A 55,075-nucleotide genomic window follows, 5' to 3' on the forward strand; every position below is an offset into this window, starting at 1 on the left:
CGGACCCGGGCGGCCTTCCGGGCCGTCCCGCCGTTGTGAACCGATCCGCCCTCAACGTCTGATGGATCGCGCGCGCGCCGTCGAGGGTCTGCCCGAACATCCGCCCGGCGATGACCCGCGTCAGCGAAGCGGCCCGGGAGCGCCACGCCCGGCGGATGTCCCGCGGGTCCGGGGCACGTCGCAGCGCTCGGGACGACGGCGTGGTGCCGCCGCAAAGAGCGGCGACGGGTGCGGGATTAGAGCATCGGCATGCCGCCGGTGACCGGCACCAGCGCCCCGGACATGAAGCTGCCCTCGCGGGAGGCGAGCAGCACGTAGGCCGGGGCCAGCTCCGCGGGCTGGCCGGCGCGGCCGAGCGGCGTCTGCGCACCGAGCTGCTCCATCTGCTCCGGGCTCTTCACGATCGGCTGGATCGGCGTCCAGACCGGCCCGGGGGCGACGCAGTTCACCCGGATGCCCTGCGGCGCCAGCAGGTTCGACAGGCCGATGGTCAGGCTCGCGATCGCGCCCTTGGTGGCGGCGTAGATCAGCATGTTCGGCCCGGCGACCTTGGCCTGCACGCTGGTGCTGTTCACGATCGCGCCGCCCGGCTTCATGTGCGGCACCGCCGCCTGGGCGAGGTAGTACATGGCGAAGACGTTGGCGCGGAACGAGCCCTCGATGTCGGACGCCGCCAGATCGTCGAGGCCCTCGTTCACCACCTGGGCGGCGGCGTTGTTCACGAGGATGTCGAGGCGCCCGAAGGCCGCGACGGTGCGCGCCACGAGATCTCGGCACCGGGCCTCGTCGCGGATGTCGCCGGGGAGCAGCAGGCAGCGGCGGCCGGCCTTCTCGACCCAGGCCTTCGTGTCCTCGGCATCCTCCTGCTCGACCTCGAGATAGGAGATCGCCACGTCGGCGCCCTCGCGGGCGTAGGCGATGGCCACCGCCCGGCCGATGCCGGAATCGCCGCCGGTGATCAGCGCCGCCTGACCCGTCAGCAGGCCTTTGCCGACGTAGCTCTCCTCGCCGTGGTCGGGGCGCGGCGTCATCTTCGTGGTGAGGCCCGGGCGGGTCTGCTGCTGGTCGCGGGGGAAGGGCGGCCGGGGGCCGGCCTCGCGCGGGTCCTGGGTCATCGGGTGCGGCTCCTCGGCTTGGGACCCGCAGGATCTAGGGCCGTCGCCGCGGCCACCGCCTGCGCCCGGGGGTCACAGGCGGTGGCCGCGACCGGGCCGTCTCAGAAGGCCCGGTTGCGGTTGGCGTGCGGGCCGCCGTAGCGGCGGCGCAGGTAGGACACGACCTTGGGAAGCAGGAAAGCGATCAGGATCTTGCGCATCGGGGCTCGCTCGCGTCACGGGTTCGTGAGCGGGCAATGCTCGGACCGCGCCGCAGTTCCGCGCCCGGTCACAGCTCCAGCGTGAGGGTCACCGGGGCGTGGTCGGAGGGGCGCTCCCAGGCGCGGGCCTCGCGCAGCACCTCGACCTTGCGGACGGTCCCGGCGAGGTCGGGCGACACCCAGGCATGGTCGAGGCGCCGCCCCTTGTTGGCGGCCGACCAGTCGGGGGAGCGGTAGCTCCACCACGTGTAGATCTTCTCCGGCTCCGGGGTGAGGTGGCGCGCCGCGTCGATCCAGCCCGCCTCCCCGCGCAGCACCTCCAGCGCCTCGGTCTCCACCGGCGTGTGGCTGACCACGTCGAGGAGCTGCTTGTGCGACCAGACGTCGTGCTCCAGGGGCGCGACGTTGAGGTCGCCCACGAGGATCGCCGGCCCGGAGATGCGCCTGCCGCCCCAGGCGCGCAGTTCGGACAGGAAGTCGAGCTTGTGGGCGAATTTCGGGTTCAGGTCGCGGTCCGGCACGTCGCCGCCGGCCGGGACGTAGAAATCGTGCAGCACGATGCCCGAGGCCGCCCCGGCCTCCGGCCCCAGCACCGCCGAGATGTGGCGGGCGTCCTGACGCTCGCAGAAGCCCATCACGGCGCGGGTGTGCAGGGGGAAGCGGGAGAGGATCGCGACGCCGTTGTAGCCCTTCTGGCCGGCGAACATCACGTGCTCGTAGCCCGAACCGCGCAGGGCCTTCAGCGGGAAGGCGTCGTCCGGGCACTTGGTCTCCTGCAGGCAGAGCACGTCCGGCCTGTGCTCGGCGAGGAAGCGCAGCACGAGGTCGATGCGCAGGCGCACCGAGTTGATGTTCCAGGTGGTGACGGTGAATTGCACGGGCGGCGCTGGGGTTCTGACGGCGTTGCGCTCCGATAGCCGATTTCGCGGCCCGCGACAGTCCGCTCACCGCCCGCCCGGCGAAAGGCCGTGCGCGCCCGGCCGGCAGGCGCTATGTCCGGGCCCTGCCCTGTCCCGGGCCCCTCGTCGAGGCCCGTCATGGCGCACGCCCGCTCGCTCCTGTTCGCCGTCTACTGGGCCGCCTGGACGACCCTGTTCCTCGCGCCGCTGGCGATCTTCCTCCTGTCCGGATCGCCGCAGCGGCCGATCCGCCGGGCGACGCGGCTCTGGGCGCGCGGGATCCTGGGCGGGCTCAGGCGCATCGTGGGGCTGCGCTACGTCGAGGAGGGCCGCCAGCACCTGCCGGACGAGCCCTGCCTGATCGTCGCCAACCACCAGTCGACATGGGAGACGCTGGCCTTCCTGGTCCTGGTGCCGGACGTGGCGATCGTCGCGAAGCGGGAGCTGCTGGCGATCCCGGTGGTCGGCTGGTTCCTCCGACGCTCGCCGATGATCGTCATTGACCGGGCCAAGGGCACCCAGGCCCTGCGCACCATGATCGACGGCGGTCGGGAGGCGGTCGCGGCGGGGCGGTCGGTCCTGATCTTCCCCGAGGGTACCCGCGGCGCGATCGGCGAGCCGCTCCGCTTCAAGCGCGGCGTCGAGTTGCTCTACGGCCGTCTCGGCCTGCCGGTGGTGCCGGTGGCGCTCAATTCCGGCCTGTTCTGGCCCGGGGGCGCGGCGACCCGGTCCGGCACGGTGGTGGTGAGCTACCTCGCGGCCCTGGCCCCCGGCCTGTCGACCGCGGAGTTCCTGCACGGGACGGAGGGCGCGATCGATCGGGAGTTGAACCGGTGGCGGCCGGGCGCCGCGGCCGGGCTCGGCGCCCCCTGAGGGGCGACCCCGTCACTTCTGCGATTGCTGGATCTGCTGCTGCATCGCCTTGTCCTCGGACCGTCCGTAATTGATGAAGAACAGGCTGCCGTCGACACTCTTGCCCTTCTGCAGGTTCGAGAGCGTCACCGTGGTGACGTAGCCCTGCGGGTCGGTGATCCGCCACTGCGACAGGGTCTTCATCTCGGCGTCGAAGAACAGCTGGATCTTCGAGGTGCCGCCGAGGGTGGCGCGGTCCTCCAGGCTGATGCGGACGCTGCCTGGATCGCTCGCCACGTCGGTGACGGTGAGGTCGCGGGCGAGGTCGATCTTCTCGCGCAGGAGGAATTTCAGCGGCGTCTGGGCGATGAAGTAGAGGTCCTGGGTGTTCAGCTTGCGGTCGCGCACCGCCACCGAGGTCCCGTCGGCGACCACCTCCAGCGGCGAGGGCTGGTCGTAGTCGAAGCGCAGGCGGCCGGGCTTGACGAGCGTCAGCTTGCCGCCGATCCGGCGGCCGTCGGCGCCGATCTGCACGAAATTGCCCGTCAGGGTGTTGATGCCGTTGAAGTAGGCGTTGGCCTGCGCCAGCAGCGCGGCGGGATCGGCCGAGTCGGCCGTGACGATCGCCGTCGGCGCGCCCACCGCCGCGACCTTCGGCTCGGGCGCCTTGTGGTCCGCCTTATCGGCGGCCTTGTCGCCGCCCTTGCCGGACTTGGCCGTGCCGGGCTTCGTCTCCTTGCTCGCCTCCTTGGCCTTGGGCGCGGCCTTCTTGGCCGGCGCAGGGGCCGCCGGGGCGGCCTCCGGCTGCGGGGCGGGCTCCTCCTTGTGGCCGAACAGGCTGTCGATGAAGGCGCCGACCTGCGCGTGGGCCGGGTTGGCTGTCGCGAGCCACAGCCCGGCGGCGATCACGGAGCCGGCTGTGCGGGTGCGGCGGCCGATCATCGGCAGAGTCTCCTGAGGAGCCGCGGGCAAGCTCCGGCGGCGAAACAGAGGTGGGCGGGCCGCTGCGGACGCCTTGCCGTCCCCTCGTCTTCGCGAGCGGAGCGAGGCAATCCAGGTGCGCCACGATACCGGAGGTAGCGCTACTCTGGGTTGCTTCGCTCCGCTCGCAGAGACGGGGCGGGTTTCGCAGCCCCCTTTTTAGAACCTCGCCCTGTGGCGAAGATGCGACGTCCGGGCCGCCCCGTGGCGAGGCGGCCCTGACAGCGTCTCACTCGTCGTCGTACATCCCGGCCGAGCTGTGCGTCGCCCCGGCGACCAGGATCTCGCGCTTGCCGGCGTGGTTGGCCGGGCCGACGATGCCCTCGATCTCCATCCGCTCCATGATGGAGGCGGCGCGGTTGTAGCCGATCTGCAGGCGGCGCTGGATGTAACTCGTCGACGCCTTCTGGTCGCGCAGCACCACCTCGATCGCCTGCTTGTAGAGGTCGTCGGAGTCGCCGCCGCTCGCCGCCGCGAAGGCGCCGATGTCGAAGACGGGGGCCTCTTCCTCGGGCTCGTCGGACCGCTCGGCCTTGTCGGCCGCGGCCGCCTTGCCCCGGCCGGACCGGCCGCCCTCCTTGGCGGGCTCCTCGGGCGAATCGTCGGCGGTGACGGCGTCGAGGTAGCTGGGGCGGCCCTGGCGCTTGAGGTGGGCGACCACGCTCTCGACCTCGCTGTCCGAGCAGAACGGCCCGTGCACCCGCGTCGTGCGCCCGCCCCCGGCCATGAACAGCATGTCGCCCTGGCCCAGAAGCTGCTCGGCGCCCATCTCGCCCAGGATCGTGCGGCTGTCGATCTTGCTCGTCACCTGGAAGCTGATCCGGGTCGGGAAGTTCGCCTTGATCGTCCCGGTGATCACGTCCACCGACGGGCGCTGGGTCGCCATGATCAGGTGGATGCCCGCCGCCCGCGCCATCTGCGCCAGGCGCTGGATCGCTCCCTCGATGTCCTTGCCGGCCACCATCATCAGGTCGGCCATCTCGTCGACCACGATCACGATGTACGGCAGCGGCGCCAGGTCCATCGCCTCGTCCTCGTACACCGCCTCGCCGGTGTGGCGGTCGAAGCCGGTCTGGATTGTGCGCGTGATGGTCTCGCCCCGGTCGCGGGCCTCCTTCATGCGGGCGTTGTAGCCGTCGATGTTCCGGACGGCGATCTTGGCCATCTTCTTGTAGCGCTCTTCCATCTCGCGCACGGCCCACTTGAGGGCGATGACCGCCTTCTTGGGGTCGATGACGACCGGGGAGAGCAGGTGCGGGATGCCGTCGTAGACCGACAGCTCCAGCATCTTCGGATCGACCATGATCAGGCGGCACTCCTCGGGCTTCAGCCGGTAGAGCAGGCTGAGGATCATGGTGTTGATCGCCACCGACTTGCCCGAGCCGGTGGTGCCGGCGACCAGGAGGTGCGGCATGCGCGCGAGGTCGGCGATGATCGGCTCGCCGCCGATGTTCTTGCCCAGGCACAGCGCCAGCTTGTGCTTGCTCTCGGCGAAGTCGGCCGACGAGAGCAGCTCGCGCAGGAACACGGTCTCGCGGGTCTCGTTCGGCAACTCGATGCCGATAACGTTCCGGCCGGGCACGACCGCGACGCGGGCCGAGACCGCCGACATCGACCGGGCGATGTCGTCCGACAGGCCGATCACGCGGCTGGACTTGGTGCCGGGGGCGGGCTCGAGCTCGTAGAGGGTGACGACCGGGCCCGGCCGCACCGCCAGGATGTCGCCGCGCACGCCGAAATCCTGGACCGTCTGCTGCAGGTTGAGGGCGTTCTGCTCCAGCACGTCGGCGTCGACCTCCTCGCTGCCGCCGGGGGCCGGCAGGGCGAGCAGTTCGAGGGACGGCAGCTCGTAATCGGCGTTCTCGATCGGCGCGATCTCGAGGTGGCGGCCGGCCGGGATCAGGTGTGCCCGCGGCGCCACCAGGGGGACCGACGCCGGCGCGGGGGCCGGCAGGGTCGCGACCTCGATCGCCTCGACGGCAGCGGCGACCGGCTCGGCCTCGACCCCGATCTCCGCCTCGATCTCCGTCTCGACCGGCTCCGGCTGCGGCGCCAGCTTGCCGCGGAGCAGGACCGGGCGCGGCGTCATCGGGATCACAACGCGCTCGGCCTCGGCGCGCGCGGCGACCGGCGCGGCAACGACCGGGGCGGGACCGGCTTCGGGCACGGCCGGGGGTGCTGGCGGGACGGCGGTCGGCTGGCCAGCCGCGCGGATCGCCGCCCGGGCCGCCATGGCGCTGAGAGCCGGCGCGCGGCGGGGCGCCTCGGACGCGGGGGCGGCCGGAGGCTCCGCCGCGGCGCTGCCGGGGCCGAAGACCAGCGACAGGCCGGACGCGGCCGGCGGCGCGACGGGCGGCAGGAAGGCGCTCCGGATCGAGGCGGCCTCGTCCATCCGCTGGCCGGTCTCCGTCCCGTTATCCTGCCCGTCGGCGGGACGCGGCGGCTGGTCGAACCGGACGAGCCGGTCGAGCACGTAGACCGGCCGCGGCGGCAGCGACCGCAGGTGCGAGATATCGAGGGGCATGGAGACGAAGCGCTCGTCGGACGCCGCCGGCGCCGAGACGGCGGCCGGGGTCGGCGCGACCTCGGCGGGCTGCGCCTCCAGGGCCGACCAGGCATCGACGGACGACCAGTCGGCGCCGTCGAACCAGGGCTGGACCTCGGACCAGTCCGGCAGGTCCGACCAGTCGCGGGCCGGGGCCTCGGCGACCGTCTCGACCGGCGCGGCGGCGACCAACGCGGCCGCGACCGGGGCGATCGCCGCCGTGGAGGCGGCCAGCTCGACCGCGGGCCGGACCGGGCGGCGGTCCGGCGTGCGGAAGAAGCGGACGCCCGGCGGCGCGACGAAGGGCTGGCGCCACAGCGGCACCGGCTCCGCGTCCGGCGCGGCGGCTTCGGGCAGGGCCGGCACGGCTGCGGCGCGCTCGGCCGCCTCGGCCGAGATCCGCGCGCGCTCGACCCGCTCCTGCTCGGCCTCTTCGCGGGCGGCCCGCTCGGTCTCCAGGGCGAGGGCAGCGGCCTGCGCCTCGGCACGGGCGCGCTCCAGGGCGACGCGCTCGGCCTCGAGGGCGCGCTGGCGGCGCTCCTGCAGAACCGAATCGGGGGTGCGGGTGTAGCGCACCGCCGAGGGCGCGGCCGGCGCCGGCGCGGCGGCCGGCGTCGCGACGTGGTCGGTCACTTGGTGGGCCACATGGCCGGCCGCATGGCCCGCGAGCGGAGCCGCGGCCGGCGCGTAGTCGGGGGCGATGGCGGCGGGGCGGCGCGGCTGGCGCACCAGCACGCCCGGCGACGAGGCGCTGCGGTCGATCCGGCTCTCGAAGATCGGGGCGTCCAGGGCGTCGAGGCTCGCCCGGTCGTCGAAGACCTGGGCCGGCCAGTGCGGCTCGGGTGCCGCGGCGCGCGGGGCGCGCTCGGAGCCCTCGCGGCCGACCATCGCGCCCGGCGGGGTGAGCCAGCTCGGCTCGGCCCGGCGCCCGGGCGCGCCGTAGGACGGACGGGCGGGCAGGCCCGCGGGAGAGCCGGAGAGGCGGCGGGTGAGGCTCGCGCGGAGCGCCATCAGCCGGTGCGCCAGGGCTCCCAGGGAGAGGCCCGAGCGGTCGCCGCCGCGGACAGGGCGGGCGGGGTCACGGTGGGAGTACGGAGGCCGTCCCGATGCGCGCATGGGTTCTCAGACGATACTCGAAACAGGGATCCGCCGACGCGCGGCGGCTGTTCCTGAGTTAGGCCATTCGTCGTTAATGGAGGCTTGCCGCCGGTCGCGGTGCGGAAACCATGCGGGACGATCGGCCCGGCGCTCCGGCCGGCCCCCGCATCGCCGCGACCGTGCCGTGACCGCCGCCGGGGGCCGTTTCGACCACGAAATTTCGAGGTAACGACGCCCCATGGACTGGAAATCGCGATCTGGGCCCCGTCCCGATCCGCCGCAGCGCAGTCTCTCGCGATGACGTCGGGAACCGGCCAGGGCGCGAACAGACTCCGCGCTGCCCCCCGCCCGCGTCCGCTATAGTAACCCGCAGCCACCCCTCACCCGGACAGGTGCCCGTGTCTCCAGCCACCTCCGAATCGCCGGCGCGCTTCCGCTCCCTCTACCGCCACGGCTTCGCCCGGGTCGCGGCCTGCACCGGCCGGAGCCATCCGGCCGAGCCCGAGCGCAACGCCGACGTCGTCCTCGACCTCGCCCGGACCTGCCACGATTCGGGCGCGGTGCTGGCGGTCTTCACCGAGCTCGGCCTCTCGGCCTACGCGATCGAGGACCTGCTGCTCCAGCAGACCCTGCTCGACGCGGTCGAGGCCGCGGCCGCCCGCGTGATCGCCGACTCGGCCCGTCTCCGGCCGCTGCTGATCGTCGGCGCGCCCCTGCGCTGGCGGCACCGCGTCTACAATTGCGCGCTCGCCATCCAGGGCGGCCGCCTGCTCGGCGTCGTCCCGAAGACCTTCCTGCCGAACTACCGGGAGTTCTACGAGAAGCGCCACTTCGCCTCCGGCGCCGGGATCGTCGGCGAGACCGTCCGGGTCGCCGGTCAGGACGCGCCGTTCGGCACCGACCTGCTGTTCCCGGCCGAGGACCTGCCGGGCCTCGTGGTCGGGGTGGAGATCTGCGAGGACCTGTGGGTGCCCGAGCCCCCCGGCATGCGCGCCGCGCTCGCCGGCGCCACCGTGCTGGCGAACCTCTCGGGCAGCCCGATCACGGTGGGCCGCGCCGAGTCGCGGGCGCTCCTGTCCCGGGCGGCCTCGATGCGGGGCGCCTGCGCGTATGTCTACGCGGCGGCCGGCCAGGGCGAATCGACCACCGACCTGTCCTGGGACGGCCAGACCAGCGTCGACGAGCTCGGCGTGCGCCTCGCCGAGGGCGAGCGCTTCCCCGAGAAGCCGGTGACGACGCTGGCCGACATCGACCTCGACCTGATCGCCCAGGAGCGCCTGCAGGCGGGCAGCTTCGACGACGACGCGCGCGGCCGCGCCCTGCCCTATCGCCGGGTGCCGTTCCGGCTCAACCCGCCCGAGGCCGATCTCGGCCTGATCCGGCGGATCGAGCGGTTCCCGTTCGTGCCGGCCGACCCGTCGCGCCTCGCGCAGGATTGCTACGAGGCCTACAACATCCAGGTCGCCGGCCTCGCCAAGCGCCTGGAGGCCACCGGCACCCGGAAGGCCGTCATCGGCGTCTCGGGCGGCCTCGATTCGACCCACGCGCTGATCGTGATCGCCAAGGCCTTCGACCGCCTGGGATACCCGCGCTCGGACATCCTGGCCTACACGCTGCCGGGGTTCGCCACCTCGAACGCCACCAAGACCAACGCCCACGCGCTCATGAAGGCGCTGGGCTGCACGGCCGCCGAGATCGACATCCGCCCGGCCGCCAAGCAGATGCTCGCCGACATGGACCACCCCTTCGCCAAGGGCGAGGCGGTCTACGACGTGACCTTCGAGAACGTGCAGGCGGGCCTGCGCACCGACTACCTGTTCCGGCTCGCCAACCACGCCGGCGGCATCGTGGTCGGCACCGGCGACCTCTCGGAGCTGGCGCTCGGCTGGTGCACCTACGGCGTCGGCGACCAGATGAGCCACTACGCGGTCAATGCCGGCGTGCCGAAGACGCTGATCCAGCACCTGATCCGCTGGGTGATCGGCAACGGCGAGGTCGGCCCGGACGAGGCGCGCACGCTCCAGGCGATCCTCGACACCGAGATCTCCCCCGAGCTGGTGCCGGTCGACCAGGACGACAGCCCGCAGAGCACCGAGGGGACGATCGGCCCCTACGCGCTGCAGGATTTCAACCTGTTCTACACGCTCCGGTACGGGTTCCGGCCCTCGAAGATCGCCTTCCTGGCGCTGCACGCCTGGGGCGACCGGGAGCGCGGCACCTGGGCGCCCGACTTCCCGGAGACCAAGCGGGTCGCCTACGACCTCCCGGAGATCCGCCGCTGGCTCGGGGTGTTCCTGAGCCGCTACTTCGGCTTCAGCCAGTTCAAGCGCTCGGCGCTCCCGAACGGGCCGAAGGTCTCGGCGGGGGGCTCCCTGTCGCCCCGGGGCGACTGGCGCGCGCCCTCCGACGGGTCGGCGCGGATCTGGATCGACGAGTTGAACCGAAACGTCCCTGAAACTTGACCGTCACAAACTCGACCGATTGTGCCATTATGAGCACGGTCAAGCCGATTCTTCGCAATGCGAAATCTTGTATTGGGAAAATTGGCTTCGAGGGCGGCCAGGCGGAGGACTTCGGATGCGAAGCTACAACCTGTTCCAGCTCAAAGGCGAGGAGGGCCTCTGCTGCGCGGTGCCGGAGGCCAGCACGGTCCCGCCCTTCATCGGCGCGGGTCGCTGGACCTTCGGCGGCAAGCTGGGCGACGGCGGCCGGCAGCCCCTCGACTTCGACGGGCGGGCCGCCGACACCGCGGTGCGCTTCAACGGCTTCTACCTGTTCCAGACCGTGGACCGGCGCTTTATCGCCTGAGCGGGCCCCGTCCGTCACGGCGAGCAGGCCGGCGTCGGGACGATCGGCGCGGCGCTGCCGGGTCGCCGCTCCGGCCACGGAACGACGAACCGAAGTCGTCGCGGGTAAATTGGACCGGCCCGGGGCGCGGACTCGCTCTTCCGGAGCCTTGGCGGCAGCACGTTACCGGTATCGAGCCCTATAGCGGGCCTCGACTCGGCGATCGCGACCAAGATTCCTTAAGGGCTCGCGTGCAGGTTTCGCGGAACCGTCAGCTGTCCGGAGCCGCCCGCATGTCGGAGCATCGCAGAGAGGCGCGCCAGAGGGTCTTCCTCAAGGGCCGCATCGTCTTCAACAACGGGTCGTCGAGCCTCGACTGCCTGGTGCGCGACATGTCCCCCACCGGCGCGCGCCTCGTGATGAGCGAGGCCACCACGCTTCCGGACGCGTTCGATCTCTACATCCCGCAGAAGGACCGGACCTACCGGGCCACCCTGCGCTGGCGCCGGGAGGACGGAATCGGCGTGACCTTCGAGGCGCCGGCCCGGGCCGGCACCGCGCCCGCTTCGCCCGATCCGGCCGCGACGGACGCCTCCGTGACCCTGCTGCTGAAGCGCATCAGCGAGCTCGAGACCGAGAACGCCGCCCTGCGCCGGCTGCTCGCCAGCATGGCCCAGTCGGGCGACTCGGCGAGCGCGGCCTGATCCTCAGGCCTGGGCGTCAGGCCTGAGCCTCGAGCGCCGCGCGGATGCGGGCGGCGTGCTCGGCGAGGACCCCGCTATCGGCCATCCCGCCCTCGTGGCGCTTCAGCGGCACGCCCTCGCGCCGCGGGATGACGTGGACGTGCAGGTGGAAGACGGTCTGGCCGCCGGCCGGCTCGTTGAACTGGAACACGGTCAGACCCTCGGCCCGGAACGCCGCCTTCACGGCGCGGGCGACCTTCTGGACGCTCGCCATCAGGGCGCCGAGCGAGTCCGGGTCGGCGTCGAGCAGGCCCCGGGCCGGCGCCTTCGGGATCACCAGCGTGTGGCCCTCGCCCTGGGGCATCACGTCCATGAAGGCCAGGGTGTGGGCGTCCTCGTAGACGCGGTGGCAGGGGATCTCGCCCCGCAGGATCTTGGCGAAGATGTTGTCGGGATCGTAGCGGGCGTCGGCCATGCTGCCTCCGGGACTCCTTGAGCGGCCGCAGGTTGCACGGGGCACCGGCCCGCGTCCACACGGGAACAACCTGCGCGCCGCGACGCTTGCATCGCCGCGGCGGCGGCGCCGTGCCGGGGTCCGAGAGCCCGGTGTCCCCCAGACCGCGCAGGGAGTTCCGGATGGCGCACGAGAGCACGGGAGCGATCTACGCGGCGGCGGGCGCCAACCTCGCCATCGCGGCGGCGAAGTTCGTGGGCGGGGCGCTGACCGGCTCGACCGCCATGCTCGCCGAGGGCGTGCACTCGGTGGTCGACACGGCGAACCAGGTGCTGCTCCTCGTCGGCATGAAGCGGGCCGAGCGCCCGGCCGACGCCCGCCACCCGTTCGGCTACGGCCGCGAGATCTACTTCTACGCCTTCGTGGTCGCGCTGATGATCTTCCTCGGCGGCGGACTGTTCGCCGTCTACGAGGGGATCGAGCGGGTCCGCCATCCCGAGCCGGACGTCGATGCCGAGCTGTTCGGCTACCGCCTGCCCGGCCTCTGGGTGAACGTCGCGATCCTGGGCTTCGCCATCGCGGCGGAGGGTACGTCGTTCTTCGTTGCGATGCGCCAGTTCTGGGCCGAGAAGGGCAAGCACTCGGCCGTGCGGGCGATCCGGCGCAGCAAGGATCCGACCCTGTTCACCGTGCTCGCGGAGGACACCGCCGCCCTGATCGGCCTCCTGATCGCGCTCGCCGGCGTGGCCCTGTCACACCTCCTGGAGATGCCGAGCCTCGACGGCTGGGCGTCGGTCGGCATCGGCCTCGTGCTCATCGGCATGGCGGCGTTCCTGATGGTCGAGACCCACGGCCTGCTGATCGGCGAGGCGGCCGATCCCGAGGTCGTGGCGGCGATCGCGGAGCTGGTCCGCGGCGAGCCGGGCGTGGTCCACGTCAACGAGGTGCTGACCCAGCACCTCGGCCCGTCCGACATCCTGGTCAATCTCAGCATCGACATGACCGACGATCTCAGCGCCGGCGAGGTCGAGAGCCTCGTCACGCGCCTCGACCGGGCGCTGAAGGCGCGCAGCCCCGACGTGACCCGGGTCTTCATCGAGATCCAGCAGCAGGGCGACCACAAGGTCCGGGCGGCGGCCTGAGGGGTGCCGCCTCGCCGGCGCGCACGGACCTCTGTCAGGCGGCCGCACCGGGCGTCGGGGCCGGCGCGAGCACGCCGTCCCAGGGGACAGGCGACGGGAAGACCTCGTCGAGGAAAGCGAGGAACGCCCGCACGTTCGGGCTGCCGCGCCGGCTCTCCGGCCAGAGCGCCGTGAAGGCCGAGCGCTCGACCGCGAAGTCCTGCAGGATCGGGATGAGCGCGCCCCGCCCGACATGCGGTGCGGCGATGTAGGTCGGCGAGATGCCGATACCGCCACCGGCCACCAGCACCGCCGTCACCGCGTCGCTGAAATCCGCGACGATGCCGGTATCCGGCGTGATCTCGACCCTGCGGCCGCCCACGTGGAACGGCCAGCGCGGGGCCTGCCCCGTGCTCTGGAAGCGGAAGTTCACGCAGTCGTGGTGGACCAGATCGTCTGGATGCCGCGGCGTGCCGCGCCGCGTTAGATAGGCCGGGGCCGCGAAGGCGCAGACCCGGTGCGGCGCGAGGCGGCGCGAGACCAGCCGGGAATCCGCGAGGTCGCCGACCCGGATCGCGACGTCGATGCCCTCCTCGATCAGGTCCACGAAGCGGTCGCTCAGGCGCAGGTCGACCGACAGCTTCGGATGGCGCGCGCGGAAGCGCGGCAGGGCCGGCGCGAGCAGGTGGACGCCGACCGGGATCGACGCCGCCACCTTCAGGGTGCCGGCGGGCTCGGAGCGTGCCGCGACCGCCGCCTGCTCGATCGCCTCGGCCTCGCGGAGGAGCCGCAGCGCGCGCTCCTGCAGGTCGCGCCCCTCCGGCGTCAGGGTCAGCGAGCGGGTGGTCCGGGTGAAGAGGCTCACGCCGAGCCGCGCCTCCAGCCGCTGCACGCTCTTGCTCACCGCCGAGGGCGAGATGCCGAGGGAGCGGGCGGCCGCCGAGTAGCTGCCGAGGGAGGCGGAGCGGGCGAAGGCGACGATGCCCGTGAGCCGGTCGAGGCCGATCTGTTCCATGACGGCACGACTGAAGCGAAGAGCGGACCGATTATCAAGGAGGGGTCGCTGGCCCAATCTCCCGTCCATCGGCGCCGCGCTGGCGACGACCGGCCAGGTTTCCCGCCATGAGCAGCACCCTTCAGGATCGCACCGTCGTGGTCTTCGGTGGCACCTCGGGCATAGGCCTCGCGGCCGCCCGCCAGGCCAGGGCGGCGGGCGCGGAGGTCGTCGTCATCGGCCGCCAAGCGGCGGGCGCCGAGCGCGCCGCGGCGGAGAACGGCTTCGCCGGCTGGCGCGCCGCCGACGTGACGCGGCCCGAGACGATCGCGACCGCTCTGGCCGACATCCCCCGCGTCGACCACCTCGCGCTGCTGGCCGGGACCTTCGTGGCCGGCAGGGTCCTCGAGGCCGAGGTCGAGCACCTCGCGCGGGCCTTCGACGAGCGAATCTGGGCTGCCATTCATGCCCTGCGCGCCCTCGGCGGCCGGCTCGCCGGGGACGGCTCGGTCACCCTCATCTCCGGCGCCCTGGCGGACCGCCCGAGCGCGCAGGGGACCGCCGTGCTGGCGGCGGCGTCGGCCGCGATGGAGGCCTTCGCCCGCGGCCTCGCGCTCGAACTGGCACCGGTGCGGGTGAACGCGCTCTCGCCCGGCACCACCGACACCCCGCTCCTGGCCCGCACACTCGGCGCCCACCGCGACGCCTACGTGGCCGGGCTGACCGAGAGGCTGCCGCAGAGACGCCTCGGCACCGCCGAGGAGGCCGGTGCCGCCGTCGTCTTCCTGATGTGCAACGGCTTCATGAACGGCGAGACCCTGCACATCGACGGCGGCGGCCGCCTGATATGAGCCGCCGGCCGCCGCGCGGCACGCCCGACAACCCCCTTCGAAGGAGACGCGCGATGTCCGACGGCACGGAGGCCGCGCCGGCGGCAGAGCCCGACTACGACCGGCTGCTGCGCGCCAATCTCGCGCGGATCTTCAACGCGCGGGACGCCGGCGCGCGGGCGGCCGCCCTGGCCGAGCTCTACGTGGCCGAGCCGACCCTGTTCGAGCCGGACAACGTCGTGCGCGGGCGGGCCGCGATCGCCGCGGTCGCCGGGGCGCTCCTGGACCGGTTCGGGCCGACCTTCCGCTTCGTGCCCGTCGGCACGGCCGCCGGACACCACGGCGTGGGATCGCTGCGCTGGGAAGCCGGTCCGGCGGGCGGCCCGGTCGCGGTCACCGGGACGGACGTTGCCGAGATCGTGGACGGCAGGATCGCGCGACTCTGGGTGCTGCTCGACCCGCCGCCCCCCTGAGACCGCCGCCACCGAACGCTCCGATCTTCAGTCGCTCCGGCCCACCTGCCGGAGGCTCAGCGCCCAGAGCCGCTCCTGGACGGCCTCGTCGCGGCTCTCGGCCGAGGAGACCTTCGGCCGACCGTGGGAGAAGTATCGGCCCGTGACCCCGTCCAGGCCCGGGTCGCTGGCCACGTGGAGGGAGGTCCGCGCGCCCTTCTCGGGCGTGATCAGCAACGGCCGCATCAGCGCCCAGGCCGCGCCGAGCAGGCCGCCGGTGTTCTTGGCGAAGCCGGTATTGACCACCCCCGGATGGACGGCGTTCGCCGTGATGCCGCTGTCGCGCAGGCGCCGGGCGAGCGCGTAGGTGAACAGCACGTTGGCGAGCTTGGCCTGGGCATACGCGCCCATCGACCGGTAGCGCCGGGCGCCCTCGACGTCGTCGAAGTCGATGTGCCCCCGGTAATGGGCCGCCGATGCGACGTTGACGATCCGCGGCTTCCCGCCCGCCGCCGCCGCGTCCTTCAGCGTGTCGAGGAGTTCGAGGGTCAGGAGCACGTAGCCCAGATGGTCGAGCGCCCAGGTCCGCTCGATCCCGTCGACGGTCAGCGTGCGCCGGTCGAAGATCGCGCCGGCATTGTTCACCAGCACGTCGAGGCGCGGATAGGCCGCCCGCAGGATCCCGGCGAGCCGGCGGATCTCGGCCTGCGCGGACAGGTCCGCGCGGTGCGGCTCCACGGCGGCGCAGGGCACCGCGGCGCGGATCCTGTCGGCACAGGCCTGCAGCTTCCCGCTGTCCCGGCCGACCATGGCGACCCGCGCGCCGAGGCGCGCGAGACCGAGGGCCGTCTCGTAGCCGATGCCGCCGGTCGCCCCGGTGACGAGGCAGACCGCGCCGCGCACCGCGCCGGCCTCAGAACACCGCCTGGCCGACCGCGAAGGCAATGACCACGATCACGATGGCGATGAGCAGGAACAGGCCGAACAGGATTCGGGCCAGCGAGCCGGCGCCGGAGGCGATGCCGGTGAAGCCGAGACCGCCGGCGATCAGCGAGATCACGAAGCAGATGAGGGCCCATTTCAGAAGGGTCATGGCGTCACTCCGGCTGCGCCCCGGCGCGGGGCCTGATGCTGCTGCCTCAACCGACGCCAAGCGAGACTGTTCCGCGGATTCCGGACCGGTCCGCTTTTATTCTTACCCGCGTCCGGCCGCTCGGTCGGGGACGCGGTCAGCCGGTCTTCGCCACGGGCTGCGCCGGCACGTCGGCCCGTTCCAGCATGATCTCCGCCAGCGTGTGGTAGAGGCCGCCGCGGCAGATCGCCTTCGAGGCCGCGTCGGCCAGGAGCGCCGCGACCATCAGGGGGATCACCATCGCGTGGTTCTGGGTCATCTCGGTGACGATGACGAAGCTGGTGATCGGCGCCTGCAGCACGCCCGTCAGGTAGGCCACCATCCCGATCAGCACGACGGCGCCGACGGGCATGCCCGGCAGGAATCCGTGGACCGTGCCGCCGAGGCCGGCCCCGACCGCCAGGGACGGCGCGAACAGGCCGCCCGGGATACCGCTGATCGAGCTGAGCACGGTGGCGGCGAATTTCAGGGGCGCGTAGGTCCAGCCGGCCGTCGCGTCGCCGTGGAGGATGGCCTTGGCCTCCTCGTAGCCGGTCCCGTAGGCGGCGCCCCCGGAGGCGAGGCCGCACAGGGCGACGCACAGCCCGCAGGCCGCCGCGAAGATCACGGGCCGCTTCCGGATCATCCGTCCGGCCGCGCCCGGCAGGCCGCGGGCGAACAGGATGACGAGGCGGCTGAACAGGCCGCCCGCGAGGCCGCCGACCACGGCGATCAGCGGCACGATCCAGCTGGCCGCCAGCGGCAGGGCGGCGTCGGTCGTCCCGAAATAGGTATAGTTGCCGAGGAGCCCGAGCGAGGTCAGGCCCGCGGCCACGATCCCGGCCACGATCAGGCCGGAGGAGCGCGCCTCGTAGGCGCGTCCCAGCTCCTCGATGCCGAACACGATGCCGGCGAGGGGCGTGTTGAAGGCCGCAGCGACCCCGGCCGCGCCGCCCGCGAGGAGCAGCCCGGGCAGGCGCTCCGGGGTCAGGCGGCCGAAGGCGGCCATGATCGCGGCGCCGACCTGCACGGTCGGCCCCTCGCGGCCCGCGGAGGCGCCGCAGAACAGGCCCAGGAACAGGACCAGCACCTTGCCGAAGGCCACGCGCGGCGAGATCAGCGAGTAGCGGAAGCCGGTATCCCGGGCGTGGCGGGCGGCGATCACCTGCGGGATGCCCGAGCCCTGCGAGTTCGGGAAGACCGTGAGGGCGAGCAGCGCCGCGAGGGCGAAGCCCGCGGGCGTCAGCACCAGGGCGATGAGCGGCGACGGCGCGGTGAGCCGCCGGAACCCGTCCTGCGCGAGGTCGGCGCCCTTGGCCATCAGCACGGCGGCGAGGCCCACGCCGATGCCGCCCACGAGGAAGAGCAGCCGCCCGCGCCAGAGCGGATAGGCCTCCATCGAGGCCGACCGCAGGCGCATGATCGAGCGGCGGTAGCGCGACCGTTGCGGGGGCGGAGCATCCGTCGTGTCCCGCACCTCGTCCCGCTTCTCGACCATGAAAGAGCACCTCGTCCGCGCAGTGAGAGCGGACGCTATAGCGCAATGGTCAAGGAAAGGCCCCCTGCGCGGGACGGCCGAGGGCCGGCACCGGCGTGCCGGCCCCGCCGCTCAACCGATCACCACCTGTGGTGCCAGGCGGCCCGATGCCAGCCGCCGTGATGGTGCCAGCCCCAGGGGCGATGCCAGCCCGCGTGGCGCCAGCCCCACCGATGGTGCCAGCCCCAGGGACGGCCCCAGGGACGGCCCCAGCCGTAGGCCACCGGCCGGGCGTAGTAGACCGGGCGGTACGCGTAGGGGCGCCAGTTCGGCTTGCACCAGCCTGACCAGCCCCGGTGGAAGCCCGGGCCGCAGCCCTGGGCAGCCTCCGCCGTACCGGCCGTGGCGGCCAAGGTTCCGAGCGCGAGGAGTGCTGCGCCTGCCAGCTTCATCCGCATCGTCGTCCTCCGTTCAGTTTCGAGCAGCGCGATGATCCGGCCCCGGTCCGACCGAGTTGTCGCCGGATCATGTCCGGCCGTCCGCGACGGGCCGGAAGTGGGCTCGAAACATCCGAGGCCGGGGAAGCGTTTCTTCACGAACCTGTGCGCGCGAGACGACTGAGCCTCCGCGGAGACAAGCGTCGCAATACGCTGCCGCCCGGTCCGGTCATCGTGCGACGATTGCGAGGATACCGAAGCGCCCCAGCGGCCGCGCGGCCGTCCCGCCTCAGCCCTCGGCGGCGCAGAGCTTCTCCACCGCCCGCACATACGCCTTGGCGTCGAACTTCTTGAGCGAGTTCTCGCTCTGATAGCGGACCGTGCCGAAGATCTCGCGCCTCTGCCAGGGCCGGTCGTGCAGGCCGTACACCCAGGCGACGTTGGTGAAGGAGTTCGGATCGCGCCCGTCGAGGAAGTAGCGGTTGTTCAGGCGGAGCGTCCGCGCGAAGCCCTCCTCGGGCGACGGGGACCATTCGAGGATCTTCTTGCCCCAGTACATCCGCAGCTGGTTGTGCATGTAGCCGGTCTCGCGCATCTCGCGCATCGCGGCGTTCCAGTAGCGGTCGTGGGTCTCGCCGGCGGCGAGCTGCGCCTCCGAGTAGGCGTGGGGGCGCTCGTCCTTCGCGTGCTCGGCCAGGGTCTTGCGCGCCCAGTCCGGCACGGCCCTGTCGTAGGCGTCGTAGCCCTCCGTGTAGAAGACGTGGTTCATGGCGAGCTCGCGCCGGACGATCAGCTCCTCCAGGTAGGCGCCGCGGTCGTCGGCATCGCCGACCTTGGCCTCCCGCACCGCCAGGGCGATCTCCACCGGCGAGATCTGCCCGAAATGCAGGTAGGGGCTCATGTGCGAGGCGGCGGCCGCCTCCGGCATGTTGCGCCCCGCGCCGTAGCCCGAGAACCCGTCCTTCAGGAACGCCTTCAGGCGCTTGCGGGCCTGCGTCTCGCCGCCCGTGAAGCGCTTCACCGGGCCGACCTCCCGGTCGAGGGTCATCCCGGCGAGCACCGCCTCCGGATCGGAGACGTCGATCGCGCTCTTCAGCGTCAGGCGATCGGCCGCGCACTTCACCCGGCGGGGTTTCAGCGCCGCGAGGAACGGGTCCCACAGCCGGTTCAGCTTCGGCCTCAGCGTCCGGGCGGCGTACTCGTGCTTCGGCGAGGCCGTCTCGACGGGCACGACGACGTCGCCCTCGACCTGGACGATCCGCGTCTTCACCGACTTGGCGATCTCCCGGTACCAGCCCTTCTGGATCGCGAGGTAGCCGCGGTCGAGCACGAGGAGCGCGGCGTCCTCGGCGAGGGCGATGGCGATCTTGGCGGGCGAGCACTTGCGCATGACGAAGCCGATCCCGCGCTTCTCCAGGCCTGCCTTCGCGTCCGCGAGACCCTGGAGCAGGAAGGCGTAATGCCGGGCATTGGCCTCGGGAAAGCCGCTCGCGCCGTCCAGCAGGCCGAAGCAGGCGACGACCGGCAGATCGAGGCGGTTTCCCTCCTCGATGGCGAGTTCGAGAGCGGGATTGAACGTCGCCCGGTTGGCCTGCTGCAGGAGATACAGGACGTAGGCGCCGTCTTCGCGCGGCTCGACATCGTTGAGGATCCGGATCCGTTCGCCCTGGATCGCCATGCTCACCTGCTCCTTGCTTGGCGCGCCGCGCCGGAACCTTGGCCGGAGAAGGTAGAGCGGGCGGGATTTTCGTCCGTCCGGACCGGACGGATGAAAAGCCGCAGTCGAGGCGACGGGCCGAACTCCGGCGCCAGCCGCCAAAACCCCGCCTCATCAGGGACTTGCACGGCGATCGATCGGTCCCGCCCGCGACAATGCAGGTTTCGATCGCGCTCGACGGCCTGCGACATTTTCAACACAGGCGGGAAGTGACGCGTGCGCGAGCGCACGAAAGGACAGCCCTGCTGTCCTGATGCTCTTGAATTTTCCGTCGAGGAGCGCAGATTGTGCAGCGCGGGAAGGCGATGGCGTCGCCCTTCCGCAGCCCTTCTTGGGCGTTTCCTCCCTAGACTTCGGGCCGCTCCTTCGGGAGTGGCCTTTTTTCTGTCCGGAGCAGGCGCGGGCCCCGGTCCGGCCCTTCTACGGGCGCGTTGAGGGGCAGCGCGCTTCCCGCGCAGGCGGGGCGCCCGGGGCGCGACGGACCCCTCTCCGGCGGCTCTGCCTCTCTAGGACATCCGCGCCCGCCGGCGATCCGACAGGCCCTCGGCCACGGCGTGTCAGCGCGTCGCGCTGGACCCCGCCCGGCTCGCCGCCAGCGCGGCGGCCTTGCCGCCCGCCGTGTAGAGGTCGAGGCGCGCGTAGACGCCGAATTCCGAGCCGTCGTCGAGGAAACCGCCGCCCGGCCCCTGCGTCTCGGTGAGGATCGCGTTGGCCTCGTCGAGCGTCAGCGCCGGGAAGGCCGCGGTCAGCAGGTGGCCGGCCTCCGGCGCGATCTTGCCCACGTCCTCCCGCCGGCCGGCGGTGTCCGGATGCACCACGGGCAGGCCGTAGGTCTGGGTCGCCGCGTAGAAGGCGGCGTTGGCGGCCGCGTCCTTGAACCGGCCGCTATCCTTCGCCGCACAGGCCGCCACCGTGTCGCCGCAGCTGGCCTTCAGCGCCTCGGTCATCGCCGCGCGGGCCTCCGTCAGGAGCGCCCGGTAATCCGTCACGCCGACCGTCCTGTCGGCCTCGGCGGACGCCTTGTCGAGGACGGCCGGGTTCTTCCGGATCTGGCCGACATAGGCCGGATCGTTGGCGAGCAGGTGCGCGAGGGCGTGCAGCGAGGTCGCCCGGCCGCCCAGCACGTCCATGGCGTAGTGGGCGCCGACGATGATCCGGTCGTTGCCGTACTCGGCGGCGCGGGCGACCATCTGCTGGTAGCGCTCGGGCACGAGGAGCGCGAGCACCATGGACTCGGTGTAGCCGTAGGTGGTGTGCCCGCTCGGGTAGGACGGGCTGTTCACGAGGTCCTGCGAGGGGCCGCGCAGCCAGTCGAGGCTGTCGGACGCGTCACCGAAATAGTCCTTGCCGCGATACGAGAGGAGGCGTGGCAGGGTCTGGAACGGCCGCGAATTGCCGTAGCGGTCGGCGCCGGGGCTCCCGGCCGGCCGGTCGTAGGCCTTGCCGAAGACGTCGGTGACGGCGCCGTTCGACAGGATCGCGGCGGCCTCGTCCGAGACCGGATGCTTGCCGTTGGTCGTGGCGTTGGCGAAGAAGTACTTGCCGGAATTCGAATCCGACTTGGTCACGTTGTTGGTGTAGCCGATCAGGTTGGCGACCGCCGGCGCGATGCTGGTGAAGGTCTTGTAGTCGCTGTAGGTCGCCTTGGCGTAGTAGGCCTGGGCCAGCGTGGTGCCGAGGCCGTCGGCGAGGTTGGCGGCGTTGCCGTCGGTGATGAAGCAGTCCCGGAGGGCGAGCTGCTGCTGCTCGGGGAACGGCAGGAGCGTCGGCTGCTGCAGCGCGCCGCTCTGGATGTCGCCGGTGACCCGCAGGTTCGCGTCGAGCGCCGCCTTGCCGTCGGGCGTCGTCTGCAGCCGGGCCACCGGGACCAGCCCGCGCAGGGCCGACAGGTTGGCGGCCGACTGTGCGAAGGCCTGGAGGGGCAGCGCCGCCCCGAGCAGAGCCAATCCGACCCGCAGCGTCCCGAACATGCAGCCCTCCCCTCGCCGATGCCGTGCCGGACGCTAGAGCCGTTCCCGATCGCGTGGCAATCGGGCGCGGCCCCGACGTCCCCATCTTTGAAGCGCCCCCGGGGCGCCGCGCCGGCCTCCGGCGGCGGCGCGCGCCTCAGCCCCGCGCCCGGGCGCGGATCATGAAGTTGTCGTAGGTGTACTCTGCCACCTGGAACCAGAGGTACTCCTCGTTGCGGAAGGTCCGCATCGCCTCGTAGACGCGGCGGAAATCGGCGTTCTTGGCGGCGATCTCGGCGTAGACGTCATTGGCGTTCTTGAGGGCGGCCTCCATGACGTCCTGGGGGAACGGCCGCAGCTGCGCGCCCCCGGCCACCAGCCGGCGCAGGGCCTGCGGGTTGCGGGCGTCGTACTTGGCCTGGACGTCGGCGCCGACTTCGGCCGCCGCGGCCCGGAGGATCCCCTGGTAGGATTTCGGCAGCGCCTTCCACTTCTCGGCGTTGAACCAGAAGTGCAGCAGGGCGCCGCCCTCCCAGAAGCCGGGATAATGGTAGATCGGTGCGACCTTCTGCAGGCCGAGCCGCTCGTCGTCGTAGGGCCCGATCCACTCGGCGGCGTCGAGCTTCTTGCTCTCCAGGGCCGCGTAGATCTCCGGGCCCGGCACCGCCTGCGGCTGGACGCCGAACTTGGCGAGCACCTGGCCGCCCATGCCGCCGATCCGGAACTTCAGGCCCTGCAGGTCCGCGAGGGTCTTGATCTCGCGACGGAACCAGCCGCCCATCTGGGCGCCGGTGTTGCCGCCCGGCAGGCAGACCAGCCCGGCCTTGGCGAAGACCTCGGCGAAGAGTTCGGCGGCGCCGCCCGCCTGCCACCACGCGGCGGCGCCCCGGGCGTTCAGGCCGAAGGGCACCGCGGTGGCCAGCGCGAAGGTCGGATCCTTGGCCATGCCGAGGGTCGCAGGACCGTGTCCCATCTCGACAGTGCCGGCGGCCACGGCGTCGAGCAGGCCCTCGGCCGGGACCGGCTCGCCGGGGCCCTGGACCTGGATCTGGAAGCGCCCGTCGGTGGCCTCCGCGACGATCCGGCTGAGCGCCTCGGGGGCGCCGTACAGGATGTCGAGGGTCTTCGGGTAGGCGGAGGACAGGCGCCAGCGCAGCTCCGGGGCGGACTCGGCCCGGGCCGGCGCGGCGAGCGGCCCGGTCAGGGCCGCGGCGGCGCCGAGGCTGGCGGTCAGCACGCTGCGGCGCCGCGTCCCGGCCGCGGGGGATCGCGCGAGGTGAGGTTCGTCCAACGGCATCTCGTCCGAGCAGGTCCGACCCGTCCGGGCCGGATCGGGGGTCGCAGGTAGCACGTGCGTGCCGGTTCTCGAAAGCCGCGGGCGGCCCGGGCAGTTCCGTGGCGCCTCGAAACCGGACCGTGCCCGTGCTAGGCGCCCGGGATGCGAACCGAGCCAGCCGTCACCCTGCACACCGTCTGCGGCCTGGAGGAACTGGCCGGCCACGGCGCGCGCGGCGTGAGCCACGTCCTGTCGCTGCTCGATCCCGGCACGCCGGAGCCCGCGGCCTTCACCGCCTACGGCGCCCACGCCCGCACGACCCTCCGGTTCCACGACTGCCTCGGCCCGGGCGACGGTCTCGTCCCGCCCGAGCCGGAGCACGTCGCGGCGATCCTGGATTTCGGGCGGGCGCTCGACGGGGCCGGCCATCTCCTGGTCCACTGCCATTACGGCCTGTCGCGCTCCACGGCGGCGCTGCTGACCCTGTTCGCGCAGGCCGAGCCGGACGCGTCCGCCGCCGCCCTGGTGGAGCGGCTCCACGCCCTGCGCGAGCCGGCTTGGCCGAACGCGCGCATGATCGGCTACGCCGACGCGATGCTCGGGCGGGACGGGGAACTCAGCGCGGCGGTGCGGCGGCTGCACGCCCTGCAATTGCGGGTCCGCCCGCATCTGGCAGAGCTGCTGCGCGGCCTCGGCCGCGGCGCGGAGGTCGAGGCCGCAGAGACCTTGTGAGGTTGCCTGTGCGGGGTCCGCCCCTCACTTGCCGGCCGGCGTGAAGCTCCCGTCCTTCCACACGTAGAGCACGTAGCCCTGGGCGGTGACGTCGCCCTTAGCGTCGAAGCCGACGGTGCCGAGCACGAGATCGAAGCGCTCGGTGTGCAGCGCCTGCGCGATCGGCCTCGGCTCGGTGGAGTGGGCGAAGTTGCCGGCCGCCACCAGCGCCTGCATGGCCGCGTACCCGTAGATCGTCGAGCCCGTGGGATCGACGCCCTCGGCCTTGAAGGCCTTCACGACGGCCGCGGCGGCGGGCTGCCGGCTCGGGTCGAGGTAGAAGGTCATCAGCACGCCGTTGCTGGCCGATCCGGCGATCTTGGCGAAGTCCGGCGTGGCGATGGCCGAGGTACCGAACCATTGCGGCCGGAAGCCCCGGTCCGCCGCGATCTTCACGAGGCGGCCCATCTCGGCGGCGTCGCCGCCGTAGTAGACGACCTCGATCCCCGCGCCCTTGAGGCGGTCGACCAGGGCGGCGTCGTCGGCGTCGCTCGGCGAGAACGACAGGAACAGCGCCTCGTTCACGCCAATGCGGTTGAGGTTGTCCTTGGTGGCGGCGGCGAGGCTGCGCGCCGCCGGCGTCTGGTCCTGGATCAGCGCGATCTTCCGGTCGCGGAACCGCTCGGCCAGCACGGCGGCGGACAGGCGGGCTTGGTCGTCGTCGCGGCCGCAGACCCGGAAGATGTTCGGCAGCCCCCGGTCGGTGAGCCGGGCCGCCACCGAGGCCGCGGTGATCATCACTACCCCGTTCTGGGCGTAGATGTCGGAGGCCGCGATGGAGGCGTTGGAGCAGACATGGCCGACGACGAGACGGACGTTCGACCGGACGAAGTGGTTGGCCACCGCCATGGCGGTGTTCGAGTCGCAGGCATCGTCCTGCACGTCGAGGGTCACGGGCTGGCCGTCGAGGCCACCCATGGCGTTGGCGTCCCGGGCGGCGGCCTCGACGCCGCGCAGGACCTGCTCGCCGACCGCCACGTAGGGACCAGACCGCGGAACCGCGACGCCGACCACCACGTCGGCCACCGCTTGGGTGGCCGGCAGGAGCGCGAGACACAGGCTCAGGGCGATCAGTGCGGGCCGGAGCGGCCCGTGGGCGGGGACGAAACGTCCGATCTTCATCGGGCTCTTCTGGGCATCCTTGCGCGACACGTCGGCGCGACGGCGGATGCGGCTCCATAGCCTCGATCCCGCCCCGCACCCAGTGCCCATACGCGAGGACGCGGCGAAACGCGATTTTTTTCCGCGGCGGTCCTGTCGACGACCCGGTCCCTACTTGGCGTAGGCGTAGGCCGTCGCGGCGGAGGCGACCGGTCCGGTGACGCCGTTGAAGGCGGTGAGGACCTTCTGGACCTCGGTGAAGGGCGCGTTCGACACGTAGATCAGGTCGCGGTTGCGCATCCGGAACGCCTGGGACACGAACAGGCTGTTGGGGTCGCGCATGTCGATCCGGTAGACCACCGGCACCAGAGGCGTGCCCAGAAGCTTCGAGCCGGGGCTGAGCCGGCGCACGACGCTGGCCGGCTCGAACCGGAAGATGAACGTCCCGGCCGGGTCGGCGGCGAAGTCCGACAGGCCGCGCGCCTTGGCCAGCGCCTGCGCCAGCGTGATGCCGTCGGCCTGGAACGGCAGCTCGGTGCTGTTGCCCAGCGCGCCCACCGCGATGAAGGTCTGCGGGTCGCGCACCAGCGTCAGCACGTCGTTGGGCCGCAGGTAGATGTTCTCACGCGGGTTCGACACCACCGTGGTCAGCGGCACGGTCGCGGTCACCGGACCGCGCGAGAGCCGCACGAAGGTCTCGTTGACCGGCGCGCGGTTGCCGCCGGCGGCGGCGATGACGTCGAGGATGCGGTCGCCGTGGCCCGAGAGCGGCAGGCGGGCGCCGGCGGCGCCCTCGCCGGTGACGGTGACGGCCTGGGAGATCGGGCGGGTGACCGAGACCAGCACCTGGGGCTGGATGGCCTTGCCGGCGAGCTCGTTCTCGATGAGCGCCTGCACGTCCTGGGTGCGGCGGCCGGCGACCTTGATGCGGCCGGCATAGGGCACCGAGATGGCGCCGTCGCGCCCGACGGGCTGCTCGGGGATGAGGGCGGACTTGGATCCGGCGGAGAAGCGGTCGGCGACGAGGGGTCCGGAGAACAGGCCGCCGGATCCGGCTTCCCAGACGGAGACCGAGACCATGTCGCCGATGCCGATGACCGGCTCGGAGGAGGGGCGATGGTCGCCGAAGGAGGCGAGCAGGCTGTCGAGGGGGCGGCCGCGCAGGGCCTCGACCACGGAGGGCGTGACGTCGATGATCTCGTAGCGGGCAAGGATCCCGCCGTCGGCCGTGGCGACCTCGGCCCCGGCCTGGATCGCGCTCGCCGTCGGACCCGCCGCGGGCAGGTACGTGCAGCCCGACATCGCCGTGACGGCGAGCAGGACGAGGGGAAGTTTGCGCATCCAGATGTTGCCCATCGGTATTGCCGAGCCCGTGCCTAGCCCATAGCGGCCCAGGTGTCCGTAGCGGGTGAGCCACACTCCGCCCGCCACGACCGAGACTGCTAAGTCATCCTCGTTAAGCACAGCTTTTTCGGGGCACAGGGACGACGAATGCCGGGCGCAGCGCGCGCTGCTGAAATATCGGGACACAAATCCGAGCGCTGTCGACGGTAACGAGTCGGCCCATCGACTCCAGGGCCGCACGGCCCCGGCGCGATCCGCTCACTGACCCTGTGTCACCGCCGCGGTGATGTCGCCGTAGACGGCGCTGACGCGGGACACGTAGTAGCGGATGCTGCCGACCGCGACGAGGAAGATCAGGCCCCCGAGCAGGGCATACTCGGTCGCGGTGGATCCGCGGACGTCGCGGGCGAAGCGCGCGGTCGCGACAGGGATCCGATCCGTCAGGGCGGCCGCCGCCCGGGATCGCACCGCGCGCCGCCCCGCCCCGTCGCCGCCCGGCTCATCCATGGTCGAACGCGCCTTCCCGTCCCGCCGTCCGCGTGGCCTCACGCGCTCGGAAGGCTGTTACCGGCCCGCGCTTGCCGCCGGCTTAACGAAGTGTCCGAAACAGGGCATCGGGCTGATTCCGGGCGGGATATGCACCGCCCCGCGCGGCGGGCGCGCCCGGCGAGGGCGCGCCCGCGACGGCTCAGGCGTGGCCGGCCTTGTGGCGCAGGTCGTCGATCCGCTTGGAGGCCTCGGCCTTGTCGAGGTCGGGATCGAACGCCTTCGGCTCCTTCGCCTCCTCGGAGAGCGTCTTCAGGTAGGAGGCCTGCGCGCCGGTCATCGGCTCGCCGCCGGTGGTCCACTGGTCCGGATCCTTGATCTGGTTCGACACGTCCTTCGGGTCGGTCTTGGGGTTCTCCGGCGCGTTCTGGCGCGCATCCTGGCGCCCTCCAGAATCCCGATCGGCCTTCGACGTCGCCTTCGCGGTGGTGGTAGCCATGCGACTCATGTTCCCTAAATGTTCGCGTTCTGGGTCGTCAACGCGGCCCGCGGCGCGACGGTTCCTGCCACACGGCGGCAACGTCGGGCGCGGCGATCTTCCCTTCCGCGCGCGCGCTCCGCATGATCGTGACGCGCGGCGCCCCGGCGCGCCTCGGAGCCACGGTGGTCCGGATGACGTCCCAATCAGACCCGCCATTCGATGCCGGGACGGCCGCTCAGGTGCTCGTGGTCATGGGCGTCTCGGGGTCCGGGAAGAGCACCGTGGCGGCGCTGATCGCCGAGAAGCTCGGCTGGATCTTCGTGGACGGCGACAGCTTCCACGCGCCGGAGCACGTGGCGAAGATGCACGCGGGCCACGCCCTCGACGACGCGGACCGCGCGCCGTGGCTCGCCCGGATCGCGACCTGGATCCAGCAGCGCCTCGACGCCGGCGAGTCCGGCGTGGTGGTCTGCTCGGCGCTCCGGCGCGCGTACCGGGACGTCCTCACCCGGGGCAGCCGGCGGGTCCGCATCGTCTACCTCGACGGCGACAAGGCCCTGATCGCGCGGCGCCTCGCGGAGCGCCAGGGTCACTTCATGTCGCCGCATCTCCTGGACAGCCAGTTCGCCACCCTCGAGGTCCCGGGCCCCGACGAGCACCCGATCACCGTCGGGATCCTCGAGCCGCCCGAGGCGATTGCCGACCGGGTCGTGGCGGAACTCGCCACCGCTGCGCGCCGGGATCCGGGTGGGGAGTGACGCGATGACAGCAGGTACCGGCAAGGCCGCGGGGATCGCCCTGGTGATCTCGGACGTCGACGGCACCCTGGTCACCGGGGACAAGCGCCTGACGGCGGCGACGGTGGCGGCCGTGCGTGGCCTGCGCGCGGCCGGGATCGGCTTCAGCATCGCCTCGGCGCGGCCGCCGATCGGACTGCGGAGCCTCGTGGCGGAGCTCGGCCTCGACCTGCCGATGGGGGCCTTCAACGGCGCGAGCGTCGTCCGGCCGGACCTGTCGATCATCGAGGAGCGGACCATCCCGGAGCCGGCGGCCCGGGCGGCCCTCGACCGGCTCCTGGCCGAGGGGCTGGACGTCTGGGTCTTCGCCGACGGCGCGTGGTGCCTGCGCGACCCGGACGGTCCCTACACCGACCTGGAGCGCCGCACGATCGACGCGGAGCCCCGGGTCGTGCCGGATCTCGGAACGCTCATGGGTACGGCCGCCAAGATCGTCGGCGTCAGCCGCGACCACGCCCATCTCGCGGCCTGCGAGACGCGAATCGCGGCGGCGCTGGCCGGCCGGGCCACCGTCCACCGCTCGCAGAAGTACTATCTCGACGTGACCCCGCCCGATCTCGACAAGGGTCGCTTCGTCGCCTGGATGAGCGCGCATCTCGCTATCCCGCGCGAGCGGATCGCCACGTTCGGCGATGCCGGGAACGATCGCCCGATGTTCGCACAGAGCGGCTACTCCGTGGCGATGGGCAATGCCGAGGCGAGCGTCCAGGCGGCCGCCAGCGCGGTCACGGACAGCAACGACGCCGACGGGTTCGCCCGCGCGGTCGAGCGCTTCATCCTTCCCTGACCGGCTCCCCAGACCGGCCGACCGCGTCCGCGCGCCGCCCTGTGGCGCGCGGATCACAAGCACGCCCGTCGCCCCGGCCGCCCACAGGCTGCCGAACGGGGGCCGCTTTCCGGCCTCATTTCCCCGTGACCTAGCTTGACTACAGAACAAGCAGCACCGGGTCTCGGAATGCATCGCCTCATCCTGGCCGCCGTCCTCGCGGTCGCGCCCGCAGCCGCCTTCGGGCAGGGCGCGCGCGACAATATCGACGCGTTGATCGAGCAGCAGGCGAAGGCGAACGGCGTTCCGGCGAGCTTCGTGCACGCCGTGGTCAAGCGCGAGAGCAACTACAATCCGCGGGCGAAGGGCGGCAGCGCCCTGGGTCTCATGCAGATCAAGCACGCGACCGCGCGCGGCATGGGCTACACCGGCGACGCCGCCGGCCTGTACGATCCGGAGACCAACCTGCGCTACGGCGTGGCCTATCTGGCGGGCGCCTACCGCACGGCCAAGGGCAACGTCGCCCAGGCCTACCAGTACTACAACCGCGGCTACTACTACGCCGCCAAGCGCCAGGGCATCTCCACCGAGGTCGCCTCGGTGGTCGCCCCCGTGGCGGCGTCGGCCAGCGCCCTCGCGAGCCTGTTCGGCGGCGGCGTCGCCGACTCCAAACCCAACCCCGCGGCCGCCCTGGCCTACGCGCCGACGGCCGCCGCCGTGGCGGAGGTTCCGACCGAGACCGTCGAGGTGCCGCTGCCGCCGCGCCGGCCCGCCGCCCTGGCCGGCGCCGCGGTCGAACTCGCCAGCCTGTCCATCGACCCGGCCGCGGGCGCGACCCCGGCCGCCCCGCAGGCCGCCTCGGTTCCCGCCGTAGAGGTGCCGCTGCCGCCGCGCCGACCCACCGCCCTCGGGAGCGCGGAGGCCTCGCCGGCGCAGATGGCGGAACTCCGGCTCTCGCCGCAGCCCGCGGCGGCCGCCACCCCGATGACCCCCGCGGCCGCTTCGGCACCGGCCACCGAGGCGGCGGTCGAGGCGGTCGAGGTGCCGCTGCCGCCGCGCCGTCCGTCGCTCCAGATGCTCGCCGCCGCGACGCCGCGGCGCGCTCCGGCCGCCGCGCCGGTGCGCGAGGCCACGGCCCTGCCGGTCGAGTAGCGCGCCCTCTCCGGCGCGGGCGCAGACCGCCGATCGCCCGCCCGGCCGGGCCTTCTGCCCACACAAGGATCATGCCCAAGGCTTGACCATCGGGTCGATCCGCAACACATAGGCGCCACGCCAGCAACGTGGTTGGATCGTTACGGTACGGACCGGCGCCGCGAGACAGCGGCCGTACGCGGGTGGCGCACGACGGATCTCAGGGCAGGAAACGCCGGTCTACACGCGCACGTTCTCAGGCAGCTTCCTGTCTGGCGGAACGCCAAAGCGCGATGGATCTCGAAGCGGCAGGCATGCAGGGCACGGACTCTGCTTTCGAGCTGGCAGGAAAGCGGACGGCGCCATGACCGGCGTGGAACAGGAATCTCTCTTTCTCACGGACCTCGGGCGACGCGTCAGGCACGCGCGCACCGTGCGCGGGCTGTCGCGCAAGGTTCTGTCGCAGACCTCGGGCCTGTCCGAGCGCTACATCGCGCAGCTAGAGGGCGGCCAGGGCAACGTCTCGATCATCCTGCTGCGGCGGGTGGCGAACGCCATGGGTGTGCGGCTGGACGACCTGATCACCGGCAACGACGCGCTGCCCGACTGGCCCGTGGTGCGCGACCTCCTCGCCCAGGCGAGCCCGGCCCAGATCGTCGCCGCCAAGGAGGCCCTGTCCGGCGGCAGCCGGCCCGAATCGAGCAACCGGCCGCGCGTGGCGCTGACCGGACTGCGCGGCGCCGGCAAGTCGACCCTCGGCAAGCTCGCGGCCGAGCGCCTCGGCTGGACCTTCGTGGAGCTCAACGCCGAGATCGAGCGGGAGAACGCCCTCTCGGTCCAGGAGATCTTCGCGATCTACGGCCAGGAAGGCTACCGCCGGCTCGAGCAGGCGGCCTTGCGGCGCCTGACCGAGCATCCCGGGCCGCTGATCCTCGCGACGAGCGGCGGCATCGTCGCGGAACCGCTGACCTACGATCTGCTCCTCCAGGCGTTCTACACCATCTGGCTGCGCGCCCGGCCGGAGGAGCATATGAGCCGCGTCCGCGAGCAGGGACACCTCGCCACGACGGGCGACCACGCCTCCGCGATGCAGGAGCTGCGCGCCGTGCTGGCGAGCCGCGAGCCGCTCTACGCCCGGGCCCCGGCGACGGTGGACACCTCCAACATCCCTGTCCAGACGATGCTGGACCGCCTGACGGCGGCGATCGAGGCGCGGTTCGGGCAGGGCGTGCCGCTGGCGGACTGACCCGCCCGCGTTCGCTGACAGCCATGCGACCGATGCGACCCCTGGGCCGCGCCGGCCCTTGATCGCCGCGGTGCAGCGCACCACGCTAGGGCAGTACCCGCGGTCCGTCGCCGCCGCTGCCGTCTCTCCGGGCGGGACAACCACCCCGCCGAGCGGGCGCTGGACCGGCCCCGCCCCACGCGCGACCGGCAGACCCTGCGAAGTCCCGGACATGAGCATCCGACTATGAGCGCCAGTCCTGCCTTCACTCACCCATCGCATGACCTCGCGGTCGTCGACCCGGTCTGGTCGCGGTTGCGGGACGAGGCGGAGGATGTCCTGCGGACCGAGCCGCAGCTCGCCTCCTTCATCGTCGCCACCATCCTGAACCACACCACGCTGGAAGGCGCGGTCTCCCACCGGGTCGCGGCGCGGCTCGGGCACCCGTCGCTCCCGGCCGAACTCGTCGCCCACGCCTTCCACGAGGCGATCACGGTCGATCCCGGAATCGGCCAGGCGTTCCGCGCCGATATCGGCGCGGTGATCGACCGGGATCCGGCGACGCTCCGGGCCCTCGAACCGGTCCTGTACTTCAAGGGCTTCCACGCCTTGCAGGCCTACCGCCTCGCCCACCATGTCTGGAACCGCGGTCGGCGCGACCTCGCCCTCTACCTCCAGAGCCGGGTCTCGGAGGTGTTCCAGTGCGACATCCATCCGGCGGCGCGGATCGGTCGGGGCGTCTTCCTCGACCACGCCACCGGCCTCGTGGTCGGGTCGACCGCGGTGATCGAGGACGACGTGTCGATCCTCCACGCCGTGACCCTGGGCGGCACCGGCAAGCAGCGCGGCGACCGCCACCCCAAGATCCGCCGCGGCGTGATGATCGGCGCCGGCGCCAAGATCCTGGGCAACATCGAGGTCGGAGCCTGCGCCCGAGTGGCGGCGGGCTCGGTGGTGCTGCGGCCGGTACCGCCGAACACGACGGTCGTCGGCGTGCCGGCGCGCGTGGTCGGCACCGCCGGCTGCGACGATCCGGCTCGGGCGATGGACCAGCTCGTCGCCCTCGATCAGTTCATCCACCTGGGCGACGGGATCTGACCCGGGGCCGTCGCGCTTGCCGCTCCGCCCGCGGCGTGGCAAGCCCTCGGCCCATCCGCGGCGCCAGCGCCGCCAGGGGAGATCGACCAGCGTGACCAAAGCCGAGACCGCGAAGCTTCAGGACTATCTGCGCCGCAAGTTCGCGAACAACAATATCCGCCTTACCGCGATGAAGACCGGCGACTCCGCCGAGGTGTTCATCGGCGAGGAGTCGATCGGCGTGATCGCCGACGACAAGGAGGACGGCGACGATTCCTTCGTCTTCCGGATGGCGATCCTCGACATCGATCTCGAGGAAGAGGCCTGAGGCCCCGCGCTCCGGCCGGACCCGCGTCCCGGATCGGGTCCCGCCGGCCGCACCTGTGCACGGATTAACGCTAACGAAGACTCGTGCTTAACAACCGGTAAACGGCGTGAGTACAGTGCGCGCAACCTGTATCAGGAGCGCGAATAATGGTCCTCACGCCCGTCGCCCTCGAGTCGATCCGGACCCTCTGCATCGGACTGGCGCTGTCCGGCCTGATCGCCAGCGCCTTCGAGCTGTTCGCGGCGCGGCGGGCGAGCTTCAGCCTGCTGGAGCGCGGTGGTCTGCCGGCGGTCGCCGCCCTGCCGATGCTGGCCTTCTCGGCGCCGTTCATCATCCTGCGCAACACGGTGCGCGGCCGGCGGATCGAGGGGCGCCCGATCCCGTTCGTGATGCTGGCGACGGTCATCGCGTGCGGCTGGAGCCTGCTCTCCGGCCGCGTCGCCCTCGACCTCGCCGCGATGCTGGTGGGCGCCTGATCGGGTTCAGGGCTCGGCGGTGGCCACCTGCGCGGTCCCGTCCTTGCCCTCCAGGGACACCCAGGCCGCGCCGTCCTGGCCGGCCCGCTTGATGAAGTTGTAGCCGGTGCGGCGCCAGGAGCGGATCGCGTCGGTCTTGTTGTCGAGGATGAAGTCGCCGCGGTCGGTCCGGACCGTCAGCACCGCGTGGCCCTCGTTGGTCTCGTCGATCACCACGGTCATCAGCAGGGCGCGCCGCGGCAGGCCGCGCTCCACCAGCATCCGCCGCTTCAGCAGCTGGTAATCCTCGCAATCGCCGAACCCGTCATCGGGGAAGTCCCAGCGGTCGACGACGCCCCAATGCGCCTGATCGGTGATCGGCCGGATGCGCGCGTTCACGCGGCGGTTGACGCTCTGCAGGGTCCGCCACACCGCCACGGTCAGGGAAATCTCGGCCGGCTCGGCCGTGTCGACCGTGCATTCCTGAGGCGTGCGGGCGCAGAAATCCGTCCAGCCCGCGATCGCCCGCACCGGCCCGGTCGGTTCGGCGGCGGTCACCTGATCCGGCAGGACCAGCCGCGCGTGGGCGTGGGTCGTGGCGCCGCCCATCGCGAGGATCGTGCCGAGCAGGGCGAAACTCGCCGCCTGCCGCGCGCGGCACGCCGCGTGCGTCCACCCGCGCCAACGGAGCGGGCCGAAGACCTGACACGAGATACCGCCATCCGCGTGCCGCATGGTTCAAGCCCCCGCCGCCCGATGATGACGGAAGGGTGACACGGCCACGTGCGACGCACAATGGGTCAGGGCGAGGCAGCTAACGCGCGGGGAGCCGTATCGGTTCCGATTTAAGAGAGTGTTGCATCCGCGGGGCTGGCCGAAACCGTATGCACTGAGTGAATAGCCGCTCTGCGCCTTCTCGGAAGGCCTTGATTCAGGTCAGCTTTGCCGGCTTCTCAGCACGGCTCGCACGGGGGATTCGCGGCGGGCTCGATCGAGACGCGTGAAGCCGGCCAGCCCGTCGCCGACGGGGCCGCACCCCAGGAAAGGACCCGCCATGCAGCCCGCCATCCAGCAGGTGATCAGAGCGCTCGCCGAAGATGGTCGGGCCGGCGCGATCAATATCGCGGAGCACGCGGTCGATTCCTACCTCGCCGACGCGCCGAGCGCGGGCGACAGGGCGCTGTCGCGGGACATCCTGGTCCGGGATCTCGCCAGTCTCCGGGGCGTCGCCCCGCATCTCGCGGCCTTCATCGGCCGGGTGGAGTCCTACGTGGCGAGCCTCGCCCAGCCGTCGCTGAGCCGGGCGGCCTGAGGCCGCGTCACCGGTTTGCAGTGGTGACCGGGGAGGTGACGCCGCCGAGGGAGACCCAGGCGACGGCGTCCTGGCTCTCGCGCTTGATGAACACGTAGCCGGTCTTGTGCCAGGGCAGGATCGCGCTGGTCTTGTTGTCGAGCACCAGGTCGCCGCGGTCGGTGATCAGGGTCAGCACGGCGTGGCCCTCGCCCTTCTCGTCGATCACCACGGTCATGCGCATCGCCCGCCGCGGCAGGCCGGCCTCGGCCAGCATGTGGCGCTTGAGCAGCTGGAAGTCCTCGCAGTCGCCGATGCCGTCCTCGGCTAGGTCCCAGCGGTCGGCCACGTGCAGGTGGTCCTGGTCGGTCATCGGCTCGATCGCCTTGTTGACCCGCCGGTTCACCGACACGATCGTCGCCCAGGTGGCGGGCGTCAGGCTGATCCGGGCCGGCTCGCCCCGGTCCAGCGCGCACTCCGCCGCGTAATTCTGACAGAACGTCACCCACGCCGCGATCGGCTTGGCGTCGCCCAGGATCTTGGCGCCCACGTCCGCGGGCAGGCTCGCCAGCGTCTGCGCCTGAACCGGAGCGGCGAGGCCGAGCAGCGTCGCCGCTCCGACCAGCATCCCCCGAACCGTCCTGAGAAGCGCCGCGCCCATCGAACCCGTCCCCGTTGTTGAGGACAGGATTGCGCCGCAGAGCCTCCGCGGCGCTGAAGCGGATGCGCGCAATTTTACCGATCTGCCGGCGCGGGCCCGCTCACGCGCGACAGCGTCGACGGGAGACTTGAGAACCCTTGTAAATCGGCGGCTTCGGCTTCGGAAACCGGAAACCTTGAGGGTTCGTCACCCGGGGACCTGAGTCCTCAGGCGCGCAGCCGCCATCGCGAGCGCAGAGAGGCACACCAAGACTGCGCCAAGCCGACCGATGGCGCGCTGCCCTGGGTAGCCTCGCTGCGCCCGCGATCACGGGGTGGAAACGCTCAGCCCGCCGTCTGGTCGAGCTTGCGCTCGGCCTCGCCCTTCAGCTCCGGGAAGTCCGCCTGCGTGTAGGCGCGGCCCCGGTGCGGGTCCTCGGTGATGCCCTCGTGCTCCAGGCGGCGGAGCTGCACCCGCCGGATCTTGCCCGAGATCGTCTTGGGCAGATCGGTGACGAATTCGAGCCCGCGCAGGCGCTTGAAGGTCGCGAGCCGGGCGTTGGTGAACCGGAAGATGTCGAGCGCCGTCTCGGGTCCGGGGCTGGCTCCGGCCACCAGGGACACGTAGGCCTTCGGGATGGTGTGGCGCATCGGGTCGGGCACCGGCACCACCGCCGCCTCGGCCACGGCCGGGTGCTCGATCAGCACGCTCTCCAGCTCGAAGGGGCTGATCCGGTAGCCCGACGACTTGAACACGTCGTCGGCGCGGCCGACGAAGGTGTAGCAGCCCTGCTCGTCCACGAAGGCGACGTCGCCGGTGTGGTAGAGGTCGCCGGCCGCGCCCGACAGGTTGCCCTGGCCGTCGTCGTAGCCCTGCATCAGGCCGGCGGGCCGGTGGGCCCCGAGTTCGAGGCAGACCTCGCCCTCGGTGGCCGGCTGACCGTCGAGGTCGAGGACGCGCACCCGGTAGCCCGGGAGAGGCCGGCCCAGGGCGCCCGGCACCACCGGCTGCCCCGGCGTGTTGGCCATGAGCGCGGTGGTCTCGGTCTGGCCGTAGCCGTCGCGGATCGTGAGGCCCCAGGCGCTCTTCACGCGCTCGATCACCTCGGGATTCAGGGGCTCGCCCGCCGCGCAGACCTCGCGCAGGGCGAGCCGCTTCCCGGACAAGTCCTCCTGGATGATCATCCGCCAGACGGTCGGCGGCGCGCAGAGCGTGGTGGCGCCGGTGCGCTCCAGCTGCGCCAGCAGCGCGGCCGCGTTGAACGGCGCCTGGTTGATCACCAGGATCGTCGCGCCGGCATTCCAGGGCGCGAAAAACGAGGACCACGCGTGCTTCGCCCAGCCCGGCGAGGAGACGTTGCAGTGCACGTCCCCCGGCTGCAGCCCGAGCCAGTACATGGTCGAGAGCGCGCCCACCGGGTAGGAGCGGTGGCTGTGGCGCACCAGCTTCGGCTTCGCCGTGGTGCCGGAGGTGAAGTAGAGGAGCAGCGGGTCGTCGGCGGCGGTCGGGGCGTCCGGCGCGAAGCTGTCCGAGGCCGTGAAGGCGTCGTCGTAGGCCGCCCAGCCCTCCGTCGGAGCCCCGGTGACGAGGCGAACGGCACCGCCCGTGTCGAGGCCGGCGAACCGTGCGATCTGCTCCGGCCCGGCCACGATCGCCCGCGGGCGGCCGCGGGCGAGGCGGTCGGCGAGCTCGTCGGCGGTGAGCAGCGTGGTCGCCGGGATGACCACGGCGCCGAGCTTCATCGCGGCCAGCATGGTCTCCCACAGGGCCGGCACGTTGCCGAGCAGCAGGAGCAGGTGGTCACCGCGCTTCAGGCCGAGCTGACGCAGGTGGTTGGCCACCTGATTGGACCGTGCCGCGAGCTCGCCGAAGCTGAGGCTCTGCTCGGCCCCGCTGCCAGCCTCGACGATCCGCAGGGCGGCGCGGTCGCGGCTCTCGGGGCCGGCGAGGACGGCGTCGAACCAGTCGAGCGCCCAGTTGAACGGCACCGGGTCCGGCCACGCGAAGGCCGCGACGGCGGCGGCGTAGTCGGTGCGATGGGCCAGCAGAAGGTCGCGGGCCTCCCGGAAGCTCGGCATGGTCGTTCCCCCTCGTCCTCGTTGCCCGATCCCGACCCGGCGTCTTCAGGCCGGGATCAGATCCTCACCGGCCTCGCCCTGCGCGAGGCGCTGAACCATGGCGGCGTGGAAGTCGCGGATCTGCCCGGCAATCGCCCCAACACTGCGGTCGTTGCGGGCGAAATCGTCGGCGTTCAGCGCGATCAGGCCGGCCGTGTAGCCGGCCTCGTTGTGTTCGAACGGATCCGCGTAGAGCCATGCCCACCAATCGCGGAGCGGGATCAGGCTGGCGCCGGGCTTGACCCGCAGCGCCGCCAGGAAACGGAAATGGCGCGTCAGCTCTTTCCGCCAGACCGACCGCGTCCGTTGGGGCACGAAGGCGAGCAGCTTCACGAGGTGCTCGTTGATGGTCTCCTCGCGCCCGCGCGCCTTCTGGGCGACGATTGCGCGCGGGAAGGCCATCTCGAACCGGACTTCGTCGTGGTCCAGCACATCCATCGCCTGGTCCCCGCTCAGGTGTTCTCGAACCGGGGCGGCCGCTTCTCTACGAAGGCGGCCATACCCTCCTTCTGGTCCTTGGTGGCGAACATGGCGTGGAACACCCGCCGCTCGAACCGGATGCCCTCGGTCAGCGTGGTCTCGTAGGACCGGTTGACCGCCTCCTTGGTCATCATCGCGATCGGCAGCGACATCGACGCGATGGTCTCGGCCGCCTTCAGTGCCTCGTCGAGGAGCTGGTCGGCCGCGATCACGCGCGAGACGAGGCCGGCACGCTCGGCCTCGGCGGCGTCCATCATCCGCCCGGTCAGGCACATCTCCATGGCCTTGGCCTTGCCGACGAAGCGGGTCAGCCGCTGGCTGCCGCCGATCCCCGGCATCACGCCGAGCTTGATCTCGGGCTGGCCGAACTGCGCCGTGTCGGCCGCCAGGATGATGTCGCACATCATGGCGAGTTCGCAGCCACCGCCGAGCGCGTAGCCCGCCACCGCGGCGATGATCGGCTTGCGCACGGCGACGAACCGGTCCCAGTCGGCGAACCGGTCGCCGGAATACATCTCCGCGTAGGTGGCGTGCTGCATCTCCTTGATGTCGGCGCCGGCCGCGAAGGCCTTCGCCGAGCCGGTGAGGACGATGCAGCCGATCCCCGGATCCGCATCCGCCTCGGTCGCCGCCCGGATCACCTCGCGGGTGAGCTGCGCGTTGAGGGCGTTCAGGGCCTTCGGCCGGTTGAGGGTGATCAGCAGGACGCGCCCGCGCGTCTCCGTCAGGATCGTCTCGTACGTGTCGCTCACGACTCGCCTCCCTGCCCGCGGAGCATACGGATGATCGCGGAAAAGTCCTCTCCCCCGTGGCCCGCGCCCTCGAACAGGCCGTAGATCTGCGCGGCCTCCGCGCCCAGCGGCGTCGCCGCCCCCGCGGCGATGGCGGCGGCCTGAGCGAGTCGGAGGTCCTTGAGCATCAGCGCGGCGGCGAAGCCCGGCTTGTAGCCGTTGTTGGCCGGCGAGGTCGGCACCGGACCCGGCACCGGGCAGTAGGTGGTCAGTGACCAGCACTGACCCGAGGAGACCGAGGCCACGTCGTAGAGCGCCTGGTGCGACAGGCCGAGCTTCTCGCCGAGCGCGAAGGCCTCGCTGACGCCGATCATCGAGATGCCGAGGATCATGTTGTTGCAGATCTTGGCCGCCTGCCCGGCGCCGGCATCGCCGCAATGGAACACGTTCTTGCCCATCGCCTTCAGCAGCGGCTCGGCCTTGGCGAAGGCGGCCGCGGCGCCGCCGGCCATGAAGGTCAGCGTCCCGGCCTTCGCGCCGCCGGTGCCGCCGGAGACCGGCGCGTCCACCGACAGGCAGCCCCGCGCCTCGGCGAGGGCGTGGGCCTTGCGGGCGCTCTCGACGTCGACCGTGGAGGAATCGATCAGGAGCGTGCCGGCGGGCAGGGCCTCGGCGAGCTGCGTCCAGACCTCGACCACGTGCCGCCCGGCGGGCAGCATGGTGATGACGACGTCCGCCCCTTGGGCCGCCTCCAGGGCCGAGCCGGTGACAGCGACGCCTCCGGCGCGCGCCCCCTCCAGCGAGGCCGGCACCAAGTCGAAGCCGCGCACGGTGTGGCCCGCCTTCACGAGGTTGGCCGCCATGGGCCCGCCCATGTTGCCGAGACCGATAAACCCGATGGTCTGCGCCATCCTGCTTCTCCCTTGATTGCTGTCGTTCGCGTCTTCCACCCGCGTCCTCATCTGAAGTGACCGCGACGCGGGCCTCGAAGGAGGGCTCCAGGAATCACGGCGGCTTCTGGAGCCCTCCTTCGAGGCCTACGCTACGCTTCGGCACCTCAGGATGAGGGTGTGGGTGGGAACGAGCGATGCGTCATCACACCGGCCCCGTGCGCGATTCCGAAAAAACCGGCTCCGCCCGCTTCTCCAGCCAGCGGGCGATCCGCGCCGGATCGACCGCGTCGAGGGTCGGCGGGTTCCAGCGCGGGCTCTTGTCCTTGTCGATCACCGCGGCGCGGATGCCTTCGCGGAAATCGCCCTCCGCCAGCAGGGCCAGCGAGGCGTGGAACTCGCGCTCCAGGCAGGCTTCCAGGTTCGGCGCGCCGCGGCCGAGCCGCAGGAGGCACAGCGTCAGGACGAGGCTCGACGGCGCCTTGGTCAGGAGCGTCGCCCGGGTCGCGGCGGCGAAGTCCGAGCCGTCCGCCGCCAGGGCCGACAGGATCTCGTCCACCATGTCGAAGGCGAAGCAGCGGTCGATCACCGCCCGGTGCGCGGCGAGCGGTGCCGGCTCCGGATCACGGGCGAGCCGTGCGATCGCGTCCCGCACGCCCGCCTGCCCGGCATCCGGGTCGACCGCCACGAGGGCGTCGATCAGGTCAGGCAGACCCGCGGAGGGCACCAGGGCGCCGGCCAGCCGGCAGAAGATCGCGTCGGCGGCGCCGACCGGCTCGCCGGTCAGGCCGAGATAGGTGCCGAGTTCCCCGGGCGCGCGCGGCAGCAGCCACGTTCCGCCGACATCCGGCAGGTAGCCGATGCCGGTCTCCGGCATGGCGACGCGGGAACGCTCGGTGACGATCCGGTGCGCGGCGTGGCCCGCGAGCCCGACACCCCCGCCCATGGTGATGCCGTCCATGACCGCCACGAAGGGCTTCTCGTAGGCGGCGATGCGCGCATCGAGCCTGTACTCGTCCCGCCAGAAGGTCTCGGCGAAGGCGGTGTCGGGGCTGTCGTAGAGGGAGCGCAGGTCGCCGCCGGCGCACAGGCCGCGCTCGCCCTCCCCGGTGAGCAGCACCGCGGCGATGCCCGGATCGGCCGAGAACCGGTCGAGCGCCCGGTCGATCTCGCCGACCATGCCGTGGGTCAGGGCATTGAGGGCCTTCGGCCGGTTGAGCCGCAGCCGGCCCAGGGCGCCGACACGCTCGACGATCACGTCGCTCATCGGCGGCCCCCGGTCAGCCCGCGGGCGATGATCAGCCGCATGATCTCGTTGGTCCCCTCGAGGATCTGGTGCACGCGCAGATCGCGGACGATCTTCTCCACGCCGTACTCGGCGAGGTAGCCGTAGCCGCCGTGAAGCTGGAGCGCCTGGTTGGCGACCTCGAAGGCCGCGTCGGTGACGTGGCGCTTGGCCATCGCGCAGAGCTGGGTCGCGGCCGGGTCCTTGGCGTCGAGCGCGGCGGCCGCGTGCCGCAGGAAGGTGCGTGACACCTCCAGGCTCGTCGCCATGTCGGCGAGGCGGAACTGCAGCGCCTGGAAGTCGGTGAGCCTCGCCCCGAAGGCGCGGCGGTCGCCCATGTAGGCGAGCGCCTTGTCGAGGGCCGCCTGCGCGCCGCCGAGCGAGCAGGCCGCGATGTTGAGCCGCCCCCCGTCGAGGCCGCTCATGGCGATCTTGAAGCCCTGGCCCTCGGCGCCGAGGCGGTTGCCCACCGGCACACGGCAGCCGTCGAAGCGCACCGCGCGGGTCGGCTGGGCGTTCCAGCCCATCTTGCGCTCGTCGGCCCCGAAGGACAGGCCGGGCGTGCCCTTCTCGACCACGATCGCGGAGATCCCCGCCGGGCCGGCCTCGCCGGTGCGGACCATGCAGACGTAGAGGTCGCTGGCGCCGGCGCCCGAGATGAACTGCTTCTCGCCGGAGAGCACGTAATGGTCGCCGTCCCGCTCGGCGCGGGTGCGGAGCGCCGCAGCGTCGGAGCCCGAACCCGGCTCGGTGAGGCAGTAGCTGGCGATCCGCTCCATGCCCATGAGCGACGGCAGCCAGCGGCGGCGCTGATCGTCGTCGCCGTAGGCGTCGATCATCCAGGCGCACATGTTGTGGATCGACAGGAACGCCGCCACGGTCGGGCAGCCGGTGCTGAGCGCCTCGAAGATCAGCGTCGCGTCGAGGCGCGACAGGCCGGAACCGCCGACATCCTCGCGGACGTAGATGCCCGCCATGCCGAGGGCGGCCGCTTCCCGCAGGGTCTCGACCGGGAAGGTCTTGTCGCGGTCCCAGTCGAGGGCGTGCGGCGCGATGTGCTCGGCCGCGAAGCCGAGGGCCATCTCGCGGATCGCGGTCCGGTCCTCGTCGAGCCCGAAACTCATGGGCACTCCCTCATGTTCGTCAGCCACCGCGCGAGGTACGCACATCGGCCGCCCCAAGGCGGGCCGTACCCCCTCCCCGCGCGGGAGAGGGGGACCCGGGCCCCACCTCGAGCCGTCGCGCTCTACCGCATCGTCGGGATGGAGAACTCCGCCCCGCTCTTGATGCCGCTCGGCCAGCGCTGCGTCACGGTCTTGGTCTTGGTGTAGAACCGGATCGAGTCCGGCCCGTGCTGGTTCAGGTCGCCGAAGCCCGAGCGCTTCCAGCCGCCGAAGGTGTGGTAGGCGATCGGAACCGGGATCGGCACGTTGACGCCGACCATGCCGACATTGACCCGCGCGGTGAAGTCGCGGGCCGCATCGCCGTCCTGGGTGAAGATCGCGACGCCGTTGCCGTACTGGTGGGTCGAGGGCAGCGCCAGCGCCTCCTCGTAATCCTTGGCCCGAACCACCGAGAGCACGGGGCCGAAGATCTCTTCCTTGTAGATCGTCATGTCGGGCGTCACGCGGTCGAACAGCGAGCCGCCCATGTAGAAGCCGTTCTCGTAGCCCTGGAGCTTGAAGCCGCGGCCGTCGACGGCGAGCTGCGCGCCCTCGGCGACGCCCTTGTCGATGTAGCTCGCGACCTTCTGCACGGCCTCCCGGGTGACGAGCGGGCCGTAATCGGCCGAGCCGTCGTGCGAGGGACCGATCTTGAGCGACTCGACCCGCGGGACCAGCTTCTCCATCAGGCGGTCGGCGGTCTGCTCGCCCACCGGCACCGCCACCGAGATGGCCATGCAGCGCTCGCCGGCCGAGCCGTAGCCGGCGCCGATCAGCGCGTCGACCGCCTGGCCCATGTCGGCGTCCGGCATGATGATCATGTGGTTCTTGGCGCCGCCGAAGCACTGGGCGCGCTTGCCCGTCTCGGCGGCGCGCACGTAGATGTACTCGGCGATGTGCGAGGAGCCGACGAAGCCCACCGCCTTGATGTCCTCGTCGTCGAGGATCGCGTCGACCGCCTCCTTGTCGCCGTTGACGACGTTGAGGATGCCCGGCGGCAGGCCCGCCTCCAGGAAGATCTCGGCGATGCGGATCGGCACGCTCGGGTCGCGCTCGGACGGCTTCAGGATGAAGGCGTTGCCGCAGGCGATGGCCGGGGCGCATTTCCACAGCGGGATCATGGCCGGGAAGTTGAACGGCGTGATGCCGGCGACGACGCCCAGCGGCTGGCGCAGGGAGTAGACATCGATGCCGGGCCCGGCCCCTTCGGTGTACTCGCCCTTGAGCAGGTGCGGGATGCCGCAGGCGAACTCCACGACCTCGACGCCGCGCTGGATGTCGCCCTTGGCGTCCGGCACGGTCTTGCCGTGCTCGGAGGCCAGCAGCTCGGCCAGCGAATCGTTCTCGCCGCGGATGAGCTCGAGGAAGCGCATCATCACGCGGGCGCGCTTCTGCGGATTGGTCGCCGCCCAGGCCGGCTGGGCCGCTGCGGCGTTCTCGACCGCGGCGCGCATCTCGGCCTTGCTGGCGAGCGCGACCTTGGCCTGCACCTCGCCGGTCGAGGGGTGGAACACGTCGGCGAACCGCCCGCTCTCGCCGCCGACGTTCCGGCCGCCGATGTAATGCCCGATCGTGCGCATGCGCGCCTCCCTGTGATGTGGCGTTCGATTTTGGCGCACCCTATCAGGATCGCTTGAGCGATAAAGCCGGATGCGCTTACAGCCGTCGTGCATCGATGCACAGCGAGGGTGCGATCATGGCCAGGACGGGGCCCAACTGGGACGACCTCCGCTTCTTCCTCGCCGTGGCGCGGACCGGAACGCTAAGCGCCGCCGGGACCCGTACCGGCACCGAGCACACCACCGTCGGGCGCCGGATCCGCGCCCTGGAGGAAGGGCTCGGCGCCCGGCTGTTCCACCGCAGCAACCTCGGCTACGCCCTCACCGAGGACGGCGCGAAACTGCTCGGCGTCGCCGAGGCCATGGAGAGCGCGTTCCTGTCGGCGAGCGCCGCCACGGAGGCCGCCCAGGCGGTCTCCGGCACGGTGCGGATCGGCGCGCCGGACGGGTTCGGCAGCGTCTTCCTGGCCCCCCGGATGCACCGGCTCACCGCGCGCCATCCGGGGCTGGAGGTCGAGATCATGGCGACCGCCCGGATCTTCAGCCTGTCGAAGCGCGAGGCCGACATCGTCATCAGCCTCTCCGGCCCGCAGCAGGCCCGGGTGGTGGCGCGCCGGCTGACCGACTACCGGCTGCTCGTCTACGGGGCCGAATCCTACCTCGCGGGGGCCGGGCCGATCGCGGAGGTCGGGGACCTCTCGGGGCATCCCTTCGTCGGCTACATCGAGGACATGCTGTTCACGCGCGAGCTGAACTATCTCGGCGCCCTGGGTCCGCCGGTCTCGGCGCGGCTGCGCTCGACGAACCTCCTGGCCCAGGTCCACGCGACGCTCGGCGGCGCCGGCCTCTGCGTGCTGCCTGCCTTCATCGCGTCGGCCCATCCGGGTCTCGTGCCGGTGCTGCCCGGCGCGGTGTCGCTGACCCGCTCGTTCCACATGCACATCCACGAGGATCACCGGAAGGCCGCCCATATCCGCGCCGTGGCGGGCTTCATCGCGGGCGAGGTGGAGGCCGCCGCCGCGCTCTTCGCCGGGCCGGCAGTGTAAGCACCGGCAGTTTCGCCCGGCGGTCGCAGGTCCTAAGATCGTCGTTCCGGCGCACCAGCGAGGTGCCGGGTGGGAGAAGCAAGAGAATGGTCGCCTCGATCGCCCTGCCCCGGCTGATGCGCGTCGGCGCCGGCGCCTCGCGGCTCCTGCCGGAGGTGCTCGGCCAGCTCGGCCTGTCGCGGCCCTTCGTGGTCACCGATCCCTACCTTGCCGGCAGCGGCCGCACCGACACGCTGCTCGAGCGGCTGACCAAGGCGGGCGCGCAGGCCACGATCTTCTCCGAGACTGTGCCGGACCCGACCGTCGCCTCCGTGGAGGCGGCGCTGGCGGCCCTCCAGGCGGGCGATTTCGACTGCGTGGTCGGCTTCGGCGGCGGCAGCCCGATGGACACCGCCAAGGCGGTGGCGGTGCTCGCCCGCCACGGCGGCCACATGCGCGACTACAAGGCGCCGCGCCAGCAGGACGAGCCCGGCCTGCCGATCGTGGCGATCCCGACCACCGCCGGCACCGGCTCGGAGGCGACCCGCTTCACCATCGTGACCGACGAGGCCTCGGACGAGAAGATGCTCTGCATCGGCCTCGCCTACCTGCCGGTGGCGGCCCTGGTCGATTACGAGCTGACGCTCACCAAGCCGAAGCGGCTCACCGCCGATACCGGCATCGACGCCCTGACCCACGCGATCGAGGCCTACGTCTCGCGCAAGTCGAACCTGTTCTCGGACGGGCTGGCGCTTCAGGCGATGCGGTTGATCGCCCCGAACCTGCGCCGGGTCTGGACCGATCCGGGCGACCGGGCGGCCCGCGAGGCGATGATGCTCGGCGCGACCCAGGCCGGCATCGCCTTCTCGAACGCCTCCGTGGCGCTCGTCCACGGCATGAGCCGGCCGATCGGCGCCCATTTCCACGTGGCCCACGGGCTCTCGAACGCGATGCTGCTGCCGGCGGTCACGGCCTTCTCGGCCCCGGCCGCGATCGACCGCTACGCCGCCTGCGCCCGCGCCATGAAGATCGCCGGCCCGGACACCGACGACCGCTCCGCGGTGTCGGCCCTGGTGGCCGAGCTCGAGGCGCTGAACGACGACCTCGACGTGCCGGGACCGCGGGAATACGGGATCGACCCGGCCCGCTGGGAGGCGCTGCTGCCCACCATGGCGGCCCAGGCGCTGGCCTCCGGCTCCCCCGCCAACAACCCGGTGGAGCCCAGCGCCGACGAGATCGTGGCCCTGTACCGGCGCGTCTGGGCGGGGTGATACCCTCTCGGAGTAGAGCACATCCTGAGACGGGACATTCGACCCGCCGCCGTCTGTGCGAGCGGAGCGAAGCAATCCAGGGACGCGCCGCCCCGGGTCGCTGCGCTGCGCTCGCGATGACGGGGTGAGACCTACTTCGCCGCCGTCAGCGGGCAGCCGCTCTCGGCCGGGGAGGCGAAGGCCTCCTTACCGGGGATCGTCGAGATCAGCTTGTAGAGGTCCCACGGACCCTTCGACTCGGCCGGCTTCTTGACCTCGAACAGGTACATGTCGTGGACCATGCGTCCGTTCGGCTGCACGATCCCGCCATGGGCGAACACGTCGTCCACCGGCAGCTCCTTGAGCTTGGCGTTCACCGCGTCGGTCTCGTCGGTGCCGGCCGCCTTGACGGCCTTCAGGTAGGACAGGACCGCCGAGTAGGTGCCGGCCTGGATCATGTTGGGCATCCGGCCGGTGCGCTTCATGTAGCGCTGGCCGAAGGCGCGGGTCTCGTCGTTGGCGTCCCAGTACCAGCCCTCGGTGAGCGTCAGGCCCTGGGCGACCTTGAGGCCGAGCCCGTGCACCTCCGAGAGGGTGAACAGCAGCGCCGCGAGCTTCTGGCCGCCCTCGACGATGCCGTACTCGGCGGCCTGCTTGATCGCGTTCGAGGTGTCGAGGCCGGCATTGGCGAGCCCGATCACCTTGGCCTTCGAGCCCTGCGCCTGGAGCAGGAACGACGAGAAGTCCTGGTTCGAGAGCGGGTGACGGACGCTGCCCAGCACCTTGCCGCCGTTGGCGAGCACGACCTTGCTGGTGTCGGCCTCCAGCGCCGAGCCGAAGGCGTAGTCGGCGGTGAGGAAGAACCACGTGTTGCCGCCCGCCCGGGTCAGCGCGCCGCCGGTGCCCACCGCCAGCGCCCGCGTGTCGAACGCCCAATGGTAGCCGTAGGGCGAGCACGCCTTGCCGGTGAGGTCGCTGGTCGCGGCCCCGGTGGTGATGGTGATCTTCTTCTTCTCCTTGGACAGGCCCTGGACCGCCAGCGCCACCGAGGAGGTGGTCAGCTCCATGATCGCGTCGACATTGTCGCGGTCGTACCATTGCCGGGCGATCGCCGAGGCGATGTCGGGCTTGTTCTGGTGGTCGGCCGTGAGGATCTCGATCGGCACGCTGCCGATCTTGCCGCCCATGTCCTCCACCGCCATCCGGGCGGCCTCGACCGAGCCCTGGCCGCCGTACTCGGCGTAGAGGCCGGACTGGTCGTTGAGGACGCCGATCCGTATGGCGTTGTCCGAGAAGCTTCCCTGCGCGGCCGCCGGAGCGGAGCCGAGCGCGGTCCCTGCGAGAGCGGCCGCCATCACCGCGCCGCCGATTGTCCTGATCATGTCTCCCCCCGGTTCGCCCGAGTGCCCGCTTCTGAGGCGGTTCCGGCGGCACGATAGGGGACGACCCGGCGCCGCGCCACGGCCGGGGTCGGGCGGGAGCTGAAGGATTCCGCGGATTGTGACGCGGTTCCGATCGACCCGTTTCCGGACCGGCGACAACGGCAGAGGTTATAATACCTTAACCATAATTACACGAATCCCCGCGCAGGTTCCCGTCATGGACGGCAATCCGGCCGTCTCCGGCGCGTGGCGATGCGATGAACCCAGCCCGTTTCGCCGTCCTCGGAATCGCCCTCGCGGCGGGCACCGGGGCGGCCTTCCTGATGAGCGGCGGCGATCCGCCACCGCCGCCACCGCCGCCGACGGCCGAGGCGCCGCCGCAGCCGACGACCGACGTGCTCGTGGCCGCCATCGACATGCCCATGGGCCAGGTGCTCCGGGCCGCGGACCTGCGCTGGCAGCCCTGGCCGGACGGCGCCGTGGCCAACGGCTACATGACCCGCAAGATCAACCCCAAGGCCCTCGAGGAGACCGTCGGTGCGTCCGTGCGCTCGGGCTTCCTGACGGGCGAGCCGATCCGCGCGCAGAAGCTGGTGCGCCCGGAGAGCGGGTTCATGGCGGCGATCCTGCCGCCCGGCATGCGCGCGGTCGCCATCGTCACCGACAGCCGCGGAACCAACTCGGCCGGCGGCTTCATCCTGCCGAACGACCGTGTCGACGTGATCCGCACCTTCCGCGACGAGTCCAATTCGCGGGCCAACAACAGCGACGTGCAGCTCTCCCAGACGATCCTCACCGACATCCGCGTCCTGGCGATCGGTCAGCTGGTCCAGGAGAAGAACGGCACCAACGTCGTCACCGGCGAGACCGCGACGCTGGCCGTGACGCCCGCGCAGGCCGAGACCCTGGCGCTCGCCCAGAAGGTCGGCGCCCTGACGCTCTCCCTGCGCAGCCTCGCCGATGCCGGGCTGCCGCCGGAAGCCGTACCGCTGGCCGACGCGTCCGCCGCGCAGATGCCCGAACCCGCCCTGACCGTGGTGCGCTTCGGCGTCGCGCGGCAGCAGACGCCGTGACCGCCATGACCGCTTCGCTGTCCCTCACGCGCCCGACGCGGCGCCCCGACCGCGGCCCGCGCCGTTGCTCGGCCGGCGCCCTCGCGCTGCTCGTCGCCCTGACCGGGCCGGCCTCTTCCCAGGACCGCCAGACCTTCGGCCCGGCGCCGATCCTCACGGTCGGAGCCGCGGAAGCGAGCTCGACCCGGCGGGTCGAGCTGACCGCGGGCCGGTCCGTCATCGTCGACCTGCCGCGGGACGCCAAGGAGGTGTTCGTGGCCAACCCCGCGGTGGCCAACGCCGTGGTCCGCTCGACCCGCAAGGTCTTCGTGATCGGCATGGCGGACGGCGCGACCTCGATCTTCATCATGGATGCCGAGGGCCGCCAGATTGCCGCCCTCGACGTGACGGTGGCGCGGGACCTGAACCTCGGGACCCTGCGCGAGCTGCTCAACCAGAGCATCCCGGGCGGACGCTTCGACGTGCGCTCCTCGGGCGCCTCGGTGCTCCTGTCGGGAGCGGTCAACTCCTCGGCGGACGCGCAGCAGGCGATCGACATCGCCAACGCCTTCGTGGGCCTTGGCGGCGCCGGGGCCGCGGGAGCGGCGGGCGCGGCCAGCGGCGGCGTCGCCGCCGGCTCGCGGGGCGCGGTGATCAACAACCTCACGATCCGCAACAAGGACCAGGTGATGCTCCGCGTCACCGTGGTGGAGGTGTCCCGCAACGTCCTGAAGCAGTTCGGGATCAACATGGCCGGCAACTGGTCGGCTCTGAACCCGGTCGGAAACCTGGGGCAGACGCTCGTGAACGGCGGCACCGCGGCGGCCACGCAGGTCCCGGCGTACATCCCGAATGTTATCACCAACAACCTGCCCTTCCCGATCAACACGAACACGCCGACCGGGAATCTGGTCCAGGCCTCCGTGCAGGGGGGCGGCTTCTCGCTCCAGGCGACCCTGAAGGCGTTCGAGCAGGCCGGCGTCTCGCGCATCCTGGCGGAGCCAACGCTGACCGCCATCTCGGGCGAGGCCGCCAAGTTCCTGGCCGGCGGCGAGTTCGCGGTGCCGGCCTCGGCAACCTGCGCCGTCGGCGGCGTCTGCTCGCCCGGCATCACATACAAGCCCTACGGCGTCGCCCTGTCGTTCACACCGACGGTGCTGGCCGACAACCGGATCTCGATCCGCGTCGCCACGGACGTGACCGAGATCGATACGCAGCAGAGCTTCAACTATGTGATCGGCAACACCTCGGTCGCAGTGCCGGGCACCCGGGTGCGCCGCTCCGAGACCACCGTCGAGCTGCCCTCCGGCGGTGTGATGATGACCGCCGGCCTGATCCAGCAGTTCAACAAGCAGGCGATCGCCGGCCTGCCCGGCCTGATCAACCTCCCGATCCTCGGCGCGCTGTTCCGCTCCCGCGACTACCAGCGCCAGGAGACCGAGCTGATGATCATGTGCACGCCCTACATCGCCCGGCCGATGGAGGCGAAGCAGGTCAGCCGGCCCGACGACAACTTCGTCGACTCCAGCGACGGCCAAGCCGTGCTGCTCGGCCAGATCAACCGCATCTACGGCAAGGTCGCCCCGCCGGGCGCGGCCGCCGCGGCGCCGCTCGGCCGCACCTACCGCGGCCGCGTCGGCTTCATCGTCGAGTAGCGCCCCGCCGCGCCTCCCAGGATCGGACCCATGACCGGACCCATGACCGGACCCACGACCGGACGTCACCCGCCCGCACTGCCGCGCCGCGCCGCGAGCGTGCTCGCCGCCTGCGCGCTCTCCGCCCTCGCGGCGGCCTGCAAGACCGATCCCGTCACGACCGGCGGCATCGACGTCACGGATTACCGCGCGCGCCACCCGATCGTGCTGACCGACGGGCCTCGCAGCCTCGACGTGTTCCCGACCGGCACGGGCCATCTGGACCCGCGCCAAGCGACCGATGTCAACGCCTTCATGCTGGAGTACCGGCGCTACGGCCGCGGAACCCTTCTGATGCAGGTGCCCCAGGGCGTCCCACCCGACCAGGTCGCCGCCGTGCAGCGGACGGCCTCGGTTCTCGGCCGGCTCGGCACGCAGAACGGCGTCAACGCCCGCGAGATCGCGGTCAGCGGCTACGCGGTGGCGGCGCCGACCCTCGCCGCGCCGATCCGGCTGAGCTTCCAGCGCATGCAGGCCAAGGTGGCCGACGCCTGCGGCCTCTGGCCTCAAGACCTCGGGGCCGGCAATTTCGCGACCGACTACAACAACCGGCCGAGCTGGAACCTGGGCTGCGCCATGCAGTCCAACGTCGCCGCCCAGGTCGCCGACCCGGTCGACCTCGTGCGCGGCCGGCCCGAGGGCCGCATCGACACGGTCAAGCGGGTCCGGGACATTGGCCAGTTGCGGGACGGCAAGGATCCGTCAACCACATGGCGGCAAGATGGTCAGACCGCCGTGAAGGCCCAGGTCACGAACTGAGACAGCCGGCGCCGGGGATGGGCAGCCCCGCCGCCGATCGCAACGCCGCACCCCGCACGCGAACCCGAAAGCGCCGTCATGGCAGAGCTGTCCGAGACAACCGAGCGCACGATCGCCCCGGTGCCCCGGATCACCATCCAGGCCTTCTGCGAGACCGGCGAGACCGCGGCGATGATCGAGGGCGCGGCCCTCGACCGGCGCATGCAGAAGGCGCAGGTCAAGGTCCGGATGGGCGGCGGGGCCGCGGCGATCGAGGCGTACCGGCACGCGCCGACGCCCAACGTCATCGTCCTCGAGATCCAGGGCGCGCGCTCGCGGCCGATCGAGTGCCTCGACGCCCTGGCCGAGGTCTGCGACGAGGGGACCCGCGTCCTGGTGATCGGTCACGTCAACGACGTGATGCTTTACCGCCAGCTGATCCAGCGCGGGGTGTCCGATTACCTGATGGCGCCGGTCGAGCCCCTGACGCTCATCGCGGCGATCTCCGACCTGTTCACGGCCCCGGGCGTCAAGCCGGTGGGCCGGACCGTGGCGGTCTACGGCGTCAAGGGCGGCATCGGCGCCTCGACCGTGGCGCATAATTTCGCGTGGTCGGTGGCCCGGGGCCAGGGCGTCCAGACGGTGATCGCCGATCTCGACATCGCCTTCGGCACCGCCTCGCTCAACTTCAACCAGGACCCGCCCCAGGGCATCGCCGAGGCGGTGTTCGCCCCCGAGCGGCTGGACTCCGCCTTGGTCGAGCGGCTGCTGTCCAAGTGCAGCGACAACCTGAGCCTGCTCTCGGCCCCGGCGAGCCTCGACCGGACCATCGACCTGTCCGAGCCGGCCTTCGACACCCTGATCGAGCACATGCGGGCGAGCGTCCCGTGCGTGGTCCTCGACATCCCCCACCAGTGGAACGCGTGGACGAAGCGCGTCCTGACGGCGGCCGACGAGATCCTGATCGTGACCGGGCCCGACCTCGCCTGCCTGCGCAACGCCAAGAACCTCCTCGGCGCGCTGAAGCACGGTCGCCCGAACGACCAGCCGCCCCGCATCGTGCTGAACGGCGTCGGCGTGCCCAAGCGCCCCGAGATCGGCACCGCCGAGTTCGCCAAGGCCCTGGAGGCGCCGGTGGCCCTGACGATCATGTTCGAGCCGACCCTGTTCGGCACGGCCGCCAACAACGGCCAGATGATCGCCGAGATCCAGGCGGGCTCGAAGGTGGCGGAGCTGTTCAACGACCTGGCGGCCATGACCCTCGGACGTCCCGAGAGCCGGCGGGGCCGTCCGAGCCTGCTGGAGCCGCTGCTCGCCAAGCTTTCCGGCCGCAAGGCATCCTGATGCGGACGCGATCCCTCACCCGGCCGGTGCCGCGGGTCAGCGTCGGGGCTCTGACCCATGTTCGGTAGGCGACAGTCCGGCGGCGCGTCGGCGCCGCCCCCGCCGATGCCGCAGATGCGGACCCCGGCCCCGGCCACGCCAGTGCTGCGCGACGCGCCGGCGCCCGCGCCGGCCCAGCGCCCGGCGCCGGCGGCCCCGGTCGTCGTCGAGACCGCGCGCTCGGAGGATTACTACCGCACCAAGAGCCTGATCTTCGGCGCCCTGATCGAGGCGATCGACCTGACGCAGCTCTCGCGCCTCGACGCCGAGACCGCGCGCGAGGAGATCCGCGACATCGTCACGGAGATCATCGGGCTCAAGAACATCGTCCTGTCGATCTCCGAGCAGGAGGAACTGCTCGACGACATCTGCAACGACGTGCTGGGTTACGGCCCGCTGGAGCCGCTTCTCGCCCGCGACGACATCGCCGACATCATGGTCAACGGCGCCCACCGGACCTTCATCGAGGTCAACGGCAAGATCCAGCTGACCAGCGTGCGGTTCCGCGACAACCAGCAGCTGATGAACATCTGCCAGCGCATCGTCAGCCAGGTCGGCCGGCGCGTCGACGACGCCTCGCCGATCTGCGACGCGCGCCTGCCGGACGGGTCCCGCGTCAACGTCATCGCGCCGCCGCTCGCCATCGACGGCCCGGCGCTCACGATCCGAAAGTTCAAGAAGGACAAGCTCACCCTGGAGCAGCTCGTGCGCTTCGGGGCGATCTCGCCCGAGGGCGCCGAGGTCCTCAAGATCATCGGCCAGTCGCGCTGCAACGTGGTCATCTCGGGCGGCACGGGCTCGGGCAAGACCACGCTGCTCAACTGCCTCACCGCCTTCATCGAGCACGACGAGCGGGTCATCACCTGCGAGGACGCGGCCGAGCTGCAGCTCCAGCAGCCGCACGTCGTGCGCCTGGAGACACGGCCGCCCAACATGGAGGGCCAGGGCCAAGTCACCATGCGCGACCTCGTGAAGAACTGCCTGCGCATGCGCCCGGAGCGGATCATCGTCGGCGAGGTGCGCGGACCGGAGGCCTTCGATCTGCTCCAGGCGATGAACACCGGCCACGACGGCTCGATGGGCACGCTCCACGCCAACAGCCCGCGCGAGTGCCTGTCGCGTATCGAATCGATGATCTCGATGGGCGGCTTCACCCTGCCGTCGCGGACCCTGCGCGAGATGATCTGCGGCTCGATCGACGTCGTGATCCAGGCGATGCGTCTGCGCGACGGCTCCCGGCGCATCACCCACATCACTGAGGTGCTCGGCATGGAGGGCGACGTCATCACCACCCAGGACGTGTTCCTCTACGACATCGTCGGCGAGGACGCGAACGGCAAGCTGATCGGGCGTCACCGCTCCACCGGCGTCGGCCGGCCGAAATTCTGGGAGCGCGCCCGCTACTACGGCCTCGAACAGCGGCTCGGCGAGGCGCTCGACGCCGCCGAGGTCGTCGACCGGAACTGAGCCGATGGCGGACGCCTCCAACCTGCCGATCGCCGCCGGCCTCGCCGGCATCGCGGTGGCCGCCATCGCCTACGTGGCGGTCCTGCCCCTGCTCGGCGGCGAGCGCCGGGCCACCAAGCGCCTGAAGACGATCAGCGTCTCCGCCTCGGGGGCGGCGACCCGGGGCGTCGCCGTCAACCGGCGCGAGCAGGTCGCCAAGACGCTGAGCGAGATCGAGGCGAAGGCCAAGGGCGCCTCGAAGGCCAGCGTGGAATTGAAGCTCGCCCGCGCCGGCCTCGGCTGGACGAAGCAGACATTCTACGGGGTCTCGGCCCTGAGCGGGGTCGTCTTCGGGCTCCTGCTCTTCGTCATCACCGACAACGCCCTGGCGGCGCTCGGCGCCGCCTTCGCGGGCGGCTTCGGCCTGCCGGCCTACCTGCTGCGCCACCTGCGGCTCAAGCGCATCGCGAAGTTCAACAAGGAGCTGCCCAACGCCGTCGACGTGGTGGTCCGCGGCATCCGCACCGGCATCCCGGTGGGCGACTGCTTCCGCATGGTCTCGCGCGAGGCCGAGGAGCCGGTGCGCAGCGAGTTCCGGACCGTGGTGGAGACGCAGGCGATGGGCCTGTCCCTCGGCGAGGCCTGCACGCGGCTGTTCGAGCGCGTGCCCACCGCCGAGGTGAACTTCTTCGCCATCGTGATCAACATCCAGCAGCAGTCGGGCGGTAACCTCTCCGAGGCGCTGAACAACCTCTCCACGGTGCTGCGCGACCGCGCCAAGATGCGCGGCAAGGTCCAGGCGATGAGCATGGAGGCCAAGGCCTCGGCCTCGATCATCGCCTGCCTGCCCTTCGCTGTGGCGGGCATCACCGCGCTCACCAGCCCCGACTACATCTCGCTGCTCTGGACAACCGACACGGGCAAGATCGCCCTGGTCGGCGCGGCGATCTGGATGTCCATCGGCATCTTCACCATCAAGAAGATGATCGCCTTCGAGTTCTAGGCGCGGTGCGCCGTCTGCCGGATCCCGCCCGATGATCGACGCCATCGCCGAGAAGCTGTTCGATCCCCGCTTCATGGGCACGCTGCTGACCGCCGTCGCGGCGGCCGCGACCGCCTACGCGGTGGCGCAGCCCTTCCTAGAGACCGACCGCCTCGGCAAGCGGATGAAGCTCGTCAGCGACGAGCGCGAGCAGATCCGGCGGCGCGAGCGGCTGAGCGCGGAGCGGACCGGAAGCCGGGCGACGCTGCGCACGGAGCCGAAGGCCTACATGAAGTCGGTCGTCGAGAAGTACCAGCTGCGCCGCTGGCTCGGTACGGACACGGCCAAGCGCAAACTGATGCAGGCAGGGTACCGCGGCCAGGGGGCGGAGACCGCTTTCCTGTTCTTCCGCCTCGTCGTGCCGGTCGCGGCGGTGATCGCGGCCTTGTTCTACCTGTTCGTGCTGGAGGTGCTCGACGCCTCGTACCTCATGCGGTTCGGGCTCGTGATCGGCGCGGCCTACATGGGCATCAAGGCGCCCGAGCTGTTCCTGGTGAACACCGCCAAGAAGCGCCAGACCGAGATCCGCAAGGCGTGGCCGGACGCCCTCGACCTCACGCTGATCTGCGTCGAATCCGGCATGGCGATCGAGAACGCGTTCCGGAAGGTGAGCACCGAGATCGCCACGTCCTCGGTCGTGCTGGCTGAGGAGCTCGCGCTGATGACCGCCGAGATGTCGTTCCTGCCCGACCGGCGTCAGGCCTACGAGAACCTCGTGATGCGCACCGGCCTCGAGCCGGTGAAGTCCGTGGCGACGGCGTTGATCCAGGCCGAGCGCTACGGCACGCCGGTCGGTCAGGCGCTGCGGGTTCTGAGCCAGGAGAGCCGCGACATGCGCATGAACGAGGCCGAGAAGAAGGCGGCCGGGCTGCCGCCGAAGCTCACCGTGCCGATGATCCTGTTCTTCCTGCCCGTGCTGTTCGTCGTCATCATCACCCCGGCGGTCATCCAGATCATGCGGACGCAG

Annotated in this window: 52 protein-coding genes (1 of these 52 running past the window's edge); 25 read left to right on the forward strand and 27 right to left on the reverse strand. The window is 71.7% G+C overall.

Annotated features, from left to right (window positions below):
* Window positions 1-236: 236 nt before the first annotated feature.
* Together LXM90_RS26770 and xth are read right to left on the reverse strand one after the other, a co-directional pair.
* Window positions 237-1,115: an SDR family oxidoreductase gene (locus LXM90_RS26770; RefSeq protein ID WP_234081252.1), complete on the reverse strand. Its 879-nt coding sequence runs from the start codon at window positions 1,113-1,115 to the stop codon at window positions 237-239.
* Window positions 1,116-1,383: 268 nt separating this feature from the next.
* Window positions 1,384-2,193: an exodeoxyribonuclease III gene (gene xth, locus LXM90_RS26775; protein WP_020092733.1), complete on the reverse strand. Its 810-nt coding sequence runs from the start codon at window positions 2,191-2,193 to the stop codon at window positions 1,384-1,386.
* Window positions 2,194-2,352: 159 nt separating this feature from the next.
* Between xth and LXM90_RS26780 the strand changes: the two genes are divergently transcribed.
* Window positions 2,353-3,087 (forward strand): lysophospholipid acyltransferase family protein, encoded by a 735-nt coding sequence (locus LXM90_RS26780; RefSeq protein ID WP_020092734.1) that lies wholly within the window; start codon window positions 2,353-2,355, stop codon window positions 3,085-3,087.
* Between the two features lie 12 nt (window positions 3,088-3,099).
* Here the strand turns inward: LXM90_RS26780 and LXM90_RS26785 are convergent, their stop codons facing one another.
* Together LXM90_RS26785 and LXM90_RS26790 are read right to left on the reverse strand one after the other, a co-directional pair.
* Window positions 3,100-4,008, reverse strand: a complete 909-nt coding sequence (locus LXM90_RS26785) for a LolA family protein (protein ID WP_020092735.1) — start codon at window positions 4,006-4,008, stop codon at window positions 3,100-3,102.
* A gap of 268 nt (window positions 4,009-4,276) precedes the next feature.
* Window positions 4,277-7,603, reverse strand: coding sequence for a DNA translocase FtsK (locus tag LXM90_RS26790; RefSeq protein ID WP_020092736.1), 3,327 nt, complete (start codon window positions 7,601-7,603; stop codon window positions 4,277-4,279).
* 485 nt (window positions 7,604-8,088) lie between these two features.
* On the opposite strand from LXM90_RS26790, the gene LXM90_RS26795 reads away from it, so the two are divergent.
* The 3 genes from LXM90_RS26795 to LXM90_RS26805 all read left to right on the forward strand — a co-directional run bounded on the left by LXM90_RS26795 (window position 8,089) and on the right by LXM90_RS26805 (window position 11,181).
* Window positions 8,089-10,152, forward strand: coding sequence for an NAD(+) synthase (locus tag LXM90_RS26795; RefSeq protein ID WP_020092737.1), 2,064 nt, complete (start codon window positions 8,089-8,091; stop codon window positions 10,150-10,152).
* 115 nt (window positions 10,153-10,267) lie between these two features.
* Window positions 10,268-10,498 (forward strand): hypothetical protein, encoded by a 231-nt coding sequence (locus LXM90_RS26800; RefSeq protein ID WP_020092738.1) that lies wholly within the window; start codon window positions 10,268-10,270, stop codon window positions 10,496-10,498.
* 272 nt (window positions 10,499-10,770) lie between these two features.
* Entirely contained in the window at window positions 10,771-11,181 is a 411-nt protein-coding gene (locus LXM90_RS26805; RefSeq protein WP_020092739.1) for a PilZ domain-containing protein, read from the forward strand.
* Window positions 11,182-11,197: 16 nt separating this feature from the next.
* On the opposite strand, the gene LXM90_RS26810 is transcribed toward LXM90_RS26805, so the two are convergent.
* Entirely contained in the window at window positions 11,198-11,635 is a 438-nt protein-coding gene (locus LXM90_RS26810) for an HIT family protein (RefSeq protein ID WP_020092740.1), read from the reverse strand.
* A gap of 161 nt (window positions 11,636-11,796) precedes the next feature.
* Here LXM90_RS26810 and LXM90_RS26815 point away from each other — a divergent pair, with 161 nt between their 5' ends.
* Window positions 11,797-12,756, forward strand: coding sequence for a cation diffusion facilitator family transporter (locus tag LXM90_RS26815; protein ID WP_020092741.1), 960 nt, complete (start codon window positions 11,797-11,799; stop codon window positions 12,754-12,756).
* Window positions 12,757-12,790: 34 nt separating this feature from the next.
* Here the strand turns inward: LXM90_RS26815 and LXM90_RS26820 are convergent, their stop codons facing one another.
* On the reverse strand, window positions 12,791-13,750 hold the full coding sequence (locus LXM90_RS26820; protein WP_234081254.1) for a LysR family transcriptional regulator: 960 nt from the start codon (window positions 13,748-13,750) through the stop codon (window positions 12,791-12,793).
* A gap of 107 nt (window positions 13,751-13,857) precedes the next feature.
* On the opposite strand from LXM90_RS26820, the gene LXM90_RS26825 reads away from it, so the two are divergent.
* Window positions 13,858-14,580 (forward strand): SDR family oxidoreductase, encoded by a 723-nt coding sequence (locus tag LXM90_RS26825; RefSeq protein ID WP_020092743.1) that lies wholly within the window; start codon window positions 13,858-13,860, stop codon window positions 14,578-14,580.
* A gap of 53 nt (window positions 14,581-14,633) precedes the next feature.
* Window positions 14,634-15,032 carry a nuclear transport factor 2 family protein gene (locus LXM90_RS26830; RefSeq protein WP_020092744.1) on the forward strand — a complete coding sequence of 133 codons (399 nt, stop codon included), beginning with the start codon at window positions 14,634-14,636 and terminating at the stop codon, window positions 15,030-15,032.
* Between the two features lie 27 nt (window positions 15,033-15,059).
* Here the strand turns inward: LXM90_RS26830 and LXM90_RS26835 are convergent, their stop codons facing one another.
* From LXM90_RS26835 to LXM90_RS26865, 7 genes are all read right to left on the reverse strand, one after another.
* Window positions 15,060-15,914, reverse strand: coding sequence for an SDR family oxidoreductase (locus LXM90_RS26835; protein WP_234081256.1), 855 nt, complete (start codon window positions 15,912-15,914; stop codon window positions 15,060-15,062).
* A 10-nt stretch (window positions 15,915-15,924) separates the two neighbouring features.
* The gene (locus LXM90_RS26840) at window positions 15,925-16,104 is read right to left on the reverse strand and encodes a DUF1328 domain-containing protein (protein ID WP_010685332.1); all 180 of its coding nucleotides are present in this window, start codon (window positions 16,102-16,104) and stop codon (window positions 15,925-15,927) included.
* Window positions 16,105-16,240: 136 nt separating this feature from the next.
* Window positions 16,241-17,620, reverse strand: a complete 1,380-nt coding sequence (locus LXM90_RS26845) for a chloride channel protein (protein WP_020092746.1) — start codon at window positions 17,618-17,620, stop codon at window positions 16,241-16,243.
* 119 nt (window positions 17,621-17,739) lie between these two features.
* A complete protein-coding gene (locus LXM90_RS26850) occupies window positions 17,740-18,057 on the reverse strand; it encodes a GCG_CRPN prefix-to-repeats domain-containing protein (RefSeq protein ID WP_081636466.1) in 318 nt (105 codons plus the stop codon).
* Window positions 18,058-18,325: 268 nt separating this feature from the next.
* Window positions 18,326-19,714 (reverse strand): deoxyribodipyrimidine photo-lyase, encoded by a 1,389-nt coding sequence (locus tag LXM90_RS26855; RefSeq protein ID WP_020092747.1) that lies wholly within the window; start codon window positions 19,712-19,714, stop codon window positions 18,326-18,328.
* Between the two features lie 596 nt (window positions 19,715-20,310).
* Window positions 20,311-21,723: a phosphatase PAP2 family protein gene (locus tag LXM90_RS26860; RefSeq protein WP_234081258.1), complete on the reverse strand. Its 1,413-nt coding sequence runs from the start codon at window positions 21,721-21,723 to the stop codon at window positions 20,311-20,313.
* A 136-nt stretch (window positions 21,724-21,859) separates the two neighbouring features.
* A complete protein-coding gene (locus LXM90_RS26865) occupies window positions 21,860-22,993 on the reverse strand; it encodes a TRAP transporter substrate-binding protein (RefSeq protein WP_234081260.1) in 1,134 nt (377 codons plus the stop codon).
* A gap of 147 nt (window positions 22,994-23,140) precedes the next feature.
* Between LXM90_RS26865 and LXM90_RS26870 the strand changes: the two genes are divergently transcribed.
* The gene (locus tag LXM90_RS26870; RefSeq protein WP_020092750.1) at window positions 23,141-23,710 is read left to right on the forward strand and encodes a tyrosine phosphatase family protein; all 570 of its coding nucleotides are present in this window, start codon (window positions 23,141-23,143) and stop codon (window positions 23,708-23,710) included.
* 24 nt (window positions 23,711-23,734) lie between these two features.
* On the opposite strand, the gene LXM90_RS26875 is transcribed toward LXM90_RS26870, so the two are convergent.
* The 4 genes from LXM90_RS26875 to LXM90_RS26890 form a co-directional block, all read right to left on the reverse strand.
* The gene (locus LXM90_RS26875) at window positions 23,735-24,871 is read right to left on the reverse strand and encodes a branched-chain amino acid ABC transporter substrate-binding protein (RefSeq protein ID WP_026604861.1); all 1,137 of its coding nucleotides are present in this window, start codon (window positions 24,869-24,871) and stop codon (window positions 23,735-23,737) included.
* A gap of 150 nt (window positions 24,872-25,021) precedes the next feature.
* Window positions 25,022-26,191, reverse strand: coding sequence for a polysaccharide biosynthesis/export family protein (locus LXM90_RS26880; protein WP_132367117.1), 1,170 nt, complete (start codon window positions 26,189-26,191; stop codon window positions 25,022-25,024).
* 261 nt (window positions 26,192-26,452) lie between these two features.
* The gene (locus tag LXM90_RS26885) at window positions 26,453-26,701 is read right to left on the reverse strand and encodes a Flp family type IVb pilin (RefSeq protein WP_020095669.1); all 249 of its coding nucleotides are present in this window, start codon (window positions 26,699-26,701) and stop codon (window positions 26,453-26,455) included.
* A 181-nt stretch (window positions 26,702-26,882) separates the two neighbouring features.
* Window positions 26,883-27,179, reverse strand: coding sequence for a DUF3072 domain-containing protein (locus LXM90_RS26890; protein ID WP_042675243.1), 297 nt, complete (start codon window positions 27,177-27,179; stop codon window positions 26,883-26,885).
* A 173-nt stretch (window positions 27,180-27,352) separates the two neighbouring features.
* Between LXM90_RS26890 and LXM90_RS26895 the strand changes: the two genes are divergently transcribed.
* The 7 genes from LXM90_RS26895 to LXM90_RS26925 all read left to right on the forward strand — a co-directional run bounded on the left by LXM90_RS26895 (window position 27,353) and on the right by LXM90_RS26925 (window position 32,961).
* Window positions 27,353-27,919: a gluconokinase gene (locus LXM90_RS26895; RefSeq protein ID WP_051123786.1), complete on the forward strand. Its 567-nt coding sequence runs from the start codon at window positions 27,353-27,355 to the stop codon at window positions 27,917-27,919.
* Window positions 27,920-27,923: 4 nt separating this feature from the next.
* The gene (locus LXM90_RS26900) at window positions 27,924-28,745 is read left to right on the forward strand and encodes a Cof-type HAD-IIB family hydrolase (RefSeq protein ID WP_020095666.1); all 822 of its coding nucleotides are present in this window, start codon (window positions 27,924-27,926) and stop codon (window positions 28,743-28,745) included.
* A 168-nt stretch (window positions 28,746-28,913) separates the two neighbouring features.
* The gene (locus LXM90_RS26905) at window positions 28,914-29,876 is read left to right on the forward strand and encodes a lytic transglycosylase domain-containing protein (RefSeq protein WP_020095665.1); all 963 of its coding nucleotides are present in this window, start codon (window positions 28,914-28,916) and stop codon (window positions 29,874-29,876) included.
* A gap of 343 nt (window positions 29,877-30,219) precedes the next feature.
* On the forward strand, window positions 30,220-31,101 hold the full coding sequence (locus tag LXM90_RS26910) for a helix-turn-helix transcriptional regulator (protein WP_020095664.1): 882 nt from the start codon (window positions 30,220-30,222) through the stop codon (window positions 31,099-31,101).
* A gap of 225 nt (window positions 31,102-31,326) precedes the next feature.
* Window positions 31,327-32,178: a serine O-acetyltransferase gene (gene cysE / locus LXM90_RS26915; protein WP_026605327.1), complete on the forward strand. Its 852-nt coding sequence runs from the start codon at window positions 31,327-31,329 to the stop codon at window positions 32,176-32,178.
* A 91-nt stretch (window positions 32,179-32,269) separates the two neighbouring features.
* A complete protein-coding gene (locus tag LXM90_RS26920) occupies window positions 32,270-32,485 on the forward strand; it encodes a DUF3126 family protein (protein WP_007565940.1) in 216 nt (71 codons plus the stop codon).
* 146 nt (window positions 32,486-32,631) lie between these two features.
* On the forward strand, window positions 32,632-32,961 hold the full coding sequence (locus LXM90_RS26925) for a DUF6949 family protein (protein WP_020095662.1): 330 nt from the start codon (window positions 32,632-32,634) through the stop codon (window positions 32,959-32,961).
* Between the two features lie 6 nt (window positions 32,962-32,967).
* On the opposite strand, the gene LXM90_RS26930 is transcribed toward LXM90_RS26925, so the two are convergent.
* A complete protein-coding gene (locus LXM90_RS26930) occupies window positions 32,968-33,675 on the reverse strand; it encodes a transglutaminase-like cysteine peptidase (protein WP_026605326.1) in 708 nt (235 codons plus the stop codon).
* 319 nt (window positions 33,676-33,994) lie between these two features.
* Between LXM90_RS26930 and LXM90_RS26935 the strand changes: the two genes are divergently transcribed.
* Window positions 33,995-34,252, forward strand: coding sequence for a hypothetical protein (locus tag LXM90_RS26935; RefSeq protein ID WP_234081262.1), 258 nt, complete (start codon window positions 33,995-33,997; stop codon window positions 34,250-34,252).
* A 7-nt stretch (window positions 34,253-34,259) separates the two neighbouring features.
* On the opposite strand, the gene LXM90_RS26940 is transcribed toward LXM90_RS26935, so the two are convergent.
* From LXM90_RS26940 to LXM90_RS26975, 8 genes are all read right to left on the reverse strand, one after another.
* The gene (locus LXM90_RS26940; RefSeq protein ID WP_020095660.1) at window positions 34,260-34,859 is read right to left on the reverse strand and encodes a transglutaminase-like cysteine peptidase; all 600 of its coding nucleotides are present in this window, start codon (window positions 34,857-34,859) and stop codon (window positions 34,260-34,262) included.
* A gap of 356 nt (window positions 34,860-35,215) precedes the next feature.
* Window positions 35,216-36,949: an AMP-binding protein gene (locus tag LXM90_RS26945; protein ID WP_020095659.1), complete on the reverse strand. Its 1,734-nt coding sequence runs from the start codon at window positions 36,947-36,949 to the stop codon at window positions 35,216-35,218.
* Between the two features lie 45 nt (window positions 36,950-36,994).
* Complete coding sequence (locus tag LXM90_RS26950; RefSeq protein WP_020095658.1) at window positions 36,995-37,426, reverse strand: hypothetical protein; 432 nt, start codon at window positions 37,424-37,426, stop codon at window positions 36,995-36,997.
* Between the two features lie 14 nt (window positions 37,427-37,440).
* Window positions 37,441-38,220, reverse strand: coding sequence for an enoyl-CoA hydratase (locus LXM90_RS26955; protein WP_020095657.1), 780 nt, complete (start codon window positions 38,218-38,220; stop codon window positions 37,441-37,443).
* A complete protein-coding gene (gene mmsB / locus LXM90_RS26960) occupies window positions 38,217-39,110 on the reverse strand; it encodes a 3-hydroxyisobutyrate dehydrogenase (protein ID WP_020095656.1) in 894 nt (297 codons plus the stop codon). The genes LXM90_RS26955 and mmsB overlap by 4 nt, the downstream gene beginning before the upstream one ends.
* Window positions 39,111-39,294: 184 nt before the next feature.
* Entirely contained in the window at window positions 39,295-40,356 is a 1,062-nt protein-coding gene (locus LXM90_RS26965; RefSeq protein WP_020095655.1) for an enoyl-CoA hydratase/isomerase family protein, read from the reverse strand.
* On the reverse strand, window positions 40,353-41,498 hold the full coding sequence (locus LXM90_RS26970) for an isobutyryl-CoA dehydrogenase (RefSeq protein WP_020095654.1): 1,146 nt from the start codon (window positions 41,496-41,498) through the stop codon (window positions 40,353-40,355). Before LXM90_RS26970 ends, LXM90_RS26965 begins: the two co-directional genes overlap by 4 nt.
* A gap of 122 nt (window positions 41,499-41,620) precedes the next feature.
* Window positions 41,621-43,117, reverse strand: a complete 1,497-nt coding sequence (locus LXM90_RS26975) for a CoA-acylating methylmalonate-semialdehyde dehydrogenase (protein ID WP_020095653.1) — start codon at window positions 43,115-43,117, stop codon at window positions 41,621-41,623.
* A gap of 116 nt (window positions 43,118-43,233) precedes the next feature.
* On the opposite strand from LXM90_RS26975, the gene LXM90_RS26980 reads away from it, so the two are divergent.
* Both LXM90_RS26980 and LXM90_RS26985 read left to right on the forward strand, forming a co-directional pair.
* Entirely contained in the window at window positions 43,234-44,142 is a 909-nt protein-coding gene (locus LXM90_RS26980) for a LysR family transcriptional regulator (RefSeq protein ID WP_234081263.1), read from the forward strand.
* Between the two features lie 86 nt (window positions 44,143-44,228).
* The gene (locus LXM90_RS26985; RefSeq protein WP_020095651.1) at window positions 44,229-45,392 is read left to right on the forward strand and encodes an iron-containing alcohol dehydrogenase; all 1,164 of its coding nucleotides are present in this window, start codon (window positions 44,229-44,231) and stop codon (window positions 45,390-45,392) included.
* Between the two features lie 131 nt (window positions 45,393-45,523).
* Here the strand turns inward: LXM90_RS26985 and LXM90_RS26990 are convergent, their stop codons facing one another.
* Window positions 45,524-46,753 carry an ABC transporter substrate-binding protein gene (locus LXM90_RS26990; RefSeq protein ID WP_020095650.1) on the reverse strand — a complete coding sequence of 410 codons (1,230 nt, stop codon included), beginning with the start codon at window positions 46,751-46,753 and terminating at the stop codon, window positions 45,524-45,526.
* A gap of 257 nt (window positions 46,754-47,010) precedes the next feature.
* On the opposite strand from LXM90_RS26990, the gene cpaB reads away from it, so the two are divergent.
* The 7 genes from cpaB to LXM90_RS27025 all read left to right on the forward strand — a co-directional run.
* Window positions 47,011-47,826 carry a Flp pilus assembly protein CpaB gene (gene cpaB, locus LXM90_RS26995; protein ID WP_020095649.1) on the forward strand — a complete coding sequence of 272 codons (816 nt, stop codon included), beginning with the start codon at window positions 47,011-47,013 and terminating at the stop codon, window positions 47,824-47,826.
* Between the two features lie 5 nt (window positions 47,827-47,831).
* Window positions 47,832-49,460: a type II and III secretion system protein family protein gene (locus LXM90_RS27000; RefSeq protein ID WP_020095648.1), complete on the forward strand. Its 1,629-nt coding sequence runs from the start codon at window positions 47,832-47,834 to the stop codon at window positions 49,458-49,460.
* 30 nt (window positions 49,461-49,490) lie between these two features.
* Window positions 49,491-50,258 (forward strand): CpaD family pilus assembly protein, encoded by a 768-nt coding sequence (locus tag LXM90_RS27005; RefSeq protein WP_234081266.1) that lies wholly within the window; start codon window positions 49,491-49,493, stop codon window positions 50,256-50,258.
* 78 nt (window positions 50,259-50,336) lie between these two features.
* Window positions 50,337-51,581, forward strand: coding sequence for an AAA family ATPase (locus LXM90_RS27010; RefSeq protein WP_234081268.1), 1,245 nt, complete (start codon window positions 50,337-50,339; stop codon window positions 51,579-51,581).
* Between the two features lie 57 nt (window positions 51,582-51,638).
* Entirely contained in the window at window positions 51,639-53,087 is a 1,449-nt protein-coding gene (locus LXM90_RS27015; RefSeq protein ID WP_026605321.1) for a CpaF family protein, read from the forward strand.
* A gap of 4 nt (window positions 53,088-53,091) precedes the next feature.
* On the forward strand, window positions 53,092-54,069 hold the full coding sequence (locus tag LXM90_RS27020; RefSeq protein ID WP_020095644.1) for a type II secretion system F family protein: 978 nt from the start codon (window positions 53,092-53,094) through the stop codon (window positions 54,067-54,069).
* A gap of 31 nt (window positions 54,070-54,100) precedes the next feature.
* Window positions 54,101-55,075 carry the 5' portion of a type II secretion system F family protein gene (locus tag LXM90_RS27025; protein ID WP_020095643.1) on the forward strand. It continues 3 nt past the right edge of the window, so the window shows 975 of its 978 coding nt (coding positions 1-975); its start codon is at window positions 54,101-54,103; its stop codon lies beyond the right edge, outside the window.

Origin of the sequence: Methylobacterium oryzae (assembly GCF_021398735.1) — a bacterium.
Lineage (GTDB): Bacteria > Pseudomonadota > Alphaproteobacteria > Rhizobiales > Beijerinckiaceae > Methylobacterium.

What these genes read in the sequence shown, in the direction of transcription:
- LXM90_RS26770 (WP_234081252.1), bottom strand. Translation starts at nt 1,115, where the DNA reads ATGACCCAGGACCCGCGCGAGGCCGGCCCCCGGCCGCCCTTCCCCCGC.
- LXM90_RS26780 (WP_020092734.1), top strand. Translation starts at nt 2,353, where the DNA reads ATGGCGCACGCCCGCTCGCTCCTGTTCGCCGTCTACTGGGCCGCCTGG.
- LXM90_RS26785 (WP_020092735.1), bottom strand. Translation starts at nt 4,008, where the DNA reads ATGATCGGCCGCCGCACCCGCACAGCCGGCTCCGTGATCGCCGCCGGG.
- LXM90_RS26790 (WP_020092736.1), bottom strand. Translation starts at nt 7,603, where the DNA reads ATGGCGCTCCGCGCGAGCCTCACCCGCCGCCTCTCCGGCTCTCCCGCG.
- LXM90_RS26800 (WP_020092738.1), top strand. Translation starts at nt 10,268, where the DNA reads ATGCGAAGCTACAACCTGTTCCAGCTCAAAGGCGAGGAGGGCCTCTGC.
- LXM90_RS26805 (WP_020092739.1), top strand. Translation starts at nt 10,771, where the DNA reads ATGTCGGAGCATCGCAGAGAGGCGCGCCAGAGGGTCTTCCTCAAGGGC.
- LXM90_RS26810 (WP_020092740.1), bottom strand. Translation starts at nt 11,635, where the DNA reads ATGGCCGACGCCCGCTACGATCCCGACAACATCTTCGCCAAGATCCTG.
- LXM90_RS26815 (WP_020092741.1), top strand. Translation starts at nt 11,797, where the DNA reads ATGGCGCACGAGAGCACGGGAGCGATCTACGCGGCGGCGGGCGCCAAC.
- LXM90_RS26820 (WP_234081254.1), bottom strand. Translation starts at nt 13,750, where the DNA reads ATGGAACAGATCGGCCTCGACCGGCTCACGGGCATCGTCGCCTTCGCC.
- LXM90_RS26825 (WP_020092743.1), top strand. Translation starts at nt 13,858, where the DNA reads ATGAGCAGCACCCTTCAGGATCGCACCGTCGTGGTCTTCGGTGGCACC.
- LXM90_RS26830 (WP_020092744.1), top strand. Translation starts at nt 14,634, where the DNA reads ATGTCCGACGGCACGGAGGCCGCGCCGGCGGCAGAGCCCGACTACGAC.
- LXM90_RS26840 (WP_010685332.1), bottom strand. Translation starts at nt 16,104, where the DNA reads ATGACCCTTCTGAAATGGGCCCTCATCTGCTTCGTGATCTCGCTGATC.
- LXM90_RS26845 (WP_020092746.1), bottom strand. Translation starts at nt 17,620, where the DNA reads ATGGTCGAGAAGCGGGACGAGGTGCGGGACACGACGGATGCTCCGCCC.
- LXM90_RS26850 (WP_081636466.1), bottom strand. Translation starts at nt 18,057, where the DNA reads ATGCGGATGAAGCTGGCAGGCGCAGCACTCCTCGCGCTCGGAACCTTG.
- LXM90_RS26855 (WP_020092747.1), bottom strand. Translation starts at nt 19,714, where the DNA reads ATGGCGATCCAGGGCGAACGGATCCGGATCCTCAACGATGTCGAGCCG.
- LXM90_RS26860 (WP_234081258.1), bottom strand. Translation starts at nt 21,723, where the DNA reads ATGTTCGGGACGCTGCGGGTCGGATTGGCTCTGCTCGGGGCGGCGCTG.
- LXM90_RS26870 (WP_020092750.1), top strand. Translation starts at nt 23,141, where the DNA reads ATGCGAACCGAGCCAGCCGTCACCCTGCACACCGTCTGCGGCCTGGAG.
- LXM90_RS26875 (WP_026604861.1), bottom strand. Translation starts at nt 24,871, where the DNA reads ATGAAGATCGGACGTTTCGTCCCCGCCCACGGGCCGCTCCGGCCCGCA.
- LXM90_RS26880 (WP_132367117.1), bottom strand. Translation starts at nt 26,191, where the DNA reads ATGCGCAAACTTCCCCTCGTCCTGCTCGCCGTCACGGCGATGTCGGGC.
- LXM90_RS26885 (WP_020095669.1), bottom strand. Translation starts at nt 26,701, where the DNA reads ATGGATGAGCCGGGCGGCGACGGGGCGGGGCGGCGCGCGGTGCGATCC.
- LXM90_RS26890 (WP_042675243.1), bottom strand. Translation starts at nt 27,179, where the DNA reads ATGGCTACCACCACCGCGAAGGCGACGTCGAAGGCCGATCGGGATTCT.
- LXM90_RS26895 (WP_051123786.1), top strand. Translation starts at nt 27,353, where the DNA reads ATGACGTCCCAATCAGACCCGCCATTCGATGCCGGGACGGCCGCTCAG.
- LXM90_RS26900 (WP_020095666.1), top strand. Translation starts at nt 27,924, where the DNA reads ATGACAGCAGGTACCGGCAAGGCCGCGGGGATCGCCCTGGTGATCTCG.
- LXM90_RS26905 (WP_020095665.1), top strand. Translation starts at nt 28,914, where the DNA reads ATGCATCGCCTCATCCTGGCCGCCGTCCTCGCGGTCGCGCCCGCAGCC.
- LXM90_RS26910 (WP_020095664.1), top strand. Translation starts at nt 30,220, where the DNA reads ATGACCGGCGTGGAACAGGAATCTCTCTTTCTCACGGACCTCGGGCGA.
- cysE (WP_026605327.1), top strand. Translation starts at nt 31,327, where the DNA reads ATGAGCGCCAGTCCTGCCTTCACTCACCCATCGCATGACCTCGCGGTC.
- LXM90_RS26925 (WP_020095662.1), top strand. Translation starts at nt 32,632, where the DNA reads ATGGTCCTCACGCCCGTCGCCCTCGAGTCGATCCGGACCCTCTGCATC.
- LXM90_RS26930 (WP_026605326.1), bottom strand. Translation starts at nt 33,675, where the DNA reads ATGCGGCACGCGGATGGCGGTATCTCGTGTCAGGTCTTCGGCCCGCTC.
- LXM90_RS26935 (WP_234081262.1), top strand. Translation starts at nt 33,995, where the DNA reads ATGCAGCCCGCCATCCAGCAGGTGATCAGAGCGCTCGCCGAAGATGGT.
- LXM90_RS26940 (WP_020095660.1), bottom strand. Translation starts at nt 34,859, where the DNA reads ATGCTGGTCGGAGCGGCGACGCTGCTCGGCCTCGCCGCTCCGGTTCAG.
- LXM90_RS26945 (WP_020095659.1), bottom strand. Translation starts at nt 36,949, where the DNA reads ATGCCGAGCTTCCGGGAGGCCCGCGACCTTCTGCTGGCCCATCGCACC.
- LXM90_RS26950 (WP_020095658.1), bottom strand. Translation starts at nt 37,426, where the DNA reads ATGGATGTGCTGGACCACGACGAAGTCCGGTTCGAGATGGCCTTCCCG.
- mmsB (WP_020095656.1), bottom strand. Translation starts at nt 39,110, where the DNA reads ATGGCGCAGACCATCGGGTTTATCGGTCTCGGCAACATGGGCGGGCCC.
- LXM90_RS26965 (WP_020095655.1), bottom strand. Translation starts at nt 40,356, where the DNA reads ATGAGCGACGTGATCGTCGAGCGTGTCGGCGCCCTGGGCCGGCTGCGG.
- LXM90_RS26970 (WP_020095654.1), bottom strand. Translation starts at nt 41,498, where the DNA reads ATGAGTTTCGGGCTCGACGAGGACCGGACCGCGATCCGCGAGATGGCC.
- LXM90_RS26975 (WP_020095653.1), bottom strand. Translation starts at nt 43,117, where the DNA reads ATGCGCACGATCGGGCATTACATCGGCGGCCGGAACGTCGGCGGCGAG.
- LXM90_RS26980 (WP_234081263.1), top strand. Translation starts at nt 43,234, where the DNA reads ATGGCCAGGACGGGGCCCAACTGGGACGACCTCCGCTTCTTCCTCGCC.
- LXM90_RS26985 (WP_020095651.1), top strand. Translation starts at nt 44,229, where the DNA reads ATGGTCGCCTCGATCGCCCTGCCCCGGCTGATGCGCGTCGGCGCCGGC.
- LXM90_RS26990 (WP_020095650.1), bottom strand. Translation starts at nt 46,753, where the DNA reads ATGATCAGGACAATCGGCGGCGCGGTGATGGCGGCCGCTCTCGCAGGG.
- cpaB (WP_020095649.1), top strand. Translation starts at nt 47,011, where the DNA reads ATGAACCCAGCCCGTTTCGCCGTCCTCGGAATCGCCCTCGCGGCGGGC.
- LXM90_RS27000 (WP_020095648.1), top strand. Translation starts at nt 47,832, where the DNA reads ATGACCGCTTCGCTGTCCCTCACGCGCCCGACGCGGCGCCCCGACCGC.
- LXM90_RS27005 (WP_234081266.1), top strand. Translation starts at nt 49,491, where the DNA reads ATGACCGGACCCATGACCGGACCCACGACCGGACGTCACCCGCCCGCA.
- LXM90_RS27010 (WP_234081268.1), top strand. Translation starts at nt 50,337, where the DNA reads ATGGCAGAGCTGTCCGAGACAACCGAGCGCACGATCGCCCCGGTGCCC.
- LXM90_RS27015 (WP_026605321.1), top strand. Translation starts at nt 51,639, where the DNA reads ATGTTCGGTAGGCGACAGTCCGGCGGCGCGTCGGCGCCGCCCCCGCCG.
- LXM90_RS27020 (WP_020095644.1), top strand. Translation starts at nt 53,092, where the DNA reads ATGGCGGACGCCTCCAACCTGCCGATCGCCGCCGGCCTCGCCGGCATC.